The sequence below is a fragment of the Mesorhizobium sp. WSM4817 genome (genome assembly GCF_055811135.1).
This window is the reverse complement of the sequence record NZ_JBVVQQ010000005.1, coordinates 83,348-139,391: the sequence shown is the minus strand read 5'-3', so window position 1 is coordinate 139,391 and position 56,044 is coordinate 83,348. Positions and strand designations below refer to the sequence as shown.

The 56,044-nt window shown below is 63.4% G+C and carries 52 protein-coding genes, 1 other RNA gene and 2 pseudogenes (1 of these 55 only partly in view); 39 read left to right on the top strand and 16 right to left on the bottom strand.

Annotation, left to right across the window (positions count from 1 at the left end):
* Positions 1-1,016: the 5' portion of a LacI family DNA-binding transcriptional regulator gene (locus AC0L2K_RS09435; RefSeq protein ID WP_023798764.1), read on the bottom strand. Its footprint begins 10 nt before the window's first position; the window shows 1,016 of its 1,026 coding nt (coding positions 1-1,016); its start codon is at positions 1,014-1,016; its stop codon lies off the left edge, out of view.
* Between the two features lie 197 nt (positions 1,017-1,213).
* Between AC0L2K_RS09435 and AC0L2K_RS09430 the strand changes: the two genes are divergently transcribed.
* The 5 genes from AC0L2K_RS09430 to AC0L2K_RS09410 all read left to right on the top strand — a co-directional run bounded on the left by AC0L2K_RS09430 (position 1,214) and on the right by AC0L2K_RS09410 (position 6,238).
* Positions 1,214-2,242 carry a Gfo/Idh/MocA family protein gene (locus AC0L2K_RS09430; RefSeq protein ID WP_473531201.1) on the top strand — a complete coding sequence of 343 codons (1,029 nt, stop codon included), beginning with the start codon at positions 1,214-1,216 and terminating at the stop codon, positions 2,240-2,242.
* Between the two features lie 2 nt (positions 2,243-2,244).
* Entirely contained in the window at positions 2,245-3,150 is a 906-nt protein-coding gene (locus AC0L2K_RS09425) for a sugar phosphate isomerase/epimerase family protein (RefSeq protein WP_287237260.1), read from the top strand.
* 171 nt (positions 3,151-3,321) lie between these two features.
* Entirely contained in the window at positions 3,322-4,335 is a 1,014-nt protein-coding gene (locus AC0L2K_RS09420) for a substrate-binding domain-containing protein (protein WP_128167126.1), read from the top strand.
* A gap of 56 nt (positions 4,336-4,391) precedes the next feature.
* Positions 4,392-5,189 carry an ATP-binding cassette domain-containing protein gene (locus AC0L2K_RS09415; protein ID WP_473531200.1) on the top strand — a complete coding sequence of 266 codons (798 nt, stop codon included), beginning with the start codon at positions 4,392-4,394 and terminating at the stop codon, positions 5,187-5,189.
* Positions 5,186-6,238, top strand: a complete 1,053-nt coding sequence (locus AC0L2K_RS09410) for an ABC transporter permease (protein ID WP_128167121.1) — start codon at positions 5,186-5,188, stop codon at positions 6,236-6,238. The genes AC0L2K_RS09415 and AC0L2K_RS09410 overlap by 4 nt, the downstream gene beginning before the upstream one ends.
* Positions 6,239-6,247: 9 nt before the next feature.
* Here AC0L2K_RS09410 and AC0L2K_RS09405 read toward each other — a convergent pair whose 3' ends face one another.
* Positions 6,248-8,944, bottom strand: coding sequence for an ATP-dependent helicase (locus AC0L2K_RS09405; RefSeq protein WP_473531199.1), 2,697 nt, complete (start codon positions 8,942-8,944; stop codon positions 6,248-6,250).
* Between the two features lie 334 nt (positions 8,945-9,278).
* Between AC0L2K_RS09405 and AC0L2K_RS09400 the strand changes: the two genes are divergently transcribed.
* Positions 9,279-10,184, top strand: coding sequence for a dienelactone hydrolase family protein (locus tag AC0L2K_RS09400; protein WP_473531198.1), 906 nt, complete (start codon positions 9,279-9,281; stop codon positions 10,182-10,184).
* Here AC0L2K_RS09400 and AC0L2K_RS09395 read toward each other — a convergent pair whose 3' ends face one another.
* The gene (locus tag AC0L2K_RS09395) at positions 10,185-11,090 is read right to left on the bottom strand and encodes an EamA family transporter (RefSeq protein ID WP_473531197.1); all 906 of its coding nucleotides are present in this window, start codon (positions 11,088-11,090) and stop codon (positions 10,185-10,187) included. It abuts the gene before it with no gap.
* A gap of 41 nt (positions 11,091-11,131) precedes the next feature.
* Here AC0L2K_RS09395 and AC0L2K_RS09390 point away from each other — a divergent pair, with 41 nt between their 5' ends.
* Entirely contained in the window at positions 11,132-11,665 is a 534-nt protein-coding gene (locus AC0L2K_RS09390) for an Lrp/AsnC family transcriptional regulator (protein WP_473531196.1), read from the top strand.
* 247 nt (positions 11,666-11,912) lie between these two features.
* Here AC0L2K_RS09390 and AC0L2K_RS09385 read toward each other — a convergent pair whose 3' ends face one another.
* Together AC0L2K_RS09385 and AC0L2K_RS09380 are read right to left on the bottom strand one after the other, a co-directional pair.
* On the bottom strand, positions 11,913-12,110 hold the full coding sequence (locus AC0L2K_RS09385) for a hypothetical protein (protein WP_091594205.1): 198 nt from the start codon (positions 12,108-12,110) through the stop codon (positions 11,913-11,915).
* A gap of 121 nt (positions 12,111-12,231) precedes the next feature.
* Complete coding sequence (locus AC0L2K_RS09380; protein WP_287282163.1) at positions 12,232-12,738, bottom strand: thioesterase family protein; 507 nt, start codon at positions 12,736-12,738, stop codon at positions 12,232-12,234.
* A gap of 200 nt (positions 12,739-12,938) precedes the next feature.
* On the opposite strand from AC0L2K_RS09380, the gene AC0L2K_RS09375 reads away from it, so the two are divergent.
* The gene (locus tag AC0L2K_RS09375; protein WP_473531195.1) at positions 12,939-14,351 is read left to right on the top strand and encodes an FAD-binding oxidoreductase; all 1,413 of its coding nucleotides are present in this window, start codon (positions 12,939-12,941) and stop codon (positions 14,349-14,351) included.
* Positions 14,352-14,445: 94 nt separating this feature from the next.
* The gene (locus AC0L2K_RS09370; RefSeq protein WP_473531194.1) at positions 14,446-18,468 is read left to right on the top strand and encodes an AsmA family protein; all 4,023 of its coding nucleotides are present in this window, start codon (positions 14,446-14,448) and stop codon (positions 18,466-18,468) included.
* Between the two features lie 20 nt (positions 18,469-18,488).
* On the opposite strand, the gene AC0L2K_RS09365 is transcribed toward AC0L2K_RS09370, so the two are convergent.
* From AC0L2K_RS09365 to AC0L2K_RS09350, 4 genes are all read right to left on the bottom strand, one after another.
* On the bottom strand, positions 18,489-18,716 hold the full coding sequence (locus AC0L2K_RS09365) for a ribbon-helix-helix domain-containing protein (protein WP_023798778.1): 228 nt from the start codon (positions 18,714-18,716) through the stop codon (positions 18,489-18,491).
* Positions 18,717-18,736: 20 nt separating this feature from the next.
* Complete coding sequence (locus AC0L2K_RS09360; RefSeq protein ID WP_473531193.1) at positions 18,737-18,982, bottom strand: DUF4169 family protein; 246 nt, start codon at positions 18,980-18,982, stop codon at positions 18,737-18,739.
* A gap of 18 nt (positions 18,983-19,000) precedes the next feature.
* The gene (locus tag AC0L2K_RS09355; RefSeq protein WP_473531282.1) at positions 19,001-19,534 is read right to left on the bottom strand and encodes an SspB family protein; all 534 of its coding nucleotides are present in this window, start codon (positions 19,532-19,534) and stop codon (positions 19,001-19,003) included.
* 118 nt (positions 19,535-19,652) lie between these two features.
* Positions 19,653-20,342, bottom strand: coding sequence for a TetR/AcrR family transcriptional regulator (locus AC0L2K_RS09350; protein WP_091594214.1), 690 nt, complete (start codon positions 20,340-20,342; stop codon positions 19,653-19,655).
* 153 nt (positions 20,343-20,495) lie between these two features.
* Here AC0L2K_RS09350 and AC0L2K_RS09345 point away from each other — a divergent pair, with 153 nt between their 5' ends.
* On the top strand, positions 20,496-21,701 hold the full coding sequence (locus AC0L2K_RS09345) for a multidrug effflux MFS transporter (protein WP_473531192.1): 1,206 nt from the start codon (positions 20,496-20,498) through the stop codon (positions 21,699-21,701).
* Between the two features lie 148 nt (positions 21,702-21,849).
* On the opposite strand, the gene ssrA is transcribed toward AC0L2K_RS09345, so the two are convergent.
* Positions 21,850-22,206: a transfer-messenger RNA gene (gene ssrA / locus AC0L2K_RS09340) on the bottom strand.
* Between the two features lie 171 nt (positions 22,207-22,377).
* Here ssrA and AC0L2K_RS09335 point away from each other — a divergent pair.
* From AC0L2K_RS09335 to AC0L2K_RS09310, 6 genes are all read left to right on the top strand, one after another.
* A complete protein-coding gene (locus tag AC0L2K_RS09335) occupies positions 22,378-22,689 on the top strand; it encodes a DUF2853 family protein (protein ID WP_473531191.1) in 312 nt (103 codons plus the stop codon).
* A 199-nt stretch (positions 22,690-22,888) separates the two neighbouring features.
* Positions 22,889-23,683: a thymidylate synthase gene (locus AC0L2K_RS09330; protein ID WP_287176385.1), complete on the top strand. Its 795-nt coding sequence runs from the start codon at positions 22,889-22,891 to the stop codon at positions 23,681-23,683.
* Between the two features lie 201 nt (positions 23,684-23,884).
* A complete protein-coding gene (modA, locus tag AC0L2K_RS09325; protein WP_473531190.1) occupies positions 23,885-24,679 on the top strand; it encodes a molybdate ABC transporter substrate-binding protein in 795 nt (264 codons plus the stop codon).
* A gap of 13 nt (positions 24,680-24,692) precedes the next feature.
* Entirely contained in the window at positions 24,693-25,397 is a 705-nt protein-coding gene (modB, locus tag AC0L2K_RS09320; protein ID WP_027153742.1) for a molybdate ABC transporter permease subunit, read from the top strand.
* On the top strand, positions 25,394-26,506 hold the full coding sequence (gene modC / locus AC0L2K_RS09315) for a molybdenum ABC transporter ATP-binding protein (RefSeq protein WP_287228242.1): 1,113 nt from the start codon (positions 25,394-25,396) through the stop codon (positions 26,504-26,506). Before modB ends, modC begins: the two co-directional genes overlap by 4 nt.
* A gap of 87 nt (positions 26,507-26,593) precedes the next feature.
* On the top strand, positions 26,594-26,935 hold the full coding sequence (locus tag AC0L2K_RS09310; protein ID WP_023798788.1) for a winged helix-turn-helix domain-containing protein: 342 nt from the start codon (positions 26,594-26,596) through the stop codon (positions 26,933-26,935).
* A 27-nt stretch (positions 26,936-26,962) separates the two neighbouring features.
* On the opposite strand, the gene cobF is transcribed toward AC0L2K_RS09310, so the two are convergent.
* Positions 26,963-27,736 (bottom strand): precorrin-6A synthase (deacetylating), encoded by a 774-nt coding sequence (gene cobF, locus AC0L2K_RS09305; protein ID WP_473531189.1) that lies wholly within the window; start codon positions 27,734-27,736, stop codon positions 26,963-26,965.
* A 56-nt stretch (positions 27,737-27,792) separates the two neighbouring features.
* On the opposite strand from cobF, the gene AC0L2K_RS09300 reads away from it, so the two are divergent.
* The 9 genes from AC0L2K_RS09300 (at position 27,793) to AC0L2K_RS09260 (ending at position 34,498) form a co-directional block, all read left to right on the top strand.
* Entirely contained in the window at positions 27,793-27,960 is a 168-nt protein-coding gene (locus AC0L2K_RS09300; RefSeq protein WP_287228245.1) for a hypothetical protein, read from the top strand.
* Positions 27,961-27,970: 10 nt separating this feature from the next.
* The gene (locus AC0L2K_RS09295; protein ID WP_473531188.1) at positions 27,971-28,345 is read left to right on the top strand and encodes a hypothetical protein; all 375 of its coding nucleotides are present in this window, start codon (positions 27,971-27,973) and stop codon (positions 28,343-28,345) included.
* A gap of 241 nt (positions 28,346-28,586) precedes the next feature.
* The gene (locus tag AC0L2K_RS09290) at positions 28,587-29,594 is read left to right on the top strand and encodes a DUF4424 domain-containing protein (protein WP_128177747.1); all 1,008 of its coding nucleotides are present in this window, start codon (positions 28,587-28,589) and stop codon (positions 29,592-29,594) included.
* A complete protein-coding gene (locus tag AC0L2K_RS09285) occupies positions 29,594-30,112 on the top strand; it encodes a dihydrofolate reductase (protein WP_473531187.1) in 519 nt (172 codons plus the stop codon). The genes AC0L2K_RS09290 and AC0L2K_RS09285 overlap by 1 nt, the downstream gene beginning before the upstream one ends.
* A 142-nt stretch (positions 30,113-30,254) precedes the next feature.
* Positions 30,255-31,364, top strand: coding sequence for an FtsH protease activity modulator HflK (gene hflK, locus AC0L2K_RS09280; protein WP_091594230.1), 1,110 nt, complete (start codon positions 30,255-30,257; stop codon positions 31,362-31,364).
* Positions 31,364-32,341, top strand: coding sequence for a protease modulator HflC (hflC, locus tag AC0L2K_RS09275; RefSeq protein ID WP_128167091.1), 978 nt, complete (start codon positions 31,364-31,366; stop codon positions 32,339-32,341). Before hflK ends, hflC begins: the two co-directional genes overlap by 1 nt.
* Positions 32,342-32,425: 84 nt before the next feature.
* Positions 32,426-32,638, top strand: a complete 213-nt coding sequence (locus AC0L2K_RS09270; RefSeq protein WP_473531186.1) for a DUF2065 domain-containing protein — start codon at positions 32,426-32,428, stop codon at positions 32,636-32,638.
* A 138-nt stretch (positions 32,639-32,776) separates the two neighbouring features.
* Complete coding sequence (locus AC0L2K_RS09265; protein ID WP_128167087.1) at positions 32,777-34,291, top strand: DegQ family serine endoprotease; 1,515 nt, start codon at positions 32,777-32,779, stop codon at positions 34,289-34,291.
* Between the two features lie 75 nt (positions 34,292-34,366).
* Entirely contained in the window at positions 34,367-34,498 is a 132-nt protein-coding gene (locus AC0L2K_RS09260) for a hypothetical protein (RefSeq protein ID WP_473531185.1), read from the top strand.
* A gap of 16 nt (positions 34,499-34,514) precedes the next feature.
* On the opposite strand, the gene AC0L2K_RS09255 is transcribed toward AC0L2K_RS09260, so the two are convergent.
* Together AC0L2K_RS09255 and serB are read right to left on the bottom strand one after the other, a co-directional pair.
* Entirely contained in the window at positions 34,515-35,078 is a 564-nt protein-coding gene (locus AC0L2K_RS09255; protein WP_473531184.1) for a GNAT family N-acetyltransferase, read from the bottom strand.
* The gene (serB, locus tag AC0L2K_RS09250) at positions 35,075-35,962 is read right to left on the bottom strand and encodes a phosphoserine phosphatase SerB (protein WP_023798965.1); all 888 of its coding nucleotides are present in this window, start codon (positions 35,960-35,962) and stop codon (positions 35,075-35,077) included. Before serB ends, AC0L2K_RS09255 begins: the two co-directional genes overlap by 4 nt.
* Here serB and miaA point away from each other — a divergent pair.
* Both miaA and AC0L2K_RS09240 read left to right on the top strand, forming a co-directional pair.
* Positions 35,952-36,944, top strand: a complete 993-nt coding sequence (gene miaA, locus AC0L2K_RS09245; protein ID WP_023798798.1) for a tRNA (adenosine(37)-N6)-dimethylallyltransferase MiaA — start codon at positions 35,952-35,954, stop codon at positions 36,942-36,944. The genes serB and miaA overlap by 11 nt on opposite strands.
* A 103-nt stretch (positions 36,945-37,047) precedes the next feature.
* Complete coding sequence (locus AC0L2K_RS09240; RefSeq protein WP_023798799.1) at positions 37,048-37,839, top strand: GGDEF domain-containing protein; 792 nt, start codon at positions 37,048-37,050, stop codon at positions 37,837-37,839.
* Positions 37,840-38,055: 216 nt separating this feature from the next.
* Here AC0L2K_RS09240 and AC0L2K_RS09235 read toward each other — a convergent pair whose 3' ends face one another.
* Together AC0L2K_RS09235 and AC0L2K_RS09230 are read right to left on the bottom strand one after the other, a co-directional pair.
* Positions 38,056-39,894, bottom strand: coding sequence for an ATP-binding protein (locus AC0L2K_RS09235; protein WP_473531281.1), 1,839 nt, complete (start codon positions 39,892-39,894; stop codon positions 38,056-38,058).
* 160 nt (positions 39,895-40,054) lie between these two features.
* Entirely contained in the window at positions 40,055-41,857 is a 1,803-nt protein-coding gene (locus AC0L2K_RS09230) for an NAD(P)-binding domain-containing protein (protein ID WP_473531183.1), read from the bottom strand.
* A gap of 138 nt (positions 41,858-41,995) precedes the next feature.
* Between AC0L2K_RS09230 and AC0L2K_RS09225 the strand changes: the two genes are divergently transcribed.
* The 10 genes and pseudogenes from AC0L2K_RS09225 to AC0L2K_RS09180 all read left to right on the top strand — a co-directional run bounded on the left by AC0L2K_RS09225 (position 41,996) and on the right by AC0L2K_RS09180 (position 52,667).
* On the top strand, positions 41,996-42,196 hold the full coding sequence (locus AC0L2K_RS09225) for a hypothetical protein (protein WP_091594240.1): 201 nt from the start codon (positions 41,996-41,998) through the stop codon (positions 42,194-42,196).
* Between the two features lie 120 nt (positions 42,197-42,316).
* Positions 42,317-44,098 (top strand): acetolactate synthase 3 large subunit, encoded by a 1,782-nt coding sequence (locus AC0L2K_RS09220; RefSeq protein WP_473531182.1) that lies wholly within the window; start codon positions 42,317-42,319, stop codon positions 44,096-44,098.
* Positions 44,099-44,187: 89 nt separating this feature from the next.
* Complete coding sequence (ilvN, locus tag AC0L2K_RS09215; RefSeq protein ID WP_091594244.1) at positions 44,188-44,763, top strand: acetolactate synthase small subunit; 576 nt, start codon at positions 44,188-44,190, stop codon at positions 44,761-44,763.
* 150 nt (positions 44,764-44,913) lie between these two features.
* Positions 44,914-45,510, top strand: coding sequence for a LysE family translocator (locus tag AC0L2K_RS09210; protein WP_473531181.1), 597 nt, complete (start codon positions 44,914-44,916; stop codon positions 45,508-45,510).
* Positions 45,511-45,676: 166 nt separating this feature from the next.
* Positions 45,677-46,905, top strand: a pseudogene (locus AC0L2K_RS09205) (efflux RND transporter periplasmic adaptor subunit).
* Positions 46,902-49,693: pseudogene (locus AC0L2K_RS09200) on the top strand (efflux RND transporter permease subunit). The pseudogenes AC0L2K_RS09205 and AC0L2K_RS09200 overlap by 4 nt, the downstream one beginning before the upstream one ends.
* A 65-nt stretch (positions 49,694-49,758) precedes the next feature.
* On the top strand, positions 49,759-50,364 hold the full coding sequence (nthA, locus tag AC0L2K_RS09195; RefSeq protein ID WP_023798807.1) for a nitrile hydratase subunit alpha: 606 nt from the start codon (positions 49,759-49,761) through the stop codon (positions 50,362-50,364).
* The gene (nthB, locus tag AC0L2K_RS09190) at positions 50,361-51,020 is read left to right on the top strand and encodes a nitrile hydratase subunit beta (RefSeq protein ID WP_473531180.1); all 660 of its coding nucleotides are present in this window, start codon (positions 50,361-50,363) and stop codon (positions 51,018-51,020) included. Before nthA ends, nthB begins: the two co-directional genes overlap by 4 nt.
* Positions 51,007-51,405 (top strand): nitrile hydratase accessory protein, encoded by a 399-nt coding sequence (locus AC0L2K_RS09185; protein WP_473531179.1) that lies wholly within the window; start codon positions 51,007-51,009, stop codon positions 51,403-51,405. The genes nthB and AC0L2K_RS09185 overlap by 14 nt, the downstream gene beginning before the upstream one ends.
* Before the next feature lie 134 nt (positions 51,406-51,539).
* On the top strand, positions 51,540-52,667 hold the full coding sequence (locus tag AC0L2K_RS09180) for an ATP-dependent DNA helicase (protein ID WP_473531178.1): 1,128 nt from the start codon (positions 51,540-51,542) through the stop codon (positions 52,665-52,667).
* A gap of 58 nt (positions 52,668-52,725) precedes the next feature.
* Here AC0L2K_RS09180 and AC0L2K_RS09175 read toward each other — a convergent pair whose 3' ends face one another.
* Entirely contained in the window at positions 52,726-53,130 is a 405-nt protein-coding gene (locus AC0L2K_RS09175; RefSeq protein ID WP_287247364.1) for a SpoIIAA family protein, read from the bottom strand.
* Positions 53,131-53,242: 112 nt separating this feature from the next.
* On the opposite strand from AC0L2K_RS09175, the gene AC0L2K_RS09170 reads away from it, so the two are divergent.
* The gene (locus AC0L2K_RS09170) at positions 53,243-53,983 is read left to right on the top strand and encodes a pyridoxine 5'-phosphate synthase (RefSeq protein WP_473531177.1); all 741 of its coding nucleotides are present in this window, start codon (positions 53,243-53,245) and stop codon (positions 53,981-53,983) included.
* Positions 53,984-54,086: 103 nt separating this feature from the next.
* Complete coding sequence (locus AC0L2K_RS09165) at positions 54,087-56,000, top strand: potassium transporter Kup (RefSeq protein ID WP_473531176.1); 1,914 nt, start codon at positions 54,087-54,089, stop codon at positions 55,998-56,000.
* Positions 56,001-56,044 lie beyond the last annotated feature (44 nt).

The window sequence follows — 56,044 nt, the reverse complement described above, 5'->3', positions numbered from 1 at the left end:
TCGCGCGCGATCAGTTCCAGCGGCCAGACCTCACGGATGATCCGCGCGCCTTCGGGGCCGGCGAAGGCCGGGATCGACGCCAGCAACATTTCGGCAAGCCGCCGTCCCATCGGCTCCAGGCGAGGGCGGAAGCCGGTCAGTGCCGGTGAAAAATAGCGGCAGAGCGGCGTGTCGACGATGACGATCACCGCAATGTCGTGGCCCGGCTTGATGCCCATCTCGGCCAGCGCTTTGCAGCCGCCGAGTGCCATCGCGTCATTGTTGAAGATGATGGCGGTCGGCGGGTCTTTGGAGCGCATGACCTGCGGCGTCACCGCGTCGCCGCCGGCTTCATTGATGAAGCCTTTCGCGATCAGCCCGGGGTCGACCTCGATGCCGTGCCGCCGCAAGGCCTTGCGATAGCCGGCCAGGAACAGGTAGCCGAAATTGAGGTTGAGGGACGGGCGGATGGCGGCGATGCGGCGATGGCCGCGCGCCACCAGGCGGTCGACCGCGTCGGCCCCGGCTTTTTCGAAATCGAGGTCGAGCGAGGGGTAGGTCTTGCCGCCGGAGCGGCTGCGGCCGAGCGTCGCGAACGGGAATCCGACCCTGGTCAGGTAATCGATGCGCTCGTCCTCGCGACGCGTATAGGCCAGCACCACGGCGTCGGCCCGACGCGTCTCGACCACCCGGCGCAGGCGCTCCTGCTGGTAGTCGCCCGGCGCGCCCATCACCACGATCAGGTCGAGCCCGCTTTCGGCGAGTTTCGCCTGCAGCCCGGTCAGGAACGGAATGAAGAACGGCTCGCCATATTGCTGGTCGCCCGGGTGCGGCTGCAGCATGAAGGCGATCGAGTGGGTGGCGCCGCGGCGCAGGCTGCGGCCGGACTGGTTCGGCGAATAGTTCAGCTTTGCCGCCGCATCGAGCACGCGCTGGCGGGTGTCGGCATTGACGTCGGCACGGCCGTTGAGCGCGCGCGACACGGTGCCGATCGAAATGTTCAGGTGACGCGCAAGGTCGTGAATGCTGGACGCCAAAGGACAGTTCTCCCCCTTGCCTGGCTATCATCGACCGCTCTTCAGGCCAAGGTGATCTAGGTGATTTTCGCGAGCGGCCAATTGACATTCTACGCCTTCCGGTGTGTTCTCGTAAACGTTTACGGAAAAACGTTTACGGTCATGCCGTGAATGCGTGACGACCGGTCTGGAGGGGCCGAGCGGAGGAGGAGCGCTGGATGATGAATGTCGTCCTGATCGGCTGCGGAGCGATGAGCAAGCACTGGCTCGATGCGGCGAGGCAGATCGACGGGTTGGCTATTGTCGGCCTTGTCGATCTCGACGCCGACAGGGCGACGGCAAGGGCGCGCGAATACGAGCTTGCCGGCGCCATTGTCGGGACCAATCTTGACGCCGTGCTCGACCAGACCAGGCCCGACGCTGTGTTCGACGTCGTGGTTCCCGCGGCCCGGCGCGATGTCGCGCTTTCGGCCTTTGCCCATCATTGCCATCTCCTGACGGAGAAGCCGCTGGCTGACAGCCCGGAGAACGCGCGCGCCATCGTCGAGGCTGCCCGACGCGCCAGGCGCGTGCACGCCGTCGTCCAGAACCGCCGCTATGTCGCCAACGTCAGGCGCATCAGGCGTTTTCTCGATTCCGGCGCCATCGGTGCGCCAACCAGCATCCACGCCGAATTCTTCGTCGCGCCGCATTTCGGCGGGTTTCGCGAGGAGATGCGCCATGTCCTGCTGCTCGACATGGCGATCCATACTTTCGACGCCGCCCGCTACATGGTCGGCGGCGCGCCGGCCAGCGTCTACTGCCAGGAATGGGAGCCGGTCAATTCCTGGTACCGGCAGGGATCGTCGGCCACCGCAATCTTCGAGCTCGGCGGCGGCAAGCTGTTCACCTATGCCGGCTCCTGGTGCGCCGACGGGTTCCGCACCAGTTGGGAGAGCACATGGCGCATCGTCGCCGAGCACGGCAGCCTGGTCTGGGACGGTGAGGACGGACTGATGGCGGAAGTCGCGCGGCCTATCCGTGAAGGCCTGTTCGATCGCACAGAGCCGCTCGCCGTGCCGCCGCTCGATCCCAATGACCGCATCGGCGGCCATCTCGGCATCATCCAGGATTTTGTGCGCGCCGTCGAAACCGGCAGCGAGCCGGAGACGCGCGGCGCCGACAACATCAAGAGCCTGGCCATGGTCTTTGCCGCGATCGAAAGCGCCGAAACCGGGCGCCGGGTCGCGATCGCACAGGAAGGGTGACGATGCCAAACCCGCTTCTCGACATCAGGATCGGCACCATGGTGCGGGCCAATCTCGATGACCCGGCCGCTTATATCAAGGCGATCCTGCCGCTCGGCTTCGAAAGCATCCAGCCCTTCTTCTGGCAGACGCTGGGCGGCAAGGATATTCCACGGCTGGCCGGCCAGATCCGCGAGGCGATCGGCGACGCCGACGTCGTCGTCTCCTCGCTCGGCGTCTTCGGCAATCCGCTGGAGAGCGGCGATGTCAATCGCGGCGTGCTTGATGCCTGGGAAACGGTCATCGACCATGCGCATCTGTTCGGCACCGCGATGGTCAGCGGCTTCACCGGCCGCCTCCGCGGCAAGCCGCTGCCCGACAGCCTGCCGCGCTTCCGCGAGGTCTGGGGACCACTGGCCCGGCGCGCCGCCGACAAGGGCGTGCGCATCGCCTTCGAGAATTGCGCGATGGACGGCAACTGGGCTGATGGAGACTGGAACATCGCCCACAATCCGGACGCCTGGGAGCTGATGTTCAACGAATTGCCAGATGACAATCTCGGCCTGGAATGGGAGCCCTGCCACCAGCTCGTCTACCTGATCGATCCAATCCCGCAGATCCGCAAATGGGCGCCGCGCATTTTTCATGTCCACGGCAAGGACGCGACGGTGCGCTGGGACGTGATCCGCGAGCATGGCGTGTTCGGCCGGCTGCCGTTCGTGCAAATGCGCACGCCTGGCTTCGGCGACAGCGACTGGACGCGGGTGATCAGCGAATTACGGCTGGCCGGATACAGGGGCGCCATCGACATCGAAGGCTGGCACGACCCGGTCTATCGCGGGGACCTTGAGATTACCGGGCAAGTTCGGGCGCTGGACTACCTCAAGCAATGCCGGGGAGGTGCGACGTATCTGCCGAACCCGGCGTGAGGCTAATGCATGTCGCGCAAAAGCATGCCCTCGGGCCTGACCCAAGTGCAGCGGTTTTGCGACAACGACATGCATCAAAAAGGGAGCCGGCCAGCGAAGCATTTGCGGCGAGAAGCCGAAGCATTCGTCGAAGACGCCTCGGCTTGCGAGGGAACAAAGGGAGGAACGTGCATGAGCATCATGATGAGAAGGACAGTTCTGCGCTCGACCGTCATGGCGGCCGCCACGGCGCTCGCCGCCGCAATCTCCACCTTGCCTGCCCAGGCGCTCGATGCCCAGTGGTGCAAGGACGTCCACATCCGCTTCTTCGTCGGCGGCGCCGAGGGCGACGCCTTCGGCACCATCGTCTACAATGGCGCCAAGCAGGCCGAGGCCGATCTTGGGCCGAAGGTCGACTACATCTTCTCCCAGTGGGATGTCGAGAAGATGGTGCAGCAATTGCGCGAGGCCGTCGCGGTCAAGCCCGGCGGCATCGCCATGATGGGCCACCCGGGCGATGCTTCGATCATGCCGCTGGCCGAACAGGCGCACAAGGACGGCATCAGGATGATGTACCAGAACGTGCCGGTGCCGAAGGTCACGGCAGCGTTCGGCGGCGGCTATGTCGGCGCCCAGCAGGAAGAGCAGGGCCGCGCGCTCGGCGCCGAGGCGTTCAAGCTGGCCGGGCTCAAGGCCGGCGACAAGGCGATCATGATCGGCCCGTTCGAGAACGAGAGCCGCGGCGCGCGCGAGCGCGGCACGGTCGCCGCCCTGAAAGAGGCGGGCGTCGAGGTCATCCAGCTCTCCTCGCCGCCGAGCGGCGAATGGGCTTCCGACCCTAATCTGGCCATTCCGGTGATTACCGCAGCACTCCTCAACAATCCCGATGTCAAGGCGGTTGGCTATCCCGGCGGACAGATGCTGGGCAACGTCCCGACCTACATGCAGGCGGCGGGCAGGAAGGCTGGCGATATCTTCAATTTCGGCTTCGACACCAGCCCGCAGATCGTCGAGGGCTTCAAGGGCGGCTGGGTCCAGCTGACGGCCGACCAGCAGCCGTTCCTGCAGGGTTATCTGCCGATCCTCAGCCTCTGCCAGCAGGTGGTGCTGGGCCTGGCGCCAATGAATGTCGACACCGGCGCCGGCTTCGTCACGCCTGACAATTACGAGATCGTCGCCGAACTCGCCAAGCAGGCACTGCGCTGACCTTTTGACACGGCTGCCGGTCTTCCGACCGCAGCCGGAACCAAGTGAGGATCGCCATGGCAGAACGCCTTATAGAGCTGCGCGACATCAGCAAGTCCTACGGTCAGGTCTATGCGCTGGGTGGGGTCAATCTCAGCGTCGACCGCGGCGAGGTGGTCGGCCTGATCGGCGACAACGGCGCCGGCAAGTCGACGCTGATCAAGATCCTCTCCGGCGTGGTCAAACCGACCAGCGGCGAGATCCTCATCCGCGGCCAGCCGGTGACCGGCTGGAGCGCCGCGCGCTCGCGCGACGCCGGCATCGAGACGGTATTCCAGGACCGGGCGCTGGCCGTGCAGCAGACGATCGTGCGCAACATCTTCATGGGCCGCGAACTCACCGACTTTCTCGGCTGGCTGAAGGTCAACAAGGAAATCGAGGAGGCGAGCCGGCTGATGCGCGAGATCGGCTTCACCTCGAAAGTGTTCACGCCGCAATCGATCGTCGGCCAGCTTTCCGGCGGCGAACGCCAGGGCGTGGCGATCGCCCGGGCAATCTACAAGCAGGCCGACCTGATCATCCTCGACGAGCCGACGACGGCGCTGTCGCTGACCGAGACCGCCAAGGTCTTCCATTTCGTGCGCCAGGTGCGGGCGAGCGGACGGTCGATCCTGTTCATCGGCCACAACATCCACCACGTCTTCGACATCGCCGATCGTTTCGTCGTGCTGGACCGCGGCAAGGTGGCGCTCACCGCCGACCGCAGCCAGGTCAAGTCGGCCGAAGACCTCATCAACTTCATGGAAGACGTCGCGCATCCGGGTGGATTGCCGGGACTGCACGACGCCGGCGACCCGGAGCAGAGAGCACGATGAGCAAGACGATGGAGCCCGATCTGCAAGAGCCGTCCGCAGGCATCTCCCGTCCCGGCAATCCCCGGAAAGAGTGGAAACACCCATCCGATCACTGGATGCGCGGCTTCATCCTCGACAACCGCGCCGCACTTGGCACGCTTGCCGTGTTCGTGGTGATGATGACGGTGTTCATGATCGCCAACCCGACCGTCTTCACCACCTGGTATCTGTACAGTTCCGTGCTCACCACGCTGCCGGTTGCGCTGTTCGTGGTGGTGCCGCTGGTCTTCGTCGTCACCTGCGGCGAGATCGACCTGTCGTTTCCGGCGACGATGGGTTTTGCCTCATGGGTGTTCGCGCTGGTCGTGCAGGCCGGCTACGACCCGTTTCTCGGTATTGCCGCCGCCATTGCAACGGGCACGTTGCTCGGCTTCCTTGTCGGGTCGCTGGTCGTCTATGGCGGGCTGTCGTCGCTGATCGCCACGCTCGGCATGAACTTCCTGCTGCGCGGCCTGATCCAGATCATCAACGAAGGCAGGTCGACGGCGCTGACCAGCCTTGCCGACAGCTGGGCCTACAAGATCTTCTCCAGCCAGCTTTACGGCATCCCGGTGCAGATCTTCTGGGCCATCGGCTTTGTCGTGCTGTCGGCGCTGCTCTACAACAGGCATCGTTTCGGCGCGCAGGTGAAGGTGGTCGGCGACAATCCCGACAGCGCCCAGCAGATGGGCATCGACGTCAAGCGCGTGCGGGTGAAAGTATTCGTCTTCGTCGGCATCGGGGCGGCGATCGCCGGCACCTTCTCGGTGATGATCAACTTCACCTGGTGGCCGACGGCTGGCGACGGCTATTTGCTGCCGGTGCTGGCATCGGTGTTCGTTGGCGGCACGCCGACCTGGGGCGGCGTCGGCACCGTGGTCGGCGGCGCCATCGGCGCCGTCACCGTGTCATTCATCCAGACCGGCGTCGTCGCGGCAGGCCTGAGCGGCTTCTATGTCCAGTTCTTCAACGGGCTGATCATCATCCTGTCGCTGCTCGGCCACAAATGGAACCAGGCGCGGTATCGGTGAGGGGGACGCTCACACCCCGGTGACAAACCCGTCCAGCACGCGCTTCTGGCCGGCCTTGTCGAAGTCGATGGTCAGCTTGTTGCCGTCGATGGCGGCAATGTTGCCGTTGCCGAATTTCTGGTGGAAGACGCGGTCGCCGACATTGAAGGGGGATGGCGTGTCGGCGACGGATTTGGCGACCAGTTCGCCGTCGATGGTGCGGCCCTTGATCGAGGTGCGGCCGGCGCCATAGCCACTGTCGGTCTCGCCAAAGCCGATGCGCTCGACCTGGTGGCCGGAGCGCGAGCCCCAGTTGCGGTCGGTCGCCTCGGTGCGGTTCTGCTGCGCGCGCTGCCAGCCCGGCGTTGCATAGGTGCTAGAGAAGGCGCCGGATTTTTCTGCGCCGACATTGTCGAAGCGCGAAGCGCCGTAAGGATTCTGCCGTCCTGCCGCCTGGCCGCCTCGTCCGGAGGCGAAGGAGCCGCCGCCATAGGCATTGCCGTAGCCGCCATAGGAGTTGCCGCTCTCGGCGACCTCGACATGGGCTTCCGGCAATTCATCGAGGAAGCGCGACGGGATCGTCGATTGCCACAGGCCGTGGATGCGGCGGTTGGAGACGAACCACAAATGCAGGTTCTTCTTGGCGCGGGTCAGCCCGACATAGGCCAGCCGCCGCTCTTCCTCGAGCCCGGAGCGGCCGCCCTCGTCGAGCGCGCGCTGATGCGGGAACAGTCCTTCCTCCCAGCCGGGCAGAAAAACCGTCTCGAATTCGAGGCCCTTGGCCGAATGCAGCGTCATGATGTTGACGGCGTCGAGCTCGGCGTTCTGCTCGGCGTCCATCACCAGCGCGACATGTTCGAGGAAGGAGCGCAGCGATTCGTACTCCTCCATGGAGCGGATCAGTTCTTTGAGGTTTTCCAGCCGGCCGGGCGCTTCTACCGAGCGGTCGTTCTTCCACATGTCGGTGTAGCCGCTCTCCTCCAGGATGGTCTCGGCCAGCTCGGTGTGCGGCGTGGTCTCCAGCGCCTTCTGCCAGCGCTCGAAATTGGCGGCGACCTCACGCAGCGCCGCGCGCGGCTTCGGCTTCAGTTCGTCGCTCTCAGCGAGTTTTTCCGCAGCCTCCAGCATCGGGATGCGCAGCCCCCTGGCGGTGTCGTGGATCTGGCGGATGGTGGCTTCGCCCAGCCCGCGCTTCGGCACGTTGACGATGCGCTCGAAAGCGAGGTCGTCTGCGCCTTGCGCGACGACGCGGAAGAAGGCCAGGGCGTCGCGGATTTCGAGGCGCTCGTAAAAGCGCGGGCCGCCGATGACGCGGTAGTTGAGGCCGAGGGTGACGAAGCGGTCCTCGAACTCGCGCATCTGGAAGGACGCGCGGACAAGAATGGCCATGTTGTTGAGATTGTGCTTCTGCCGCTGGTAGGCCTCGATGGTTTCGCCAACGGCGCGGGCCTCTTCCTCGGAATCCCAGGCGGCATGGACATGCACCTTCTCGTCGTCCTCGGCGATCTTTTCGGTGAACAGCGTCTTGCCGAAGCGGCTTTCATTGTGGGCGATGAGGTGGGAGGCGGTGCCGAGGATGTGCGCGGTGGAGCGGTAGTTGCGTTCCAGCCGGATGATCGTGGCGCCGGGGAAATCCTTGTCGAAGCGCAGGATGTTGTCGACTTCGGCCCCGCGCCAGCCATAGATCGACTGGTCGTCGTCGCCGACGCAGCAGATGTTGACTTTGCTTTCGCTCACGGGCTGTTCCGCGCCTGCCGGCGCGGGCCCGACCCCCCTTTTTTGCGCGCCTTCGGCGTCGCGGGAGGGGCCTCGCAAGGGCTCGGACGCCCGGTCGGGCTTGCGGCCTTCGGCCGTTCGCAAACCTGTCGACGTAGAAGTGCGTCCGGCGTCCGGCCGCTGGGCCAGCAGGCGCAGCCACATGTATTGGGCGGTGTTGGTGTCCTGATACTCGTCGACGAGGATGTAGCGGAAGCGCTTGTGATATTCCTTCAGCACGTCCGGATTGGCGCGGAAGATGCGGATCGGGTGGCACAGAAGATCGCCGAAGTCGCAGGCGTTCAGCGTCTTCAGCCGCTCCTGATAGGCCTTGTAGAGCTCGCGGCCCTTGCCGTTGGCGAAGGCGCGGGCGTCGCCCTCGGCAATCTCGGCGGGGCCAAGCCCCTTGTTCTTCCAGCCGTCGATCATCTGGGCGAACTGCTTGGCCGGCCAGCGTTTGTCGTCCAGTCCTTCGGCCTGGATGAGCTGCTTGATCAGGCGCACGACGTCGTCGGTGTCGAGAATGGTGAAGTCGGATCTGAGCCCGGCAAGTTCGGCGTGGCGGCGCAGCAGCTTCACTCCAATCGAGTGGAAGGTGCCGAGCCACGGCATGCCTTCGACATTGCCTTCGCCGATCAGCAGGCCGATGCGCTGCTTCATCTCGCGCGCCGCCTTGTTGGTGAAGGTGACGGCGAGGATCTGCGACGGGAAGGCCTTGCCGGTGGCGAGGATGTGAGCGATGCGGGTGGTCAGCACGCGCGTCTTGCCTGTGCCGGCGCCGGCCAGCACCAGCACCGGACCCTCGGTGGTCTCCACCGCCAGCCGCTGCTCGGGGTTGAGACCGTTCAGATAATCAGGCGCATTGGCATGGCCGCTGCGGGCAGCCATGGCGCGCGCAGCAATGCCCGACGGGGCCACGGGCCGCGCGTTCGGTTCATCAAAAAAAGGCATATCTTCCGAAAAGCCGGACATCTCCCCCGAATGTAGTGATTCGGCAGCGAAAGGCCAGAAGTGTCTCCGTTTTGTTCTCTGTCCAGCCGGGGGAGTTGCAAATCCTATGGCACGCCAGCCATAGCGCCGGCCTGCTCGACAGGCACGGCGGGTCGGAGAAGTGGGACGCAAATGCGCGGTTGCCCATGGGCGCGCCGCGGAGCGCACCTGTCGGAAGGAGTATCATCCTGGACCAGCCGCCGGTCTGGCGGACCTGCGCTTGCGTCAGCAGCGCCTCACTGATCCGTGACTGGACCGTGCGGGCTTCTACCCTATCTTGCGCGGCGGACATGTTCCCGAAGCCGAGGAGAGCGCCATGACAAAACCGAGCCCTGCCAACCCCGCCGTCAACAGACCCGCCATTACCCAGGCTATGATCGACGCGTATGACGAATACACGCATCTGACGCTCGACCGGCGGCGCTTCATGGAACAATTGACCAGGCTTGCCGGATCAGGTGCGGCGGCCGCAGCAATCGCGCCGCTGCTGGCGGCGAATTCAGCCCGGGCGGCGATAGTTGCCGAGGACGATTCACGCGTGACGGGCGAGGACATCAGCTATCCCGGCAGCGGTGGCGAGATGAAAGGCTATCTGGTCAAGCCGGCTGGCCAGTCCGGCAAGCTCGGCACCGTCATCGTCGTGCATGAGAACAGGGGGCTCAACCCGCATATACGCGATGTGGCGCGGCGCGTGGCGCTGGAAGGCTTCGTGGCGCTGGCCCCGGATTTCCTGTCGCCGCTCGGCGGCACGCCGGCCGACGAAGACAAGGCGCGCGAGCAGTTTTCCAAGCTCGATCCGGCGCAAACCACTGCCAATGCGGTCGCAACGGTCGCTTTCCTTAGGGGCAGCGAGGATGGCAACGGCAAGGTCGGCGCGGTCGGCTTCTGCTGGGGCGGCGCCACGGTGAACACACTGGCTGCCAACGCGCCGGATCTGGCTGCCGCTGTCGCCTATTACGGCATGCAGCCGAAGGCCGAGGATGTGCCGAAGATCAAGGCGGCGCTGCTGCTGCATTATGCCGGGCTCGACACCCGCATCAATGCCGGTATCGACGCCTTCAGGAAGGAGCTCGATGCAGCCGAAGTCGAGTACACGATCCATGTCTATGAAGGCGCCAATCATGCCTTCAACAATGACACGTCGGCGGCTCGCTACGACAAGAACGCGGCGGACCTCGCCTGGGGCCGGACGATCGCCTTTCTCAAGGAGAAGCTTGCCTGATCAGGCATTTGCCGGTTTGTGAAAAGCGACGCCGGCCACTACCAGCGCGATGCCGATGCAATCGGTTGGGCTGGGTATCTGGCGGAGCACAATGACGCCGATCAGAGTGGCGGTGACCGGCAGCAACGACAGCATCAGCGCGAAGCTCGATCGCGGCAGCCGCGACATGGCAAGCTGGTCGCAGATATAGGGGATGACCGAGGAGCAGATGCCGACGCCGATGGCGGCGATGAGCAGTGGCGGCGCCGAGAAAGCCGGCAGCGCATCGGTGAAGCCGATCGGCAGCACGATGAGAAAGGCGACCGCCATGGCGGCACCCAGGCCGGCGATGCCGTCGCCAGCGCCGGCGCGGGCAACGCGATGGCCAAGCATGATGTAGCCGACGAACAGCGCGCCGTTGAGGAAGGCCCAGAACAGGCCAATCGGGTCGCTTGACCATTTGACGTCGATCAGCAGCAAGGTGCCGATAACGGCAACGGCAAGCGCTGCGAAATTGCGCGGGCTTCTGACGCCGACCAGCGCAACGCCGATGGTGCCGACGAATTCGATCGCCGCGACCAGCGAGATCGGCAAGCGGTAGAGTGCCAGGTAAAAGGAGCAATTCATCACGCCGAGGCAAGCGCCGAAACCGAGAAGCAGCAGCCGTGTCGGCCGGTCGGCGCGGGCGAAGGCCGTCCACGGCCGGGTCAGCGGCGCGAAGACAAGGGCGGCCGTAACGATGCGCAGCCAGGCCATGCCGAGCACGCCGACATGCGGGAAAAGCAGCACGGCGAAAGCCGGCCCGAGATAATGAAACACAGCGCTGACACCGAACCAGACATGCGGCGGCAGCGATGTCGCCAGCCGGCCAAAGACAGGGCCGGCGAGGGCAGGGATAGCAGCTGGGGCTTGCGCTTGATCATCCATAAGATCATTATCGCAGGCAGATTTACCTGTTTACATGGGCAATGGCCAACCAAAGAGATCATTTATTTTCCAGAAACAAGGAGTTTTTCCTGAAACGTATTCGAAACGAAAATGTTGATCTGGATGCGGCGGATCTGAAAATCCTGCGCCTGCTGGAAAAGGATGCGCGCACCAGCACCGCCGAACTGGCGCGCTCGGTCGGCCTGTCAGCGCCGAGCGTGTCCGAGCGCATCAAGCGGCTGCAGGAGAGCGGCGTGATCGAGGCCTATACTGTGCGGATCAACCCGGCAGCGCTCGGCATGAAGCTGTCGGCATGGCTGCGGATCAGGCCGGTGCCCGGGCAGTTGGCTGCGGTCGCCGAGATCATCCGCGACTTGCCGGAAATCGCCCAGTGCGATCGGGTGACCGGCGAGGACTGTTTCATCGCGCTGGCGCATGTCGGCTCGGTGGCCGAGCTCGAACGGGTGATCGACCGCATCATTCCGTTTGCGATGACCAACACCGCAATCATCCAGTCGTCGCCGGTGCTGGCGCGTTCGCCGCTTGCGGCAGTGTTCGTCAATACATCTGCTTAACTGGAAAAAGTCGCGCCGCCCCTCATCGCCCTGCCGGGCACTTCTCCCCGTATAGTGACGGGGAGAAGGACGCTGTCATCAATGGTTTCGCCAAATTGCGGGCATTGCTGAAAGAACGCCGAGGCTGCGGCAAGCTCACCTTCTCCCCGTCACTATACGGGGAGAAGGTGGCGGCAGCCGGATGAGGGGCGGCGCAAACGCCCCAGAAAAAGCAATCGAACAACGAACCTACTTGTTCCCGCACCGATCAGGCGTGGCCGCGCTTCATCCGCGCCTGCTTCAGGATGGCGCGCCAGCGGATCATGGCGAAAGGGATCGGCTCGTTGTTGTTGGCGATGGTAAAAATTTCGTAGTTGAGGTTCTTCAGCGATCGCCAGAAATCATAGTCGCTGATGCGTGGGTCGGCCGCCAGCCTGTCCGCCTCGACCTTGATATCGGTTTTCATGCAATTTCCCCGAACCGCTTCAGCCCCCGCCGCCAGTATCGCAATGCGGACGGTTTTCGAACACCCGGCTGAGTCGTTCAACGCCTCAATTCGGCTTGTTCACGTTAAAACCTTGGTAAGGTTAACGGCGGTCTGACTGCGGCTCAAGCGTCTTGCGACGAATACCGATCGAACGGCCGGCGCGCTCAGGCATCGGCAGCGCCGCATGGGCGGCGCGCATGACTTCGACCTTGGCCAGGACATCGGCCGGGAAGGGCGCCACCTTCGGTCCGGACATGTCGACATGCAGCGACAATGATTCGGACGTGGCAGCGAGCCAGCCGTCGACATGGCGGATTTCCTGGTAGGCTCTCAGCCGCTTGTCGTCATGGTCGAGCAGCTGGAACGAGACATCGACCTTGTGGTCGAGATGTAGCTCCCTGATATAGCAGACATGGACTTCCGCCGTGTAGATGGTCAGCCGGCGCTGCTTCGCATAGTCCGGCCCCATCCCCATCATTTCGAACGCTTCGTCGGAACAGCGGTCGAACAGCACGTTGTAATAGGCCATGTTGAGATGGCCGTTATAGTCGATCCAGTCTTTTTCGATGGCCATGGGAGCAGAGGCGAAGGGGGCGGCGGTGGACATCGAAAACTTCCTTCTGGCTGGACAGGACGTGGTCGGGAGACTAGAGCGACGTGCGTCCAATTGGACGCACAAAGTACGCTCTAGCACATTGAATCTTCGCATCGTGCTTTCCGAAAATCGATTTCGATTTTCGGGCCGATGCGATAGGCATCCATAAGTCCATAACAAGGGTGGACGCTGGTCCATTCGCGGAGGAATAGATGGCTCTGAGCGACCTCAATCCGGTCGAGCGCAACGAAGAAGGCATCGCCGCGGTGCTCGGCATCCTCAAGCAGCGGCTCGGCGAACGGTTCCAGACCGGCCAGGCGATCCGCACCCAGCACGCGCATACCACCACCTACATTCCAACCCAGGCGCCGGATGGCGTGGCGTTTCCAGAGACGACACCGGAGGTGCAGGAGATCGTGTCGGCCTGCGCCGCGCACCGCGTGCCGGTGATCGCCTTCGGCGTCGGCTCTTCGCTGGAGGGCCACACCAACGCGCCGGGTGGCGGCATTTCTGTCGATACGTCGCGGATGAACCGCATCCTCGCGGTCAACCCGCAGGATCTCGATTGCACGGTTGAGCCCGGTGTTACGCGCGAGGATCTCAACCGGCACCTGCGCGACACCGGCCTGTTCTTTCCGATCGATCCGGGCGCCAATGCATCGCTCGGCGGCATGGCGGCGACGCGGGCGTCGGGCACCAATGCGGTGCGTTATGGCACGATGCGCGAGAATGTATTGTCGCTGACGGCGGTGATGGCCGACGGCGAGACGGTGACGACCGGCAAGCGCGCAAAAAAGAGCTCGGCCGGCTACGATCTGACGCGGCTCCTGATCGGCTCCGAAGGCACGCTCGGCATCATCACCCAGCTGACGCTTAAGCTGCAGGGCATTCCGCAGGCGATTTCCGGCGGCGTCTGTCCGTTTCCCAGCGTCGAGGCGGCCTGCAATGCGGTGATCGCGACGATCCAGATGGGCATTCCGGTGGCGCGCATCGAACTGGTCAATGCGCTGCAGATGCGGGCGATGAAGAGCTATTCGAAACTTGACTATCCCGAAAGCCCGTGCCTGTTCGTCGAATTCCATGGCAGCGACGCCGGCGTTGACGAGCAGGCCGAAACCTTCGGCACGATCGCCGAAGACTATGGCGGCGGACCATTCCTGTGGACCAGCGTCGCCGAGGAACGGACGAAGCTGTGGAAGGCAAGGCACGACGCCTATTGGTCGTCGCTGACGCTGCGGCCGGGCGCCAAGGGGCTGTCGACCGATGTCTGCGTGCCGATCTCGCGCTTTGCCGAATGCGTCACGCGAACCGAGGCCGACATCGCCGAGATGGGGCTGATCGCGCCGATTGTCGGCCATGCCGGTGATGGCAATTTCCATGTGCTGGTGCTGATGGACGCCGACGATCCGAAGGAAATCAAGCAGACGGAAGAGTTTGTCGCGCGGCTGAACATGCGGGCGATCGGCATGGATGGAACCTGCACCGGCGAGCACGGCATCGGACAAGGCAAGATCGGCTTCCTGCGCCATGAACTCGGCCACAGCGTCGACATCATGCGCACGATCAAGCAGGCGCTCGATCCGCAGAACATTATGAACCCTGGAAAGATACTGCCGGCCGACTAAAGTCTTTTGCTTTTGGGGCGATCGATTTGCCTCTTTATCGACACGCTGATGCGGGTAGAGTGCTGCTGATTTTCAATCGACTGCTTGGGGGTTGATGCTCGCACGTTTGTTCGTGATCTTCGGTGGCTTTTTCGTGCTGGTGCTGTGTGCGGCGCTGGTGGTGCCGTATTTTATCGACTGGACGGGCTACCGGGCCGATTTCGAGCGCGAGGCGAGCGCCATTCTGGGCCGCAAGGTCACCGTTCAGGGCGATGCAACGGCGAAATTGCTGCCGTTTCCCTCGGTGACCTTCTCGAATGTCACTGTCGCCGGCGGCCCCGGCGGCCGACCGGCAATGACCGTCGAGACCTTTTCGATGGATGCCGAACTGGCGCCCTTCCTGAGCGGCGAGGTGCTGATCTTCGACATGCGGCTGGTGCGGCCGAAGGCGACGATCGACATTGCCGCCGACGGCACGGTCGACTGGGCGATACGCCCGTCCTCGCCCTACGATCCCAGCCAGATCTCGATCGAGAAGCTGACGGTGACCGACGGAGAGATCGCGCTGCGCCATGCCGCCGGCGGCCGCAGCCATCGTCTTTCCGAGATCAATTCGACAATCTCTGCCAGATCGCTGGCCGGACCCTGGCGGATGGATGGTTCGCTGCGGCTCGACGGCCTGCGCAGCACGGTCGTCGTCTCCACCGGCAAGGCCAGTGGCGACGGACAGTTGCGGCTCAGGCTCAAGGCCGATCCAGACGCCTATCCGCTGGTCATCGAAGCGGATGGCAATGCCGGCATTGTCGATGGGGCCGCGATCTATTCGGGCCAGTTCAAGGTCACGAGTTCTGACAGGAATGGCGCCGACAAGCGTTTGGCGCAGCTTGACGGCACCGACGGTGAGAAGGCCAGCGCCGGCAAGCCGGAACCGGGGTTCAGACTGAACGGCAAGTTCTCGCTAGACCACCGGAAGCTTGGCGTCGACGAATTCCGCTTCGAGACCGGGCCACTCGACAATCCCTACACCGCCGACGGCAAGGCTGCCGTCGACCTTGGGCCGAACCCTCGCTTTTCAATCGAGGCCGATGGCGCTCAGGTGCAGTTCGATGAAGCCGTCGGCGCCGCGACCGGACTGACGCTGTCCGAGCGCGTCGCGGCGTTGGAGCAGGCGCTGCTCGCCCTGCCCAAGCCGACCATACCGGGCACCGTCGAGGTGAAGCTGCCGGCGGTGGTGGCCGGCGACACGACGGTTCGTGACGTGCGCCTTTCCGCCGAGCCGGCCGATGCCGGCTGGTCGGTGAAGTCGCTGGGCGCGACGCTCCCGGGCCGCGCCAGGCTGGAAGCAAACGGCATGCTCAGTCTCGAGGATCAGATCGGCTTCAGCGGTTCGCTGCTTCTGGCCGTGGGGCAGCCTTCCGGCTTCGCCGCCTGGCTGTCGAAGGATGTCGACGAGGCGATCCGCCGGCTTCCGGCCGCCGGCTTCAAGGCCAAGGTCGACCTGTCCGGGAACCGCCAGGCCTTCAGCGACCTCGAACTCGTTCTCGGCAAGGCGAAATTTTCCGGCCGCATCGATTCCAGCCAGGGCGAAGACGCCAGGCCGTCGGTGCTGATGCGGCTCGACGGCGGCGAGCTCGACGTCGACGGGCTCGCCGCCTTCGCCTCGATCTTCATCAGCGACAAGGGCGCCAACCGATTTTCCGACCGCGACCTCGATTTCCAGATCAAGGCCGGGCCGGTCAGCGCCGGCGGACTGACCGCCGATACGGTCGATACGGCGCTCAGGCTGCGCGACGGGCTGCTTGAAATCGACCGGCTCTCGGTCGGCGGACTTGCCGGCGCCTCGATCAGCGCCACCGGCCGGATCAAGGATTTCCCAGCGAGCCCGACCGGCAAGCTCGATGCCTCGGTGGTCGCCGTCGATCTCAAGCCGTTGGTCGATGTCGCGGCGAAGCACTATCCCGACAATGCCGTGCTGAAAGGGCTGGCGGGGCGTGTCGCCGCCTATCCCGAGCTGTTGCAGAATGCGCGCATCGATCTGGTGACAAGTGCCGCCGCCAATGGCGACGGCACGACGGGACTGGCGGTCAGCGCGCAAGGCAGGGCAGGCGGCTCGGCGTTTTCAGCATCGCTGTCCGGCAAAGGACTGGCAGATCGGCTTCTCGAGGCGCCGGTGTCGTTGACCTTCAACGCCAGGAATACCGACGCCACCGCGCTTCTGGCGCTTTACGGCCTGCCGGCGCTGCCGCTCGGCATGCTTGGCGAGGCGACCACTGATGTTTCGGCGAAAGGCACGCTTGGCGGCGGCATGGCGACGAGCTTCAACCTGACCGGCGACGATTTCAAAGCCGGTTTCGACGGGACGATCGCCAGCGCGCCGCAAGGCGCCACCGCCAAGGGCAAGATCGGCCTGGAAGCCGCCGATATCGAGCCGTGGCTGATGACGACAGGCGTCGGGCTGCCGGGCCTGGGGACAGGCATGTCGACTTGGCTGGCGGCCGACGCCGACTTCGGCAACGGCCGTCTGGTGCTGTCCAGCCTCAGCGGCGCAGTCAACGAGGCTGCGGTTTCCGGCGACCTCAATGTCGGCGTCGCCGACGGGCTGCCGCATCTTGCCGGCGCGCTGGCGCTCGATGAGCTGGATCTCGACCCGATGGCGGTGGCAGTGTTTGGCGACCAGGCCTTTCTGGGCTCCGGCAAGGCTTGGCCGGCCGCCCCGTTCAGCCAGAAACCCATCCTGCCGTTCACCGCCGAACTCGAGTTGACCACGGCGTCGCTGGTCGCCGGCCCGTTGGCCACGACCTATGACGCGGCGCTTTCGCTGAAGCTCGACCACGAAGGCATCCGCGTTTCGGACCTCAAGGCAAAGTTCGCCGGCGGCGCGCTTTCCGGACTGTTCGAGCTGAAGAACAATGACGGCACCGGGTTTTTCTCCGGCCAGCTGAAACTTGCCGGCGCCGATCTGGCCACCGTGCTGCCAGAGACCGGCATCAGCGGAACCGGCGATTTCTCGGCGGCGCTCTCGACCAGTGGCAAATCGGTCGATGCGATGGTTGCGGCGCTGTCCGGTTCCGGCACGGCGGCGCTGAAAGGCTTGACCATTGCCGGCGTCAATCCCGACGCCTTTGGCGCCGTCATCGCCAAGGCCGACGCCATTGGGCGCGATATCGACGCGGCCAAGACCGCCGGCTTCGCGCCGCAGATCGCCGCGGATGGCAGTTTTCCGGCTGGGGATGCCGACATCGCCTTCACAATCGCCGGTGGCACGCTGAGGGCGCCGCCGGTCAATCTTGAAAATCCGGCGGCGACGCTGTCGGCCGACATCACGGCGGACCTGAAGGCCAGCATGGTCGCTGCCATTGGTTCGATCACTTATCGGCCGGGCGACGAAGCGCTGGTCGGCTCCGATCCGACCGTGAATTTCAGCGTTGACGGGCCGTTCGGCGCCGCGAAGCGGCGGTTCGACAGTGAGCCGCTGGCGCAGTTCCTGACCCAGCGCGCGCTGGAAAAGGAGCAGCAGCGGGTCGAGGCGATGCAGGCAGCGCTGCTTGAAAAGCAGCGGTTGCGGCGCGAGGTGGGTTACTACGCGGCCCTGCAAGCCGAGCGCGACAGGGCAGCCGAAGAATTGCGCAAGCAGCAGGAGGCGGCGCGGCTGAAAGCCGAGGCGGATGCCAGGGCGAAAGCCGAAGCCGAGGCAAAGGCTAAAGCCGAAGCGGAGGCGAAGGCCAAGGCTGATGCGCAGGCGAGGGCTGAAGCCGAGGCTAAAGCCAAAGCCGAGACGCAGGCGAAGGCCGAAGAGGAGGTTAAAGCCAAGGCTGAAGCCGAGGCCAAGGCTGAAGCCGAGGCCAAGGCTAAGGCGGATGCCGAAGCGAGAGCCAAGGCGGCGCAAAAAGCGGCGGACGAGGCGGCGAAGGCCGAGGAACAGCGACGTCGGAAAGCGGAAGAGGCGAGGCGGATCGCTGCGGAACAAAAGGCAAGGCTCGACGCCGAGCGCAGGGCCGCCGCCGAGCAGGCGCAGAAAATCGAGCGGGCGCGTCAGCCGCCGGCCAATGACAACCCGCCGCCTTCAGGACCCGCGCCAAAACCCACGCTTGAACCCTCGTCGATCGACAATCTGCTGAAGTCGCTGGGCGGCGGATAGCCTCTAGCTAACCATCCGGGCTAGACCGGTTTCATCCCTCGCTTCGCCCAATCCAGGACGTAGAGCCTGAGCGCCGAGGACAGGTTGGCATCGCGCGGCCGGGCCTCGTCGATTTCGGCGACGAGGGCTGCGAGAGTCAGTTTGCGCGCGGCGGCGATGGCGACGAGATCGTCGAAAAACGGCTTTTCGAGCGAATAGCTGGTCCGATGGCCGCGAATGGTCACCGAGCGTTTCTCGACCGGGCTCACCGGACCTGACTCATTTCACTTCAAGCATCGGACTTATCCGAAAACCCCGCCGCATTTTTCGGTCTGACTTCAGGGCAATCCGCATCGCCCGAGGTTTCGCGGCGATGGCCGGCGACAAATCTTTCTGCCTTGTCGGCGATCGAACGGTCACGCTCCCGGTCGGCCTTGGAGCGGCCGTGCAGCGCCCGGTTCAGTTCGGCCAGGCGCTCCTGCTCGGCTCCTGCCTTCTGCTTGCGGGCCTGGCGGAGGTTGACGATGTCGGCCATGTCGCGCGGCCCGTCGGATCACTTCTTGCGGAAGGCGTCGAGCGATACCACTTCGGCGCCCTTGGCGGCGGCGTCGGCTGCGGCCGGCTCCTTTTCGGCCTCAGCGGCCTTCTTCTTCTCGGGCTTTTTCTCGGCGACGACGGCCAGCGGTTCGGAAGCGGGCTTGCCGGTCAATTCCCCGTCTGCCGAGGTTTCCGTCTTCACGTCGAATTCGAGCTCGAAATTGACGGACGGGTCGTAAAAGCCGCGCACGGCCGAGAACGGGATTTCCAGCTTTTCCGGCACGTCGGAGAACGACAGCCCGACCTCGAAGCCGGTGTCGGTCACCTTCAGGTCCCAATACTGGAACTGGATGACGATGGTCATCTGTTCGGGATAGCGCTCCCGCAAGCGGGAAGACACGCGCACGCCGGGGGCGCCGGTCAGGAAAGTGATGAAGAAATGATGGTTGCCGGGGAGGCCGGTGCGCGCGACTTCGGCCAGGACCTTGCGCATGACGCCGCGCAGTGCCTCCTGGGCCAGAATGTCGTAGCGAATGTGGTCGTCGGCCATGTCGCTGTCGGGTTCCGTTGAATCGTCCGCATAGCTGTAATCAAGCTTGAGCGCGGCGTAAACCGGATATAGATGCCGGCAGCACAGATGCGAGAGGACATGCCTCAGATTTGATCGCTCAGGCGCCAGCGAGCGCGCTGTGCTTTTGCGCATCGGCCGCCGGCTGCCGCTTGGCGAAGGCGCGCAGGAAGGTGCGTACGCCATGTGTCGCGGATTGCAGCACTTCATCATCGGTCGGCGTGCCGCCGAGCATGAAGGTCGTCTGCAATTCGGCATTGGCGAGGGCCTGGAACTGGCGCGCCGCGACATCGGGGTCCTCGATGTCGAGGAAACCGGCATGGGCGAGGCGGGCGAAACGGGCGGCGATCGCCGGCCATGTCCTGCCCGGTCCCAGTTCGCGCCATTCGGCAAACAGCTCGGGATAGCGCTCGCCCTCGGTCTGGATCAGCTTGCGCAGGAACTTTCCGTCGCGGCTGCAGATACAGTTGCGGGTCATGCGCACGGCGAAGGCGATCAGATCGGCCTCGAGATCCTTCGGCTGGTCGGGAAAGGTTGAAATGGTGGCGAAGATGCCGGCATTGCAGCGCTCGGTGAGATCGCGGACGATGGCGACGAAGAGTTTCTCCTTGTCGCCATGGTGATTGTAGATCGTCTGGCGCGACACGCCGGCCTCGGCGGCAATCATGTCGATATTGGCGCCGGCGAAGCTTTCGCGGCAGAACACCGCGCCGGCAGCGTCCATGATCGAGGCGCGCTTTGCCTCATGGCCGCGTGGCGGGATGCTGTCAGGAGAAACGTCGTGCTTCATGAAAACTATATAGAGGTGATTGACGAATTAGACAAGAGTGTCTAAATTTATGGACTTAGATTTAGAGGAATTCCCCCTGCAGGAATTCCACGGGATGGGACGTCCCAGGATTACACGCCGGTCGGCAAACCAGATTGAAAGAAGCCCGCTATCATGAATCCCCAATTCCTCCGCATCGCGGTTGTGCTCGGCCTGTTGTCGGCCATCGGTCCGTTCGCCATCGACATGTATCTTCCGGCGCTGCCTTCGATCGGCGCAGATCTGCAGGCCAGCACCGCAGCCGTGCAGATGAGCTTGCTGATCTTCTTTCTGTCCATGGGTTTTGGCCAGATCGTCGTCGGACCGATTTCCGACATGGTCGGGCGCAAGCTGCCGCTCTATGGCGGCCTCGCCCTGTTCATGGTCGGCGGCATCGGCTCGGCGCTGGCGCCCTCGGTCGAATGGCTGATCGCCTTCCGTTTCCTGCAAGGGCTCGGCGCCAGTGCAGGCATGGCGGTGCCGCGCGCCATCGTGCGTGACCTGCACACCGGCACCGAAGCTGCCAAGCTGATGTCGCTCCTGATGCTGGTGTTTTCGGTGTCGCCGATCCTGGCGCCGCTGACCGGCAGCGTCATTATCGAGAATTTCGGCTGGCGTGCCGTGTTCTGGACGGTGACCGGTGGGGCGGTGCTCGCCACCATCCTGCTGGCGACCTCGCTGAAGGAGACGCGGCCGGTCGAGGCGCGTGCAGGCAGTTCGTTCGGCACCGCGCTGTCGGCCTATCGCTTCCTGATCGGCGACCGCAACTTCCTTGGCCTGGCGGCCATCGGCGGCTTCGGGCTGGCGAGCTTCTTCGTCTATCTGTCGAGCTCCTCCTTCATCCTGATAGAACACTACGGGCTGTCGCCGTCGGTCTACAGCGTGTTCTTCTCGATCAACGCGGTCGCCTTCATCGGCATGTCGCAATTGACGGGAACGCTGTCCGAAAGGTTCGGGCTGAGGCCGGTGGTGCGGATCGCGGTGGTCGGCTATGCGACGACGATGGTGGTGCTGTTCGCGGTGATGGCGTCCGGCGTCGATCGGCTCGACGTCATGGCGGCGCTGCTGTTCGTCGGCTACGGGTTCCTCGGCCTGGTGATCCCTGCGACTTCGGTGCTGGCCATGGAGGAGCATGGCGCGATCGCCGGCACGGCCTCGGCACTGATGGGCACCCTGCACTTCGCCATCGGCGCGGTCGCCATGGGCATCGCCGGGGTGTTCTTCGACGGCACGCCGCTGCCTATGGTGGCCGGCATCATGCTTTGCGCGGTGATCTCGTTCACGCTGGCCAAGGTGACGCTCGGCCGCGGACGACAGGTTGTCGAAGCGCCGGCAGAATAGATGCTTTCCAGTGAGAGCAATGAAAAAGGCCGGGTCAGTCCCGGCCTTTTTCGCGTCTGGGCGCGGCCGCGCGGCCAGCAAGCCTGCTGCCGTCACAGTATCGAGGTGAGATGGGGATCGGAGGGAAAGTTGGAATCGAAGCAGGAGAAGTGGAGGTTTCTGTTGCCAGGTACCTCCGAACCCCGCCTAGAAGTGCGAACCACTAGGGCTTGATTTGAAGCTATCGCACCGCTTACGCGGCGAGACGTGCTTCCGCATAGTTGTCGTTGGCAACTATAAGTTCAGCCCGATAACGGTGGTACAATGCCGGGCAAAAGTACGATCTTTACACCTTCGTCGATCCTATTTCGCCCCCAGCAAAAGCCGCTCTTCGCAGAGCGGTTTTTGGTGGAGGCGCCGGGTACCGCCCCCGGGTCCGAACGGCTTATTTCATCGCCTGTTTATCGCCATAGTCGGTCGAGCCGACGAAACAGATATAGGGACCGATCGTGAAAAATGAAAGGCCTCAATGATGCTTTGTCCGCTGTCTCAAACAGCATCGCCAAAGGCTTGACTTGTCAACGCTCTCAACCGAAGCTTTGCGGCGGTGAGGAGTTACCGACTAGCGCACATTTTGCGGCAGCGCGCCACAACCCTCATCGACTGGATCTCGTGGCGCCGACGAGGGGAAAATTTGATGGCCGATTATCTCGCAGACGTGAAGAAGTACGACGCCGCGGCGGATGCCGACGCGGTCGCCAAGATCGTGAAGCATTTGGGCATTGCGCTCAGGAATCGTGATTCCTCGCTGGTCTCCTGCACGGATCCCGACGAACTTGGTCGCGTCAAGGCCAGCTGGGTTGCCAAAAAGCTCGGCGTCGACGACGGCAGCAAGGCGGACGCCGCCATCGAAAAGGCCTGCAAGGCGATGGAGGCCGATAACACCAAGAGCCGGGTGACCTTTTATTACCTGGTTGCCAAGGAGCTGGGCAAGCTCGCCAGCCTCTAAGGATCGCATGTCAATTTGCGGATGCTGATGCGGGCAGCTCTTTCTCCCCGTCACTATACGGGGAGAATTGCCCGGCAGGGCAATGAGGGGCGGCGCAAACGACCGGTAAGAGAAAGCGACTCTGGTGCCGTTTTGACATATTCGGCCGGCAGCCAGTCGGTTATGATTGCCTAACCCGAATCGAGCCCCCGAATCGCCGATGCGCCAGTATCTCGACCTCTTGAAGCACGTGCTGGAAAACGGCGCCGATCGCGGTGACCGCACCGGCACCGGAACGCGCTCGGTGTTCGGCTACCAGATGCGCTTCGACCTCGCGCGCGGCTTTCCGGTCACCACCACCAAGAAGCTTCACCTGAAGTCGATCGTGCATGAACTTCTGTGGTTCCTGGCCGGCGACACCAATATCAAATATCTCAACGACCACGGCGTCTCGATCTGGGACGAATGGGCCGACGAGAATGGCGACCTCGGCCCGGTCTACGGCAAGCAATGGCGCTCCTGGCCGGACGGCCATGGCGGCGCCATCGACCAGATTGCCAATCTCTTGAAGGAGATACGCAAGAATCCTAATTCCCGACGGCTGATCGTTTCGGCGTGGAACCCGGCCGAAGTGGAAGCCATGGCGCTGCCACCCTGTCATTGCCTGTTCCAGTTCTATGTCTCGGAAGGCAGGCTCTCCTGCCAGCTCTACCAGCGTTCCGCCGATATCTTTCTCGGCGTGCCGTTCAACATCGCTTCCTATGCGCTGCTCACCATGATGGTGGCGCAGGTCACGGGGCTGAAGCCCGGCGATTTCGTCCATACGCTGGGCGATGCGCATCTTTATGCAAACCATTTCGAGCAGGCGCGCGAACAGTTGCAGCGCACGCCCAAGGCGCTGCCGACGCTATGGATCAATCCGGAGGTGAAGGACCTTTTTGCCTTCCGCTTCGAAGATTTCCGGCTGGAAAACTACCTCGCCGATGCGACGATCAAGGCGCCCATCGCGGTGTGAGCCGCCACATCGGGCTTTTTGCTTTGTCTCAAATTGCTCGCCGGTGCTGTGTCGTCCGCCCGCGAGCGGTGGCGGTGTCATGCAGTGCCGTAGGCGGGCTATCGGGCTAAGTCAGGCAAAGAGCCTTCCCTTGTTATATTCAGGCGGATATATCGACTGGCAGGGTCGCGCCGATCGGATTTCAAGCCCCGGGAGAGTTTCATGCTGGTGCCCAAGGGTTTCGGATTGAAGGCGGCCGCCGTTGGCGGTCTTGCGATATTGATCGCCGCCATGCCGGTTGCCCATGCCGATGACAGGCTGATCGTCTTTGCCGCCGCAAGCATGAAGAACGCACTGGATGCAGTGAACACCGCCTGCGCCGCCGATGTCGGCGAGGCGGCGACCATTTCCTATGCGGCAAGCTCCGCATTGGCCAAGCAGATCGAGGGCGGCGCGCCGGCCGACGTCTTCATCTCGGCCGATCGCGACTGGATGAACTATCTGTCCGACAAGAAGCTGACCAAGCCGGGTTCCGAGGTGAAATTGCTCGGCAACCAGATCGTGCTGGTGGCGCCGAAGGATTCGACGGTCGAAACCAGGATCGAAAAGGGTTTTGATCTTGCCGGGCTGATCGGTGACGGCAGGCTTGCCATGGGCGATTTCCAAGCGGTGCCGGCCGGCAAATATGGCAAGGCGGCGCTTGTATCGCTCGGCGTCTGGTCCTCGATCGAAGACAAGTTGGCGCAGGCCGAGAACGTGCGTGCCGCGCTCAAGCTGGTCTCCACAGGTGAGGCAGCGCTCGGCCTCGTCTACGCCACCGACGCGCATGCCGAGCCCGGCGTCAAAGTGATCGGCACCTTCCCGCAGGATTCGCACCCGCCGATCGTCTACCCGGTTGCCCAGATCGCGGATTCGAAGGACAAGCATGCGTCGGCATTCCTAAAGTGCCTGCAATCCGCCAAGGCAGGCGAGCTCTTCAAGGCGCAAGGTTTTACGGTCCTCACGCCGAGCAACTGAGGCACGCCAAAAGATGGATTGGTTGCTGGACCTCACTCCCGACGAATGGAACGCGGTCCGGCTGTCGATCAAGGTGGCGACAGTGGCGATGGTCGCCAGCCTGCCGCCCGGCATATTGATCGCGCTTGTGCTTGCCCGTGGCCAATTCTGGGGCAAGACGCTGCTCAACGGGCTGGTGCATCTGCCGTTGATCCTGCCGCCGGTGGTTATCGGCTATCTGCTGCTGCTCTCCTTCGGCAGGCGAGGCCCGGTCGGGGCGTTTCTGGCCGAGCATTTCGGCATTGTCTTCTCCTTTCGCTGGACGGGTGCCGCATTGGCCTGCGCTGTCATGGGCTTTCCCCTGATGGTGCGGGCGATCCGGTTGTCGATCGAGGCGGTCGACCGCAGAATCGAGGCGGCGGCCGGGACGCTTGGCGCCAATCCGTTGTGGGTGTTCGGGACGATCACGCTGCCGCTGATCCTGCCCGGCCTGATTACCGGCGCGATCCTGTCTTTCGCCAAGGCGATGGGCGAATTCGGCGCAACGATCACTTTCGTTTCCAACATCCCCAACCAGACGCAGACGCTGCCGTCGGCCATCTACACGTTCACGCAGGTGCCGGGCGGCGATGCCGGCGCGCTCAGGCTGACGCTGATCTCGATCGTCATCTCGATGGCAGCACTTGTCGCATCGGAGGTGCTGGCGCGGCGCGTCGGCAGGCGGATGGATATCGAATGACGGTTGTGGTCGACATCAGCCATCGGCTCGGCGACTTCGAGGTCGACGCCCGCTTCGAGAGCGCCGGGCGGCTGACCGCGCTGTTCGGGCCCTCGGGCTCCGGCAAGACGACGCTGATCAACATGATTGCCGGCCTGATCCGGCCCGACAAGGGGCGGATCGAGGCCGACGGCCGCGTGCTGGTCGATACGGATGCGGGTCGGTTCGTGCCGAAGCACAAGCGCCGCATCGGCATGGTGTTCCAGGACGCGCGGCTGTTTCCGCATATGAGCGTGGCCAGCAATCTGCGCTACGGCCGCTGGTTCACGCCGACGGCCGAACGCTATGCGGACATCAATGCGGTGGTCGACCTTCTCGGCATCGGTGCTTTGCTGGACCGGCGGCCGGCAAAGCTTTCCGGCGGCGAGAAACAGCGCGTGGCGATCGGCCGGGCGCTGCTCGCCAGCCCGAAACTGTTGCTGATGGACGAGCCGCTGGCTTCGCTCGACGAGGCCCGCAAGGCAGAAATCCTGCCTTATATCGAGCGGCTGCGCGACGAGACGAAAATCCCGATCGTCTATGTCAGCCATTCGATTTCAGAGGTCGCGCGGCTGGCAAGCGACGTCGTTGTGCTGGCGCAAGGCAAAGTCGCTGCTTGCGGCCCGACCGGGGCGATCATGCAGCGGCTCGACCTGTTGCCGGCGGAGGAGCGCGGCGAGGGCGGCGCGGTGCTGGATACCGCGGTGCTGCGCCACGACAATGTCTTTGGCATGACCGTGCTCGGCTCGGTGGCGGGCGAGATCCGCGTGCCGCTTCTGGCGGTGCCGGTCGGTGCGCCGATGCGCATTCGCATCCGTGCCCGCGATGTGATGATCGCCACCGAACAGCCGACGGGTCTCAGCGCGCTCAACATCTTGCAGGGCATGATCGTGACGATGGCGCCGGGCGAGGGTCCCGCAGTCGAGATCGGCATCGACTGCCATGGCGCAACCGTGCTTGCCCGGATCACCGAGCAATCGCGACAGACGCTGAAACTCCGGCTTGGTCGAGAGGTCTACGCGGTGGTCAAGACGGTTAGCTTCGACCCGGCGAACATGAGCGCCGGCCTGCCAGTCGAGGCGGATGGATGACCCGCGGATGATCGTCGCTATATCATTTTGGAATAGCGGTAGCGCCGGAGAGCTTCTAGGATGGATGGCGGGACTGCGGAGGAGAGAATGCCGTCGCTGAGCTTGCGGATAAACCTCGATCCAGAAGGGCGCATCGGGCCGGGTAAGATCGAGCTTCTGGAGCAGATCGCCGCCTTCGGCTCGATCTCGGCGGCGGCGCGCGGCATGGAAATGTCCTACAAACACGCCTGGGATCTGGTCGAGGACATGAACCGGGTGTTCGGCAAGCCGCTGGTCGCGGCGCAGACCGGTGGCAAAAAGGGCGGCGGCGCGCAGTTGACGCCGGCGGGGCTTGCGGTGGTCAGCCGCTTTCGCGCCATCGAACGGGCTGCGGCTTCCGCGGCGGCGGCGCATCTGGAAGCATTACAGGCGGAGATCGATGCCGGGTGAGGTCGGTGGAACCTGTATCGGCGGAGCCTACTCCTCCGGCTCGCCGGGCTTGCGCAGCAGATAAGTGTCCATGATCCAGCCTTTTTTCCGACGCGCCTCGTCGCGGGTCCTGACGATCTCGTCGCCGACGTCGCCGAGGCGGCCGGAAATGAGGATCTCGTCGGGCGTGCCGAGATAAGCGCCCCAGTGGATAAGGAGGTCGTTGTCGTCCAGCGTGTTGAAGGCGCATTTGCCGTCCAGCATGACGACGGTGCTGCCGGCATTGTCGGGCAAACCTTCCTCGGTGAGCCGGCGGCCGGTGGTGATCTGAACCGCATCGCCGATGCGGTTCAGCGCCATCTTGTGGCTGGCGGCGAGCGCCTGGACGGCAGTGATGCCGGGGATCACCTCGAGCTCGAACGCGACATTGCCTCTCATGCGCACCCGCTCCAGGATGCGTAGCGCGCTGTCGTAGAGCGAGGGATCGCCCCAGATCAGGAACGCACCGCAGCCATCTTGCAAAAGCTCGTCGCGGATCAGGCTTTCATAGATCGCGGCGATCGCCTCGTGCCAGTCATCGACGGTCGAGCGATAGGAGGGCGTTGGCTCGGCCCGCACCGGCACGTCGAATTCGACCCGGCGCGAGTCTGGATTGGTGACGAACCGGTCGCAGATCTGGCGGCGCAGTTCTGCGAGATCGTTCTTTCTGGCGCCCTTGTCGGGAATGAACAGCACGTCGGCGCGGTTCAGGCCGTCGACCGCCTGCACGGTCATGTGGTCGGGATTGCCGGCGCCGATGCCGATGACGAGAAGCTTGCGCATGGGCGAACTCCTGCCCGATCGGAGCGTCGCTGTCCAGACAGGCCCGGAGGGTGGGGATGGCAGACGGGCATGGCATGTGGGCACTTGCGCACGTCGTCGGCACCAAGACCCAGCAGTCCTACGACCGCGCCGAAATGCTTGAGGAGCGCACAAAAATCATGCGGGCATGGGGCGACTACTGCACGGGCGTTTCGAACGTCGTGCTTCTGCAGGTGGCGGCATGAGCGCACCGCGATGAAAATTCGGCGAGCGCTGAAAAGTCGAGAGGGTAGACGGGGGCGTTATGGCCGCAAGGCTTGTGTTTTTATGGACATCTCTTCCCAAGGGGTGGTGATGGCGGGTAGATGGCAGCGGCAGAGCGTGTGCTATTGGGTTGAGCTGGTCTGGGGAGCACCAATGTGGAAAAGAGAGCAAACTGAGTTGCAAAAAAGAATTGAACTCCAATTCAAAGAGGACTTCCGCGTCGATCCATTACACCCCTTGGAAAGCAGCGAACGTTTGCGGCGGGCGTACGAGAAATACGGGCTCACTCCAATTCTAAAACGTGGGATCGCTGTGATGTTTGTTCTGATGCTCGGGTTGGTCATTTGGGAAGCCCTCCGTCACTGACCCCGCCCCGCGCTCCGTGACCGCTTGATTGACCCGTCGCGCTCCTGTGCGGCAGTTTTTGTTTCATAGAGCGTACTTTGTGCGTCCAACTGGACGCACGTCGCTCTAGCCGTTTCAATGTGGAGTTTCAAAGCCCTTCCGCGCTTAGCACCTCAAATCCTCGCATCGTGCTTTCCGAAAATCGATTCCGATTTTCGGGCCGATGCGATAGAGTCATCGGCATCTCGCCCAGGGAGCTTCCATGTTCCGTTATGTCCTGACCGCCGCGCTGGCGCTTTCGGCCACGCCCGTGTTCGCCAATGATTCGATCGCCGAATTGGGGACGGGCGGCCTGATCCTGTCGCGCAGCGACGCGGTCGCCATGGAAAGCGAGGACCTCTACATCTCGCCGGAAAAGGTGACGGTCGACTATGTCTTCCGCAACAACACCGACAAGGATGTCGATGCGATCGTCGCCTTTCCGATGCCTGACATCGAAGGCGATCCGAACGAGATGCCGGCAATTCCCGACGGCCAGAGCGATAATTTCCTCGGCTTCGAGGTGACCATAGACGGCGTGGCGGCAAAGCCGCAGCTCGAGCAGAAGGCATTTGCGCTCGGCATCGACATCAGTGCCGATCTCGAGTCGCAGAACGTGCCGTTCTACCCGTTCGGCGATGCGGCCAGGGCGGCATTGGCGAAGCTGCCGCAAGCGGTTGCCGACGACTGGGTCGACCGCGGCCTCATCATCGAGGACACCGCCGACGACGGGTCTGGCATGAAAACCGTCTATGTGCCGTTCTGGCAATTGCGCTCGACTTATTGGTGGCGCTCGACCTTTCCAGCCAACAAGGCAGTCCGCGTCGCCCATCGCTACAAGCCCAGCGTCGGCGGCACCTCCTCGGTCAGCTTCTTCTATGACGGCCAGTTCCAGGGCCAATACGCCGCCTACAAGACCCGTTACTGCATGGACGGCACGTTCGAGAATGCGATTCGCAAGGCGGCGAAGGGCACTCCCGACGGCACGCCGAGATATTTCGAAAACCGCATCGCCTATGTCCTGACCACTGGCGGCAACTGGGCGACTGGCTCGATCGGCAAGTTCAAGCTGACCGTCGACAAGGGCGATCCGAAGAACCTGGTCTCGTTCTGTGGCGAAAACGTCAGGAAAGTCGGGCCGACGCGTTTCGAGATGACGGCAGAGAATTTCTACCCTGAGCACGACATCGACATAATGCTGCTGGTACCTTCGGGCGGGAGCGGCGGCTGATGGACGTCGCGATCTATGTCGCCATCGCCGAAAACGGTGTGATCGGGCGCGATGGCGGTTTGCCGTGGCGGCTTTCCAGCGATCTCAAGCGGTTCAAGACCGACACGATGGGCAAACCTGTCATCATGGGTCGCAAGACCTATGAAGGCATCGGCCGGCCTCTGCCGGGCAGGCTCAATATCGTGGTGACCCGCGACAAGGCCTGGCGCGCCGAGGGCGTCGAAGTCGTGCATTCGCTCGACGAGGCGATCCGCCTGGCGAAGGTGCGCGGGCGCTGCATGGCCGGCGCCGACGAAATCTGCGTCATCGGCGGCGGCGAGATCTATGCCCAGGCGCTGCCGCTGGCCGACCGCCTGCATGTCACCCATGTCCTTGCCGCGGTCGACGGCGACGCGCATTTCCCGCCGATCGACCCGGATTTGTGGCGCATCGGCCGGTCGCAGGACGTTCCGGCCGGTGAAAAGGATAGTCATGCGACACGCTATTCGGTTTACGAGCGACGCCGCGACGTGCATTGAAAGACGGTAAAGGGTCGCGACGGTCCAAAACGGACGGTGACGACGACCGATCGCGTTGAAAGCGTGCCGTCGCATCCCTATAGAAGAACAACACCGGATTTTGCGTCGTCAGGCCGGCGCGTGAGGGAGCGAAAGGACATTTATGCCCTGGAATGACAAAAGCGGCGGAGGCGGCGGCCCATGGGGCGGCGGCAACAATCCAGGACCCTGGGGGCAGGGACCAAAGGGGCCTAGTGGTCCGCAGGGCTCGCCTCCCGATCTCGAAGATATCATCCGGCGCGGCCAGGACAGGTTGCGGCGTGCTTTGCCGGGTGGCGCTGGCGCCAGCCCAGCCGTGTTCGGATTGATCGCGGCGGCGCTTTTAGCGCTGTGGGCGTTCAAGGCGGTCTATACCGTGCAGCCCGACGAGGTTGCGGTCGAACTCAGATTCGGCGTGCCAAAGGCAGAGTTCTCCCAGCCCGGCCTGCATTTCCATTGGTGGCCCATCGAGACGGTCGAGACGGCCGTCATTGCCGAACAACTCGTCAACATCGGCGGCGGCACGGCCTCCGGCAACGGTTCAGGGCTGATGCTTTCGGGCGACCAGAACATCGTCAACGTCCAGTTCTCGGTGGCCTATCAAGTCTCCGATCCGAGGGCCTATCTGTTCGACGTGTCCGATCCCGACGGCATGCTGCGCCAGGTCGCCGAAAGCGCCATGCGCGAAGCGGTCGGTCGGCGGCCGGCGCAGGACATCTTCCGCGACGATCGCGAGGGCATTGCAGCGTCCGTGCGCGAAATCATCCAGACGACGCTGGACGGCTACAAGGCCGGCCTGAACGTCAACGCGATTTCGATCGAGGATGCCGCACCGCCGCGCGAAGTGGCCGACGCCTTTGACGAGGTGCAGCGCGCCGAACAGGACGAGGACAAGTTCGTCGAGCAGGCCAACCAGTATTCCAACCAGAAGCTCGGCCAGGCGCGCGGCGAGGCCGCACAGATCCGCGAGGAGGCGGCCGGCTACAAGAACCGGGTCGTGCAGGAGGCCGAAGGCGAGGCGCAGCGCTTCATCTCGGTCTATGACGAATACGCCAAGGCGCCGGATGTGACGCGCCAGCGGCTTTATCTGGAAACGATGGAGAGGGTTCTGAAGGATTCCAGCAAGGTCATTATCGAGCAAGGCAGCGGACCAGGGGTCGTTCCCTATCTGCCGCTGCCGGCATTGCAGCAGAAGGCGCCGGCGCCGGCGCCGGTGCTGGGAGGAAACCAGTGATGGCCAACCGTCTTCCCATCATCGCCGTCATCGCCGCGGTCGTCCTGTTCCTGCTCTATTCGTCGGTCTTCGTTGTCAATGCGCGCCAGCAGGCACTGGTGCTCAGGTTCGGCGAGATCGTCGACGTCAAGAGCCAGCCGGGCATCTATTTCAAGGCGCCGTTCGCCTTCTTCGATGCCGACAGCGTGCAGTTGATCGAAAACAGGGTGCTGCGCTTCGACCTCGACAACATCCGCGTCCAGGTTTCGGGCGGCAAGTTTTATGAGGTCGACGCCTTCATCGCCTATCGGATCTCGGATCCGCGCGTGTTTCGCTCCGCGGTTTCCGGCCAGATCGAGCTGGCCGAGGCACGCTTGAGGACGCGTCTCGACGCCGCCTTGCGCCGTGTCTACGGTCTGCGCGACTTCGAGGCGGCGCTCTCGGAAGAGCGAGCCGTGATGATGCGCGAAGTGCGCGATCAGCTGAGGCCCGACGCCACGTCGCTCGGCCTGCAGATCGAGGATGTCCGCATTCGCCGGACCGATTTGACGGCGGAAGTCTCGCAACAGACATATGACCGCATGAAGGCTGAGCGTCTGGCCGAAGCCGAGCGGCTGCGGGCGCGCGGCAACGAGGCGGCGCAGCGCATCAGGGCGCGCGCCGACCGCGAAGTGGTGGAGATCGTCGCCGAGGCACGGAGAGAGTCTGAAATCCTGCGCGGTGAAGGTGAAGCTCAACGCAGCGCCACCTTCGCGAACGCCTACCAGCGCGATCCAGCCTTCTTCGACTTTTACCGGTCGATGAATGCCTACGGCACGGCGCTGAACAGTACCGGGACGACGATGGTGCTGTCGCCGAATTCGGACTTCTTCCGCTTCTTCCGCAATCCCGCCGGCGCGGACACGCCGGCAGCGCCGGCTGCACCGGCAGCGCCTGGGCCAGCAGCTGGGCCCCGTGCACCCGCTGCACCGACAGCGCAGCCAGGCACCGGCCAGTAACGGCCGGTGCAGGACTTTCTGGCGGCAATAGGCCTGGTTCTCGCGCATGACCCCGAAAATCGGAATCGATTTTCGGAAAGGATCATGCGCCAAATCAAAGTGCTACAGCGTCCTTTGCGCGTCCAAAAAGACGCGCGGCGCTGTAGTGTCGAGGGCCTGGTCTATGGCGGCTTTCCCGGTCTCGCCAAGAAATTTGCCGGCGAAGTTCTGTCGATGCCGGAAAATACGCTGCGGGTCGCCGGGCTGATTGCAATCGCCGTTGGTGTCGGCCTGGTCTGGCTGGTGCGTGGTGGATGACGATGATTTCGGGATAACGGAGGATTTATCCTCTGCCGATAGCCATAGCCGCAAACGTGCCGTATTTCTTGCCAACATGGCTCGACGCAGCGTTTTCGGCGAGCGCTTTTCTTCTCAGAGACACCGGGAGACTTCTCGATGACATCCAACAGCTTTTTGCGCGCGGCGAGGCGGACATTCACCGCGGGTGCTGCAGCACTTCTTATCGGCGTCGCTACCGTCCCGTCGCTGGTGACGCCCGCGGCCGCCGACGACGGCCCGGCTTCGGTCGCCGATCTGGCGCAGGGCCTGCTCGGCGCCGTGGTCAATATATCGACCTCGCAGAGGGTGAAGGGCACGGAAGGCCCGGGCGCGGTGCCGATGCCGCAGCTTCCAGAGGGCTCGCCCTTCCAGGACTTCTTCGACGATTTCTTCAAGAACCGTCCCGGCGAACAGGGCAACCCCTCGCAAAAGGTGCAGTCGCTGGGCTCAGGCTTCGTGGTCGACGCCGAGCAGGGCATCGTGGTGACGAATAACCACGTGATCGCCGATGCCGACGACATCGAGGTGAATTTCTCCGACGGCGTGACGCTGAAGGCGACGCTGGTCGGCACCGACACCAAAACCGACGTGGCGGTGCTGAAGGTCGATCCGAAAGGGCACAAGCTGACGGCGGTGAAATTCGGCGATTCCAGCAAGATGCGCGTCGGTGACTGGGTGATGGCGATCGGCAATCCGTTCGGCCTCGGCGGCACCGTGACGGTCGGCATCGTCTCGGCCCGCAACCGCGACATCAATTCCGGCCCCTATGACGATTTCATCCAGACTGATGCCGCGATCAACCGCGGCAATTCCGGCGGGCCGCTGTTCAACAGCGCCGGCGAGGTGATCGGCATCAACACGGCGATCATCTCGCCGTCCGGCGGCTCGATCGGCATCGGCTTTTCCATTCCCTCGCAGCTGGCGTTGGGCGTCGTCGACCAGCTCCGCCAGTTCGGCGAGACGCGGCGCGGCTGGCTCGGTGTGCGCATCCAGCCGGTGACGGACGACATTGCCGAGAGCCTCGGCATGGCGACCGCCAAGGGCGCACTGGTCGCCGGCGTCATCAAGGGCGGGCCTGTCGACAACGGCACCATCCTGGCGGGCGACGTCATCATCAAGTTCGACGGCAGGGACGTCAATGAAATGCGCGACCTGCCGCGCGTCGTCGCCGAGAGCACGGTCGGCAAGGCTGTCGACGTGGTCATCGTGCGCAAGGGCGTCGAGCAGACCGTGAAGGTGACGCTTGGCCGGCTCGAAGATGGCGAAAAGCTTGCCAGCGGCGAGAACGGCAATACCGACAAGGACACTGGCGACGAGGCGCCTGCCGTCCCGACGGCGTCCGTGCTCGGCATGACCGTTGGCGACCTCAACGACGAGACGCGGACGAAATTCGGCATTGCCGCCGAAGTCTCCGGCGTGGTCATCACTGAAGTCGCCAAGGATTCGGCCGCTGCCGAACGCGGCATTCAGGCCGGCGAGGTGATCACCGAGATCGCGCAGGAATCGGTCGCCACGCCCAAGGATGTCATGGACCGGATTGCTGCGTTGAAGGAGCAGGGACGCAAGAATGCGCTGCTGATGCTGGCGTCGAAGAGCGGCGAATTGCGGTTTGTGACGATCCGGATGGACTGAGTCCCGGAGGCACGTGCTGATGGTGTGTCGCTGAACCAGTGGATCGCGTCGGCGGTGGCGCAAAAGGTTGGAGCCATGAAGACAGCGGCCGATTTCCTGCGCCGACGGGCTGGTAATGCATCGGGCGACGATTTCGCGAAAGTGCTCGATCGGGTCGGCGTCAAACCGCCGCAACCCGGCGACGAGCTTCCGTTTGACAAGCGCTGATCAGGGCCGGCGCTGATCAGCGCCGATTTGCTCGCCAATCCGTGGCTGTCAGCCTGTAGAACACATGCCGCTTGAGCCTGGCGTGGCTGTCCGGAATGCCGGGGTGGTCGAAATCCCTGGCCGGGTCGGCGGTCATGCCCAGGCGTTCCATGACGGCGGTGGACCGGCTGTTATCCCTGACGGGGAAAGAAACGATTTCCTCGAGGCCAAGCGTTTCGAAGCCATAGGCGAGCCAGGCTTCGGCCGCCTCGGTGACATAGCCATGGCCCCAGAATTCGGGCGCCAGCCGCCAGCCGATCTCGACGGTGCCGGCCGGCAGGAACGGCAAATGATCGGTGTCGAGGAGGCCGACGAAGCCGATGCATTGGCGCGTTTCAATTATCTCGGCGGCAGCGAAACCGTAGCCACCCTCGGCAATCCAGGCGCGGAACTCGTCCATCTTGGCGTCGGCCTGCGCGCGGTCGCGGCGAAACGGAAAGAACTCCATGATGCGCTCGTCGGAGTTGATGCGGTAGAAGAGGTCGCGGTCGCGATCCTCCCAGTTGCGCAGGATCAGGCGCTCGGTGCGGATTGGCGTCACTCCACAAACTCCTCCCGCCGGTAGCCCTGCAGATAGAGAAGCGCGGTCAGGTCGCCATGGTCGATGCGGAATTTTGCCTCCGCCGCCACGACATGCTTGGCATGAAGCGCGACACCGGTGCCGGCAAGGCGGATCATGTCGAGGTCGTTGGCGCCATCGCCGACAGCAATGGCGTCGGCGGTCGTCAGCCCGAGGCGCGCCGAAATCTCGAGCAGCGCATCGGCCTTGGCGGCGCGCCCCAGGATCGGCTCGGCGACCAGCCCGGTGAAGCGGCCATCCTGCTCGATCAGGCGGTTGGCGCGATTCTCCTGAAAGCCGAGCATGCCGCCGATGCGTGAGGTGAAGACGTTGAAGCCACCCGACACGAGTGCAGTCCAAGCGCCGTTGGCCCGCATGGTCTGGACAAGCGCGCGGCCACCGGAAGCCAGCGTCAGGCGATTGGCGATGATGCGGTCGACCACGGCAGTGTCGAGGCCTTTCAGCAGCGCCACCCGCTCGCGCAAGGCCGGCTCGAAAGCGATCTCGCCATTCATCGATCGCGCCGTGATGGCGGCGACGTAATCCTTGACGCCGATCTCGTCGGCGAGTTCGTCGATGCACTCCTGGTCGATGACAGTCGAATCCATATCGGCGATAAGGATTTTCTTTCGCCTGCCCTCGGGCCGCTGAACGATCACGTCAACCGGTTCGGGTGCAAGCACGGCGCGCAGGCTGGCGGTCGTTTCAGCGGCTTCGGCCGTCTCGGGCAGGGCGATTTCACAAGCGATGCCTTCGGCCAGCCAGCGAACAGTGCTTGCGCCGACCGACCGCGACGCCATATTCGCAAGCGCCGGCGACAATGCGCGACCGGCGGGATGGGATACAAGCGTGGCGATCAGCGGCATAAAAAATTCCGGCGGGCAGGCGGGCGAGGGCCGCGTTAAGAACGCGATCCTGATAGCCGGGCCGACCGCCAGCGGCAAGTCCGCCCTTGCGCTCGCCCTCGCCGAGCGCAACGGCGGCGTCATCGTCAACACCGATTCGATGCAGGTCTATTCGGTGCTCGACGTGCTGACGGCGCGGCCGACTGCTGCCGAACTCGCTCGCGTCCCGCATTTCCTCTACGGACATGTCCATCCCTCCACCGTCTATTCCACTGGCGCCTGGCTGCGCGACGTGATGAATCTCATCGACGACGGCGCGTTCGTCGAACGTCCGGTCGGCACGTTCTTCGAACGGCCGGTGATTTTCGTCGGCGGCACCGGGCTTTATTTCCGGGCGCTTGCGGAGGGCATTTCGGAAATGCCCGACATTCCGCAGTCGATCCGTGATCGCTGGCGCTACGAACTCCAGGAGCAGGGCGCAGCCAAGCTGCACCGTATCCTGCTGCGCAGGGATTCTGCAGCCGGCATGATGCTGAAGCCGACCGACGGCCAGCGCATCGTGCGGGCGCTGGAGGTGCTCGACGCATCGGGCCGTTCCATCCTGGAATGGCAGGCGGCGCGCGGCCGTCCACTGATCGACAGAGCCAGCACGCGCTTCCTTGTGATCGAGCCGGACCGAGCGGAGCTGGTGGAGCGGATCGAGGCGCGGTTCGACCGCATGCTGGAGAAGGGCGCCCTCGACGAGGTCACGCAGATCACCGATCTTGGCCTCGATCCCGACTTGCCTGCGATGAAAGCCATCGGCGTTCGCGAACTCCAGGCCGCAATGGCCGGCGAGCTGAGTTTTCCCGAAGCGATCGAGCGCGCGAAGATCGCGACGCGACAGTATGCCAAGCGCCAGGCGACCTGGTTCAGGCATCAGTTGGGTCCGGAATGGCTGAGATTGCGCCCTGGTGATCGTGTGGAATCCACGATCTTGGATACCTTTTCGAGTGCAACCTGAAAAGTTGACTTTAAGGGAAGATCTCCCGTTGAAGTTGTCCTAATTAACCCTCCGTAAGGCCGTCGATGCCATAACGTCTTTAGGGTTTTGCAACGGGGAGCAGATGCGTTTTCACAAGGCGGAATCAGCCTTTTTCGTCTTCATCTTCGTAATCCTGGCCGCCGGCCTGGTGACGCTTCACGCCTATGGGCTTCTGCAGGCGCTCGCGGCGGAGATCACTACGCCTGCCGCGATTGAGAAGACCACTTATCTCAACAAGCTGTTGTTTGGGACCGGCGTCCTTTTGGCGACTGCCCTGTTCTTCGGGATTTTCTTCATCTACCCGCTGATCCGCAAGCAGGCGACGGAAGAAGGCAAGCTGCGCGCCATGACGGTTTCGCTCAGCGCCCGTTCGGAAACGCTGGAGCATGCGGCGCTGACCGACGGCCTGACCGGCATGCAGAACCGGCGTTATTTCGACGATGCACTGAAGGAATATCTCGAGGAATTCCGTCGCATCGACAAGCCGGTCGGGCTGATGATCCTTGATCTCGACCATTTCAAGCAGGTCAACGACACCCACGGCCATGATGTCGGTGACCAGGTGTTGCGGGCGGTCGCCAGTTGTCTCAAGGACATGACACGCTATCACGACGTGGTGGCGCGCCTGGGTGGTGAGGAGTTCGCGGTGGTCACGCCCAACATGGATGCCGAACTGCTGTCCAGGTTCGCCGAGCGCATCCGCAAGGCGATCGCCAACATGTCGATACTATCGGGCAATGTCCGGCTGAAGATCACCACCAGCGTCGGCCTTGCCATCTGGGACCGCAAGGAAACCGCCGAAGAGTTCTATCGCCGCGCCGACCGCCAGCTCTACGAAGCCAAGAGGCAAGGCCGCAACCGCGTCTGCGCCTGAAATCCCGGAGAAGAATTCATGAGGCCGGCCGACTGACGCAGCTTTCTCGACTTCCGGTGCTCATGGACTCAAATGTCCACTCCGCGCCGGGTTCTCGAAAGCCACGTCATTCGATCCGGCCTGATGAATTCCCTTCCGGGATTTGCCCTGGTTTCCTAGGGTGACATAGTTTTAACTTTGGAAGCGCCTTAGCCTCACAGGCTAAAGCCGCCCGGCTCAATCGTTCTGCGAGCGCAGGCCGAAGGTTGCCGGTTTCAGGCCATAACGCATGTCGAAATCGTCGTCCGGCTGGGCGCGTGCGACAGTCGGGGCGGGCGGCTTGCGATAGTCGGGATCGCCGGCCTGCCGGCTCGAATCCACGACTTCGGCGAAGACCATCGCCTGCTGCGGTTTTGGAACGTTGCGAAGCCTTTCGACGATCGCCACCAGATCGACATCATGGCCAAGCTCGGACGGCAAGGCTTCCTCGCGCTTGGCTGTGCCCGGGATCAGGCCATCGGACAGTTTTTCGAATTTCATTCGCATGGTCGTCGCCACGCCTTCACCAAAGGCGATGGCTTCGCGCTGGCCCATTGAAGACAGGAACGCCAGTGTCGAGGCCGAGGAATCGGCGATCGCCGAGCGGATGATCGCCTGGTCCTGCTCGTTGGCGAGCCGCATCGCAAAAAAGGTCGAGCACTGCGACAGGATGGTGGGGTCGAGTTCGCCCGGGCGCTGTGTGACGATGCCGAGATAACAACCATATTTGCGGCCTTCCTTGGCGATGCGCGACAGCGCGTGCCGGGTCGGCGCGAAACCAAGGCGCGGATCGGCCGGCATGTAGCGGTGCGCTTCCTCGCACAGCAAAAGCAGCCGCAGCCGGCCTTCGCTCCACAGCGCCAGGTCGAAGGCCAGACGCGCCAGCACCGAGCAGACGGAATTGACCACTTCCGAAGGCATGCCTGCCATCTCGAAGCAGGTCACCGGGCGGCCGTGATGCGGCACGCGGAAAATGTTGCCGATCGTCTCGTGGATGGTGTCCTCGATCAGCCGCGAGTTGAACATGAAGCGGTAGCGCGGATCGGAGGCTGCCGATTCGATGCGCGTCTTCAGCGATTTGAGGGTGGGGCGGTCGTTCTTGCTTTCCAGCAGTCCCATGCGCTCGTCGATCTGCTTGATGAGATCGACAATGCGATAGGGCACCGGCGTGTCCGCGGTCAGCGCATCGCTGCCGCGCCTGAGATACGTGCCCGAATTCGGGTTGCGATAAAGGTTTTTGGCCGCGGGAATAAGATCGCGCAAGGCGTCCACCTCTTCCGGCACGATCTCTCGACCGCGAAACAGCACTTCGGCAAACTCCTCGAGCTTGAACATCCAGAAGGGCAGGTCCAGCGTCGCCGAATCGACCCTGACGCAGTGCTCTGGCAAGGACGCGGCGAACTCGTTGTGCGGATCGAGGATGAGAACGCGCAGGTCGGGTCGAGCGGCGATCGACTTGCGCAAAAGCAGCGAGACGGCGGTGGATTTGCCGACGCCGGTGGTGCCGACAATGGCGAAATGGCGCGCCAGCGTGTCGTCGACAGCTATGTTGGCGTCGATCGCCTCATCCTGTGACAGCGTGCCGATGGTGATCGAGTGACGGCCGGCGAGGTCATAGACCGCCTGCAGGTCGCGGCTGCGGATGCGGTGGGCGATGGCGCCGATATGCGGATAGGTGGTGATGCCGCGGTCGAAAACCGGTTTGGCGCCGGGCTCGGCGCCGTCGCGCACCTCGCCGATGAGCTCGATACTGACCTCGATCGGGTTCTGGCCCTCATCGTGCCAGGCGCGATCCGACTTGCCGACCGCGTAGACCAGCCCGACGGTTCGCGTGTTGCCAAGGTTGATGGAAATCATCTTGCCGACGCTCCAATGGCCGGTGACCGTGCCTAGGATATCGGCGGCATGGGCGCTGATGGTGGCACGCGCGCCGTCGCACTGGACGACATTGCCCAGAACGCGCTTGTCGCTCTGCTCCGCCTTGCGGCGCTCCTGCAATGTCGGCTCTCCGACGGAGGCGTCGCGGTCGACGAACACGGACAGGCTGTTCCCCATTTCCCTTTTCCATTTTCCCCAAGGCGATCGACCTTACGCCGATGCGGTTAAGGGGGGGTGAGGTCGGATGGTGTAAGGACGATTAAGCCGGTCGCGAAAATTGAACCGACCGGCGGCGAGTCCCGGCGACAGCCTCGAACCTCTATCCCGTGTGATGGACCTGCTGCAGCCCGTAGACCGGCGTCGCGATGCCTTCGTGGCGCGCTTTTAATTGCAGCGACAGGAACTGCGAATAGTGGCGTGACTGGTGCAGATTGCCGCCATGGAACCAGAGCGCTTCCTGTTGCGTCGGCTTCCACATGTTGCGCTGCTCGCCCTCCCAGGGACCGGGATCCTTGGTGGTGTTCGAGCCGAGCCCCCAGCATTTCCCGACCTTGTCGGCGACCTCTTTCGAGATCAGCTCCGCCGCCCAGCCGTTCATCGAACCGTAGCCGGTGGCATAGACGACGACATCGGCCGGCAGCTCGGTGCCGTCGCTAAGCAGGACCGAATGTTCCTTGATCTCGGTCACGTCGACGCCGCTCTTCAGCTTGATGGCGCCGTCGATGATCAGCTGGGAGGCGCCGATATCGATATAGTAGCCGGAACCGCGCCTCAGATATTTCATGAACAGGCCCGAACCGTCGTCGCCCCAGTCGAGCATGAAGCCAGCTCTTTCCAGGCCCTCGTAGAAGGCGGCATCACGCTCCTTCATCTTCTCGTAGAGCGGGATCTGGAATTCGTGCAGGATCTTGTAGGGCAGCGAGGCGAAGATGAGATCGGCCTTGGCCGTGGTCATGCCGTTTTGCACGGCCTGCTCCGAATAGAGGGCTCCGAGCCCGATATCCATCAGCGTGTCGGATCTGACGATGTGCGTGGTCGAGCGCTGCACCATGGCGACGTCGACGCCGGCTTCCCAGAGTGCGGCGCAGATATCATGCGCGGAATTGTTCGACCCGATGACGACGACTTTCTTGCCAACGCAGCTGTCTGGACCGGGATGTTTCGAGGAATGGTGCTGATCGCCCTTGAAATTCTCCATGCCTTTGAACTGCGGGATGTTGGGCCGGCCCGACATGCCGGTGGCCAGCACCAGCTGCTTCGGCTTCAGCGTGATGTCCTTGCCGTCGCGACGGACGACGACCGTCCATTCCTTCTTCTGATCGTCATAGGTGGCGCTCTTGGCCTGCGTGGAGGACCAATAGTTCAGCTCCATGACCTTGGTGTACATTTCCAGCCAGTCGCCGATCTTGTCCTTGGGCGAGAAGACCGGCCAGTTCCGAGGAAAGTCGATATAGGGCAGATGGTCATACCAGACCGGATCGTGCAGGCAGAGCGACTTGTAACGCTTGCGCCATGAATCGCCGGCACGCTCGTTCTTCTCGACGATAATGGTCGGCACGCCGAGCTGCCTCAGCCGGGCACCGAGCGCGATGCCGCCCTGGCCGCCGCCGATGATCAGCGTGTTGGGCTGATTGACAAAACCGAGTTCGGCGGCTTCCTTCTCGCGCTCCTCCTTCCAGGTTGGCCGGTTTTTGCCGTGACCGTGCTTGGCACCCATCGGCCGGGCGAAGCCGGCGGGTTCCTCATGGTCCTTCAGCTCGACCATGGTGGTGAGCAGCGTCCAGATCTTGCCGTTCCTCAGCCTGATATGGCCGAAGCCGCGCGCAACCTCCGTTTCGAAACTGATCCAGCCTTCGAGCAGCCCATCGCTCTCCGTGGCGTCTTCGCCTTTCGCAAGCGCCCAGTTCGATGGCTTTATCGTCGCCAACTGGCTCATCAGCATATCGCGGACCTGGTCGCGACCTTCCATGGTCTTGATGTTCCAGGTGAAGGTCACCAGGTCGCGCCAGTAGCAGTCTTCCTGAAAGCACCCGACCGATCGGTCGATGTCGCCGGCGGCGAGCGCTGCGCTGAATTGGTCGAGCACGTCGGATAGTTTCTTGGCTGGGGCCTTGTCGAGCATCAAACTTCCTCCCGTGAAGTGCTGGTCGTCATCGCGGCTTGCCGGCCCCTCCCAGGCCGGTCGACCGGAGTATCGCGGCAAACGGCGTGCCGCGTCACGTCGTCAAATAGTTTGGCGCGGTTTCAATGGCTTATCTGGATGATCGCGGACACTGATCCTGCCGGCGATCATGCGGAACGGTGGTTCGAGGCGATGGGTGCAACCGGGCTGCCTGGCCCGAACCGTCTGGCGTCTTTCATATTCGCCGTTGACAGCGGCGCAAAACCAATTCTATTGTCCGCCACCATGAAAACGGCACTCATTCTCGTAGTAGGAAAGCGTGTGGGCAAGGCGGTGTAACCGCCGGGCGAAAACCCCCCATGCGCAAGACACAGGCTCCCTCGGGGGCCTTTTTTATTGCCCGAAACACGACTAAACGACCAGCAATCGCCCGATGGCGGACAATACGGGACCAGACCGATGAGCAGTGGACAGAACGAACGGCGCGAAATGACCGGAGCCGAAATGGTGGTGCAGGCGCTGAAGGACAACGGCGTCAAGCATGTCTTCGGCTATCCGGGCGGCGCAGTTCTCCCGATCTATGATGAAATCTTCCAACAGGACGAGGTCGAGCACATCCTCGTCCGTCACGAGCAGGGTGCCGGTCATGCGGCGGAGGGCTATGCGCGGTCGACCGGCAAGGCCGGCGTCATGCTGGTGACATCGGGGCCGGGCGCCACCAACGCGGTCACGCCGCTGCAGGATGCGCTGATGGATTCGATCCCGCTGGTCTGCCTGACCGGTCAGGTGCCGACCTCGCTGATCGGCTCGGATGCGTTCCAGGAGTGCGATACGATCGGCATCACGCGGCCCTGCACCAAGCACAATTGGCTGGTGAAGGACGTCAACGATCTCGCGGCGATCATCCATGAGGCCTTTCACGTCGCGACGACAGGACGCCCCGGTCCGGTCGTCGTCGATATCCCGAAGGACGTGCAGTTCGCCAAGGGCATCTATGTGCCGCCGCAGACGGCGCCGCGCACCAGCTATCAGCCCAAGGTCCAAGGCGACCTGGACAAGATCAAGGCCGCGGTCGAGTTGATGGCCAACGCCAAAAGGCCGATCCTCTATACCGGCGGCGGTGTCATCAATTCCGGCCCGGAAGCCAGCCATTTGCTGCGCGAACTGGTCGACCTGACCGGCTTCCCGATCACCTCGACGCTGATGGGCCTTGGCGCCTATCCGGCTTCGGGCAAGAACTGGATGGGCATGCTCGGCATGCACGGCACCTATGAAGCCAACATGGCGATGCATGATTGCGACGTCATGGTCTGCATCGGCGCGCGCTTCGACGACCGCATCACTGGCCGGCTCACCGCGTTCTCGCCGAATTCGAAAAAGATCCATATCGACATCGATCCGTCATCGATCAACAAGAACGTCCACACCGATGTGCCTGTTATCGGCGATGTCGGCCGGGTGCTGGAGGATCTGGTACGGCTGTGGCGGGCCACCGCCAGGGCTGACAAGAAGGCGCTGCACCCGTGGTGGGAGCAGATCGCGAAATGGCGGGCGCGGGATTCGCTTGCCTACAAGATGAACCACGACGTCATCATGCCGCAATATGCCGTCCAACGGCTCTATGCGCTGACCAAGGACATTGACACCTACATCACCACCGAGGTCGGCCAGCACCAGATGTGGGCGGCGCAGCACTATCATTTCGAGAAGCCGAACCGCTGGATGACCTCCGGCGGGCTCGGAACGATGGGCTACGGCCTGCCGGCGGCGCTCGGCGTGCAGATTGCGCACCCGGATGCGCTGGTCATCGACATTGCCGGCGACGCATCGGTGCAGATGACGATGCAGGAGATGAGCGCCGCGGTGCAGCACGAGGCGCCGATCAAGATCTTCATCCTCAACAATCAGTATATGGGCATGGTGCGGCAGTGGCAGCAGCTTCTGCACGGCAACCGGCTGTCGCATTCCTACACCGAAGCGATGCCGGATTTCGTCAAGCTCGCCGAAGCCTATGGCGGCCATGGCATCCGCTGCGAGAAGCCGGACGAACTGGACGACGCCATCAAGGAGATGATCTCGGTGAAGAAGCCGGTGATCTTCGACTGCCGGGTCGCCACGCTTGCCAACTGCTTCCCGATGATCCCGTCGGGCAAGGCGCATAACGAGATGCTGCTGCCGGACGAGGCGACCGACGAGGCGGTGGCCAACGCCATCGACGCCAAGGGCAGGGAACTGGTGTAACCCCTAACGCCCGAGCCGAGGCAGGGCTGTCGGAAGAAGCCGTGCGGAAACAGAAAAACAGCTCAAAGTTTGAAAACGAGATTCATGTCATGAACGCACAGCACCTTCAACCCACCGGTTCCGCCTACTTCATCGCCAAGGAGACGGAAAGACCGGAAATCCACACGCTTTCCGTGCTGGTCGACAATGAGCCGGGCGTGCTTGCCCGGGTCATCGGCCTGTTTTCCGGACGCGGCTACAATATCGAGAGCCTGACCGTTTCCGAAACCGAGCACGAGAAGCATCTGTCACGCATCACCATCGTGACGCGCGGCACGCCGCATGTGCTGGAGCAGATCAAGCACCAACTCGAGCGCATCGTGCCGGTGCACCGTGTCGTCGACCTCACCGTGCGCTCGCACGAGCTCGGCCAGGAACGGCCGCTGGAGCGGGAACTCGCGCTGGTGAAAGTGGCCGGCACCGGCGAGGGCCGCGTCGAGGCGCTGAGGCTGGCCGATGCCTTCCGCGCCAGCGTCATCGACGCCAACACCGAGCATTTCATTTTCGAGATCACCGGCAAGGGCTCCAAGATCGACCAGTTCATCGCCATCATGAAGCCGCTCGGCCTGGTCGAGATCTGCCGCACCGGCGTGGCGGCGATGAATCGCGGCCCGCAAGGGATGTGATCATCCGGCGCTTTGGGTCCAGTGCTCTGGCACCGCCTGTATTTGTTCTATCGGCTTGATCCTGACCTTCTGGCCCGGCTGCCGCCGTAAGCTGGCCTTTGTGCGTCTGAGGTAAAAGGACAATATTGCTGACCTGCTTGGGAGAAGCCAATGACCCTCGATGCGTTCCTTGCCCTGCTGGTCTATGCCTTCGTGACTTCGATCACACCGGGTCCGAACAACTTCATGCTTCTGGCTTCCGGCGTGAATTTCGGTTTTGCCAAAACCATTCCGCACATGCTGGGCATCAGCATCGGCTTCCTCGTGCTGTTGCTTGCCGTCGGCTTCGGTCTTGGCGCGGTGCTGACTGCGTTTCCGGTTCTCCACACCGCATTGAAGATCGCTGGCGGCGTCTATCTGCTCTATCTCGCCTGGAAGATCGCCATGTCGCGTTCGCTCAGCAGCAAGGGCGAGACCAAGGCGCGACCGATGCGCTTCATCGATGCGGCAGCGTTCCAGTGGGTCAATCCCAAGGCGTGGGTGATGGCGATCACCGCCATGGCCGTCTATGCCGTTCCGGAGCATCCGTTTCTGTCGGTGGCGCTGGTTTCGATAGCCTTCACCGTCGTCAACCTGCCGAGCGTTTCGGTGTGGGCAGGTTTCGGCACGGCGCTGCGCGGTTTTCTGTCGGACCCGGTGCGGCTGAGATGGTTCAACATCGCAATGGGCGTGCTGCTGGCAGCGACGTTGTGGCCGATGCTGCGGTAGCTGCCGTTTTACTGTGCAATGCACATTAAATCTTCGTAATCCCGGGTTTTGGCCCTTTTTTGCCCTCGGCGCCCTCTACCTATTTGGTGAAACCGCGGCACGAGGCTGCGTGTATCCCAAGACATGACCACCGAACCACGGCGTGTCGGATGGAAGGTCTTTGACGATGCGTGGAAAGATCGTGCTTGCGATGCTTGCGGTCGCCTGCCTTGTCACGGCTGGGCTCTATCTTCGCCCGCGGCAACGGACAAGGCCCGGCAGATGCTGTCAGCGGGTCAGGCGCCTGACAAACCGGCGGCCGCCGCGAATGCCGCACGTGCGACCGCGGTGGTTGCCGCCACCGCTTCGACGGCCGATTTCCCGATCCGGCGCTACGCTATCGGCTTTGTATCCTCGCCCGCCGTGGTCAGCGTGAATGCGCGGATCTCGAGCCAGATCACATCGATCGCCGTCAAGGACGGGCAGATGGTGAAGGCCGGCGACCTTCTGTTCTCGCTGGACGACCGCGCGCTGAAGGCGCAACTGGCCCGTGACCAGGCGACGCTCGCTAAGGACCAGGCGCTGCTTGCCAGTGCGACGGCCGATCTTGAGCGTGCCAAGGCACTTGTCGCCAGGCAGGCCGGCACGCAGCAGACCTATGACCAGGCGATCGCCGCGCAGAAGTCCGCTGCGGCCACGGTCGATGCCGACAGAGCAACGATCGAAGCGGACGAGGTCCAACTCGACTTTGCCACGATCACGGCGCCGATTTCCGGCAGGCTGGGTGCGGTCAGCGTCGCGATCGGCGATCTCGTCACCACCAACAGCGGCAGCAGCACGTCGACCCCGCTGGTGACCATCACCCAGATGGACCCGCTGCGGGTGAACTTCAATCTTCCGGAAAGCGATCTTGCCCTTTTGCACAAGGCGCTGGCGGCGCCAGGGCAAGGCGCAGTCACGCTGACCAGGGACGGCGACCCGACACCGATCGGCAAGGGGACCCTCGATTTCGTCGATTCCAGCGTCGACACCGCCTCCGGCACGATTGCAGCGCGGGCCAGCGTGCCCAACCCCGATCTTTCGCTGTGGCCGGGCCAGTATGTCAATGTCGTGCTCGATTCCGGCATCATGCCGCAAATGACCTCGGTTCCCACGGTTGCGGTCCAGCCAAGCCAGAAGGGGCCGTTCGTCTATGTGATCAAGCCCGACAACACGGTGGAGGTGCGGCCCGTGCAGGTCGCACTGACCGAAGGCGACAACAGCGCTATCGGCGAGGGGCTGAAAAGCGGCGAAAATGTCGTCGTCGAGGGCCAGGCAAAGCTGAAGGACGGCGCGCCGGTCCGCGAAGGCGATGCCGTTGATCGGGCGCCTCCCAGGGTTGCCGAGGCTGGCAAGGCGGGCGGGACGCGGCCATGATCTCCGAATTCTGCATCCGCAGACCTGTCGCCACCCTGCTCATGTCGTTTGCGCTCGTGCTGGGCGGGCTGTTCGCTTACAGGTTCCTGCCGGTGGCCGCTCTGCCGAGCGCCGAGTTTCCGGTGGTCAATGTCTCGGCCTCGCTGCCCGGCGCCTCGCCGGAAACCATGGCGACCTCGGTGGCAACGCCGCTGATCAAGCAGTTCACCACCATCGCCGGCATCGATTCGATCTCGACCACCAACGCGCTCGGCTCGACCTCGATTGCCATCCAGTTCGTGCTTAACCGCGATATCGATGCGGCCGCCGCCGACGTGCAGGCGGCGATCGCGCGAACGCAACGGCAATTGCCGCCCGAGATGACCAGCCCGCCGAGCTACCGCAAGGTCAATCCGGCCGATGCGCCGATCCTGCTGATGTCGCTGGTCAGCGACACGGTTCCGCTGACCGATCTCGATGCTTTTGCCGAGAATGTGATCTCGCCGTCGCTGTCGACGATCGAAGGCGTGGCGCAGGTCTCGATCTTCGGCCAGCAGAAATACGCGGTGCGCGTCCAGATCGATCCGATGGCACTCGCCGCACGAGGCATTTCGATTGACCAGTTGCAGACGGCGATCGCCTCGGCCAACAGCAACACGCCGCTCGGCGTGCTGCAGAACGACAAGCAGCAGCTGACGTCAGCCCGATGCCAACACCGTCGACGTTGTCGACCGGGTCAAGGCGATGCTGCCGTCCTTCCAGGATCAGATGCCGGCGGCGGCCAGCATCCGGTTGCTCAACGACCGCTCGACGTCGATCCACGAGGCGGTCGACGACGTGCAGTTCACGCTGCTGCTGACCATCGCGCTGGTGGTGATGGTGATCTTCCTGTTCCTGCGCCGGGTAACGGCGACGATTATCCCGGCGGTGGCGGTGCCGATCTCGCTGATCGCCACGCTCGGCGCCATGTTCCTGTTCGGCTTTTCCATCGACAACATCTCGCTGATGGGGCTGACGCTGGCGGTCGGTCTTGTCGTCGACGACGCGATCGTCATGCTGGAGAACATTTTTCGCCACATGGAGGAGGAGGGACTCTCGGCCTTCGACGCAGCCCTCAACGGCGCGCGCGAAATCGGCTTCACCATCATTTCGATCTCGATCTCGTTGGTCGCTGTGTTCATCCCCGTGCTTTTGATGGGCGGCGTGATCGGGCGCGTCTTCAACGAATTCGCGGTGGTGGTGACGGTCGCCATACTGGCCTCGATGTTCGTGTCGCTGACGCTGACGCCGATGCTGTGCTCGCGGCTCTTGTCGGTTTCGAAGGCTAAGCGCGAAGCAGCGCGGGGCGAAGGTCACAGGCACAATTTCTTCATGCGCGGTTATGACTGGCTGCTGACAGTTTGCCTGCGGCACAGGTTCCTGGTTCTTCTCGTCTTCATTGGGACGGCCGCACTGTCGGCCTGGCTGATCCAGACCTCGCCGAAGGGCTTCTTTCCGCAGGAGGATATTGGCCAGATTTCGGTGACGACAACCGCGCGCCAGGCTGGCCAATGTCGCCAGCGTCGAAACCTTCATGCAGCCGGTGCAGAATCTGCGGCTCGGCGCGCGCGCTTCGGCCAGCGCCTATCAACTCGTCGTGCAGGGTCTCGACATCGGCGCGGCGGACAGCTGGGCGCAGAAGCTCACCGACGCGATGGCCGCGGACCGTAGCGCCTTCACCGACGTCACCAATGACTTGCAGAACAACGCCCTGCAGGCGTCGCTGGTGGTCGACCGCGACAAGGCGGCGACGCTCGGCGTCGACACCGATACGTTGCGCTCCAGCCTCTATGGCGGTTTCGGCACCGAGCAGGTCTCGACCATCTTCGGTTCGGCCGACAGCTACGAGGTGATCATGGAGCTCGACCCGAGGATCGAGTGGTCGCCGGAAAGGATGCTGGCGATCAAGGTGAGGACGGCCAGCGGCAGCCTGGTGCCGCTCGGTGCCTTTGCCCGCGTCGATCGGACCGCCGGCGCCTTGACCGTCAATCAGCTCGGCCAGCTTCCGGCGGTGACCATTTCCTACAACCTGCCTCAGGGCGTCGCGCTCGGCGACAGCGTGAGCCGCATCGATGCGCTGAAGGAAAAGATCGGCATGCCGGCGACGATCTCGACCACTTTTTCGGGCACGGCGAAAACGTTTCAGGATTCGCTTGCCAACCAGGGCCTGCTGATCGCCGGCGCGATCCTGACCATCTATATCGTCCTCGGTATCCTCTACGAGAGTTTCATCCATCCGCTCACCATCCTGACCGGACTGCCGTTGGCGGTGCTCGGCGCGCTTGTTGCCCTGCGGCTTGCGGGGATGGACCTGTCGGTGATCGCGGTCATCGGTATCCTGATGCTGATCGGCATCGTCAAGAAGAACGGCATCATGATGATCGACGTCGCGCTCGAACTCAGGCGCGAGGGGATGTCGCCGCTCGAGTCCATTCACAAGGCCTGCCTGATGCGTTTCCGGCCGATCATGATGACGACGTTGGCGGCACTGATGGGCACGATCCCGATCGCGCTCGGCACCGGCGCCAGCGCCGAACTGCGCCAGCCGCTCGGCGTGGCGGTGGTCGGCGGCCTCGTCGCTTCGCAAGCGCTGACGCTGTTCGTCACGCCGGTCATCTATGTCTACATGGAGCATTTTTCGGGCTGGCTTGTCGGGCTGTGGCCGAAGCGCCGGCACGAGCAGCCACCTGTCGAGGCCGTCGACCAGCCGTCGCTGTTCGAGAACGGAGAAGCGTTGCAGGGCGAGCCGCACAAGGCGGCGGCCGAATAGAAGCCGACGGGCTGGCCCAAACCGCGGCGCTTGCGGTGGAACGCTTGCAGCCGTAATTTACGGCCATGTCCCACGATCATAATCACGACAACGAGCTTGATCCTTTTGCCGCCCGGGTGCGCGCACTGGAGACGATCCTCACCCAGAAAGGGCTGATCGATCCGGCCGCGATCGACGTGATCGTCGACACCTATGAGACAAAGATCGGTCCGCGCAACGGCGCCAAGGTGGTGGCGAAGGCGTGGGTCGAGCCGGACTTTGCCGTTTTGCTGAAACGCGACGCGACGGCGGCGATCGGCTCGCTCGGCTACACTGGCCGGCAGGGCGAGCACATGCAGGCCGTGTTCAACACGGCGGACACGCACAACCTCGTCGTCTGCACGCTGTGCTCCTGCTACCCGTGGTCGGTGCTGGGCCTGCCGCCGGTCTGGTACAAGGCGCCGCCCTATCGTTCGCGCGCGGTCATCGATCCGCGCGGCGTGCTCGGGGAATTCGGGCTGACCTTGCCGGCAACGACAAAGATCCGGGTGTGGGATTCTACCGCCGAGCTGCGTTACCTGGTCGTGCCGATGCGGCCGAAGGGCACCGACAGCTGGAGCGAGGAGCGGCTGGCGGATCTGGTGACGCGCGACGCGATGATCGGCACCGGACTGGCGCGGGAGCCGGCATGAACGGGCCGCAGGATCTCGGCGGGCAGATGGGGTTCGGGCCGGTCGCACCCGAAAAGGACGAGCCCTGTTTCCATGCCGCCTGGGAAAGGCGGGCGCTTGGCGTGACCTTGTGCGCGGGCGCCATGGGCGCCTGGACCATCGACGAGAGCCGGCATGCGCGGGAATTGCTGCATCCCGCAGACTATTATGGCTCCAGCTATTATGAGATCTGGATCAAGGCGCTCGAAACCTTGCTGAAGCGGCACGGCTTCGTCAGCGACCGCGATCTGGCCGCGGGCAAGGCGGTCGACGCTGCCGCGACGCCAAAGCGGGTGCTGAAGGCCGAAAACGTGCCGGCAGTGTTGGCCAAGGGCGGCCCATGCGACCGGCCGATCGCCGCGCCGGCCCGGTTCAAGGCAGGCGATATGGTGCGCACGAAAAATTTCCATCCGACCGGCCACACAAGGTTGCCACGCTACGCACGCGGCAAGCAAGGCGCCGTCGAGGCGGTGCGCGCTGGTTTTGTCTTCCCTGACACCAATGCACATGGCCAAAGCGAAAACCCGCAATGGGTCTATACGGTGGTTTTTGACGGCGCCGAGATCTGGGGCGAGGGCGCCGATCCGACGCTGACCGTGTCGATCGATGCCTGGGAGAGCTATCTTGAGCCGGCGTGAGGCGAAGTCAGCCACCGCCACGCTGCCGGCGGATGCGCCGGTATTCGCCGAGCCGTGGCAGGCGGAAGCCTTCGCCATGACGGTCGCGCTGCACGACAGCGGCCAGTTCTCCTGGAGCGAATGGGCGGACGCCTTGTCCGCCGAGGTCAAGCAGCCTGGTGCCGCAAGCGATGGCCACGATTATTACGAGCACTGGCTGGCGGCGCTGGAAAATTTGCTGTCGGCAAAAGGCGTTGCCGGCAAGGGCGACGTCGATGCGCTCGCTGCCGCCTGGGAACGCGCCGCGCATGCAACGCCGCACGGCAAGCCGATCCTGTTCGAGAACGATCCCAGCCCGACCGAAGGTCGCGGCGGCCCGACCGAGGGTCGTGGCCCGGCCGACTAGACCGTCTCGAACCGTGCTCGTTCTCTTTACGTTCTGATCTCTGCCTGATAAATTGCGTCATTGCAGGCGGTGCGGCCCGCCGCCGATGATCGTTGTGCCTTGTCTTTCCCTCGCGAATCCGGTCTCTCGCGCTGATGGAATTCTCTCCTCAACAGGACGATGCGCTGAAGGCGGTCGCCACCTGGCTCAAGACCGGAAAGCCGCAGCTGTTCCGGCTGTTCGGCTACGCCGGCACCGGCAAGACGACGCTGGCGCGCTATTTCGCCGAGCATGTCGACGGCCAGGTGCAGTTCGCCGCCTTCACCGGCAAGGCGGCGCAGGTGCTGCGTTCCAAGGGCGCGGTCAATGCCCGCACCATCCATTCGCTGATCTACCGGCCGAAGGGCGAGGAATCGGTGGCGGACGAGGTGACCGGCAAGACTTCGATGTCGCCGACCTTTTCGCTCAACCGGCAAAGCCCGATCTCGCGGGCCAAGCTCGTCGTCATCGACGAATGTTCGATGGTAGACGAGCAGCTTGGCCGCGACCTCTTGAGTTTCGGCACGCCGATCCTGGTTCTCGGCGATCCCGGCCAGCTGCCGCCGATCTCCGGCGGCGGCTTCTTCACGGAGCATGAACCGGATATTCTGCTCACCGAGATCCACCGGCAGGCGCGCGACAACCCGATTATCCGGCTGGCGCTCGACGTGCGCGAGGGCCGCGAGTTCATGCGCGGCGACTATGGCGCGGCGCAGGTGATCGGCAAGGAAGACGTCACCCAGGAACTGGTGCTGAAGGCGGACCAGGTGCTGGTCGGCACCAACAGGACGCGGCGTCGCTATAATCAGCGGCTGCGCGCGCTGAAGGGGTTCAATGCCGACTATCCACAGGCCGGCGACAAGCTCGTCTGCCTGCGCAACGACCCAGCCAAGGGACTGCTCAACGGTTCGCTGTGGAAGGTGATGACCTCGTCGCGCGAGACGATGAAACCCGGCATCAATCTGCTGGTCTCCCCGGAGGAGGACGATCCGGACCGCGGCGTCGCCAAGATCAAGCTGCTCAAAGCGGCGTTCGAGGACCCGGACGCCGACATTCCCTGGCAGCAGAAAAAACGCTTCGACGATTTCGACTATGGCTACGCGCTGACCGTGCACAAGGCGCAAGGCTCGCAGTGGAACGAGATCGTGCTTTTCGACGAAAGCTGGGCGTTCAAGGAAACCCGCCAGCGCTGGCTCTACACGGCAGTCACGCGGGCGGCGGAACGGCTGACGATTGTCAGATAGGCCGGTCGAGCAGCCCCCATGGACCAGGAATCTGGGACTGGCACGGGATCGACCTGCGTCAGCGTGGGGCCAGCGGTCTGGCGTCGAGCCATTCCCAGGCGGATGCTTCGTCCTTTGCCTCGAAATGCCTGAGTTCGACGGCTGAGGAAGCAGGCAGCACGCTCTGTGCGCTGGGTACCCAGTTCGGCTCGCCGAGCGCAGCGCAGCGGCCGACATGCTCCACGGCATGGGCCGTGCCCTGTTCAAGCGTTTCGTCCGACACATCGGCCCAATCGACGCCTTCATGGTCGATCAGGCGCACCAGCACATCGATTTTCGGGTGCAGCGCATAGGCCGCCTCCAGCAATCCGAACAGGTTTTCCGCATCGGCCGCCGTGACATGGCCGACGACGTCGATGGCGAACAGGTCGTCGCGGTCGGTGTCGATGCGGCGAACCGCCGGCACGTCTTCAAGATAATTCACGGGTCTTCCTCTTGCTGGATATTATACGTCCCTCTGGAACACCGGAAACCCCCTGTCTGTTCCCGCCAAAGGCGGTATAGATGGCCGCGATTATGTCCGGACCCGAGAAGCCATGCCTGCAAAACTCTCCGTCAATCTCAATGCCATCGCCATGCTGCGCAACCGGCGCGACCTGCCGTGGCCAAGCCTCATCGGGCTCGGGCGCCTGGCGCTGGCCGCGGGCGCGCATGGCCTGACCGTGCATCCGCGGCCCGACGAGCGGCACACCAGGCATTCCGACCTGCCGGAGATCAGGGCGCTGATCGACGACGAATTCCCCAAGGCAGAGTTCAACATCGAGGGCTACCCGAGCGAGGATTTCCTGGCGCTTGTGGAAAAGCACCAGCCGGAGCAGGTGACGCTGGTGCCCGACGACCCTACCCAGGCCACCTCCGACCATGGCTGGAACTTTGCCGCCGAGGCGGCGTTCCTGACACCGATCGTCAAACGGCTGAAGAAAGGGGGCTTGCGCGTGTCGTTGTTTTCCGACCCCGATCCGGCAGGGATGAACGCCGCGCGCGACACCGGCGCCGACCGGATCGAGCTCTACACGGGGCCGTATGGCAGCTTTCATTCCGATTCGGCAAAAGCGGCGAATGAGCTGGAAAGATTGGGAAAAACCGCGGATGCAGCACTTGCCGCCGGGCTTCAGGTCAATGCCGGCCACGATCTGGTGGTGAACAACCTGCCGGCATTGGCAAAACGCATCCCGACATTGGCCGAAGTGTCGATCGGACATGGGTTGACAGCCGATGCGTTGGAGTATGGCATGGCCGGTACGGTCAAAAGATTTCTGAAGGCTTGTGGTTGGTAGAGATGGAAGCCTCGCTTTGCGGACATGGCAGCCATCACGTTGGGGCACTTGATATTGCATCGCAGCAAGCGTAGAGCACCGCGCGCTTATCGGAGTGTCGTCCATGGCCCTTACCAACAGTGGTAGTGAGGCAGAACCAGTCGAACAATCCAGCCATCCTGAGGTCGAAAAGCACAGCACCAAGGTCCTGATGCTGGGCGCTCTCGGCGTGGTCTATGGCGATATCGGCACCAGCCCTATTTATGCGCTTCGCGAAGCACTGCATGCTTCGTCGGGCACCGATCCGCGCAGTGCCGTTCTGGGCATTCTGTCGCTGATCGTCTGGGCACTGACGATTATCGTGACCATAAAGTATGTCGCCTTCGTGCTTCGGGCGGATAACAAGGGTGAGGGCGGTACCCTGTCGCTTATGGCGCTGGCCCGGAAAGCCTATCCGGCTGGCTCCGGCATCATTCTTGTCATCGGTCTGTGCGGAGCCGCACTGTTTTTCGGCGACGCGATCATAACGCCGGCCATTTCGGTGCTGTCAGCGGTGGAAGGGCTGAGCGTCGTGACCCCGGCGTTCGATCCATATGTGGTTCCCATTACATTGGTGATTCTTGCCGTCCTGTTTGCCGTGCAGCGCTTCGGGACCGGCAGAGTGGCCTCGGTTTTCGGGCCGGTGACGGCGCTCTGGTTTCTGGCGATCGGCATTGCCGGATTGGTGCATATCCTCGACGATGTCTCCGTCCTTCTGGCAATCAATCCCTATTATGCGGTGGCCTACCTTGCCGAGGCCAAAGCGGGCGCGTTTCTCACCGTCGGCGCGGTTTTTCTGGCGGTTACCGGTGCCGAAGCGCTTTACGTCGATCTCGGACATTTCGGTCGCCGTCCAATCGTGCTGGCCTGGTTCTGGATCGTCTTTCCCTGCCTGCTGCTCAGCTATTTTGGGCAAGGCGCTTTCGTTCTTGCTCACGGCGGCGTGCCCGACAATCCGTTTTTCCAGATGCTGCCGGATTGGGCACTGATACCGATGGTCGGGCTCGCAACAGCCGCGACTGTCATCGCCAGTCAAGCCGTTATCTCCGGGGCGTTTTCGCTGACCCGGCAAGCGGTGCAGCTCAATCTTCTGCCCAGAATCGAAGTTCAGCATACTTCCGAGATGCAACTCGGCCAGATTTACATGCCGCGCGTGAACCTCCTTCTCGCGCTCGGCGTCATGCTGCTGGTCGTCGGCTTTGGCAGTTCGAGTTCGCTCGCTTCCGCCTATGGAATTTCGGTGACAGGCGAGATGCTGATGACGACGATCTTGCTGTTCGTGGTGATGCGGTGGCAATGGAAATGGCAGACCGCGCTCGCTGCAGCGCTGGCGCTGCTGTTTGGCACGATCGACACCGGCTTCTTCCTGGCGAATATCGTGAAATTCGTGGAAGGCGGATGGGTTTCAATCGCCGTGGCCTGCATCATGGGGCTGATCATGGGGACCTGGATACGCGGCAGCCGCTATCTGTTCGACAAGACGCGCAGGAACGAGATTCCGCTCGATTTCCTTGCCGCCAATCTGTTGAAGAAGAAGCCGCAGCTGGTGTCCGGCACGGCCGTGTTCCTGACCAGCGATCCGGTCAGCGCGCCGACCGCGCTGATGCACAGCCTGAAGCACTACAAGGTGCTGCACGAACAGAACGTCATCCTCTCGGTGGTGACGGCGCAGCAGCCTGTCGTGCCAGACAGTGACCGGGTCAAGATGGAAACGATCAACGATCTGTTCATGCGGGTGACACTGACCTTCGGCTACATGGAACAGCCCAACATCCCGCGTGCGCTGGCGATCTGCCGCAAGCAGGGCTGGAAATTCGACATCATGACGACCTCCTTCTTCCTGTCGCGGCGCTCGCTCAAGGCCTCACCCAATTCCGGCATGCCGGTGTGGCAGGACAAGCTGTTCATCGGCTTGGCGCGCACGGCAGCCGATGCGACGGAGTATTTCCAGATCCCGACCGGACGTGTGGTCGAGATCGGAACGCAGGTGGCGATTTAGAGCCGCTTCGTCGCGATCCTTCGCGCCCCCCTCTGTCCTGCCGG

What these genes read in the sequence shown, in the direction of transcription:
- AC0L2K_RS09430 (WP_473531201.1), top strand. Translation starts at nt 1,214, where the DNA reads ATGATGAATGTCGTCCTGATCGGCTGCGGAGCGATGAGCAAGCACTGG.
- AC0L2K_RS09425 (WP_287237260.1), top strand. Translation starts at nt 2,245, where the DNA reads ATGCCAAACCCGCTTCTCGACATCAGGATCGGCACCATGGTGCGGGCC.
- AC0L2K_RS09420 (WP_128167126.1), top strand. Translation starts at nt 3,322, where the DNA reads ATGAGCATCATGATGAGAAGGACAGTTCTGCGCTCGACCGTCATGGCG.
- AC0L2K_RS09415 (WP_473531200.1), top strand. Translation starts at nt 4,392, where the DNA reads ATGGCAGAACGCCTTATAGAGCTGCGCGACATCAGCAAGTCCTACGGT.
- AC0L2K_RS09410 (WP_128167121.1), top strand. Translation starts at nt 5,186, where the DNA reads ATGAGCAAGACGATGGAGCCCGATCTGCAAGAGCCGTCCGCAGGCATC.
- AC0L2K_RS09405 (WP_473531199.1), bottom strand. Translation starts at nt 8,944, where the DNA reads ATGTCCGGCTTTTCGGAAGATATGCCTTTTTTTGATGAACCGAACGCG.
- AC0L2K_RS09400 (WP_473531198.1), top strand. Translation starts at nt 9,279, where the DNA reads ATGACAAAACCGAGCCCTGCCAACCCCGCCGTCAACAGACCCGCCATT.
- AC0L2K_RS09395 (WP_473531197.1), bottom strand. Translation starts at nt 11,090, where the DNA reads ATGGATGATCAAGCGCAAGCCCCAGCTGCTATCCCTGCCCTCGCCGGC.
- AC0L2K_RS09390 (WP_473531196.1), top strand. Translation starts at nt 11,132, where the DNA reads ATGGCCAACCAAAGAGATCATTTATTTTCCAGAAACAAGGAGTTTTTC.
- AC0L2K_RS09385 (WP_091594205.1), bottom strand. Translation starts at nt 12,110, where the DNA reads ATGAAAACCGATATCAAGGTCGAGGCGGACAGGCTGGCGGCCGACCCA.
- AC0L2K_RS09380 (WP_287282163.1), bottom strand. Translation starts at nt 12,738, where the DNA reads ATGTCCACCGCCGCCCCCTTCGCCTCTGCTCCCATGGCCATCGAAAAA.
- AC0L2K_RS09375 (WP_473531195.1), top strand. Translation starts at nt 12,939, where the DNA reads ATGGCTCTGAGCGACCTCAATCCGGTCGAGCGCAACGAAGAAGGCATC.
- AC0L2K_RS09370 (WP_473531194.1), top strand. Translation starts at nt 14,446, where the DNA reads ATGCTCGCACGTTTGTTCGTGATCTTCGGTGGCTTTTTCGTGCTGGTG.
- AC0L2K_RS09360 (WP_473531193.1), bottom strand. Translation starts at nt 18,982, where the DNA reads ATGGCCGACATCGTCAACCTCCGCCAGGCCCGCAAGCAGAAGGCAGGA.
- AC0L2K_RS09355 (WP_473531282.1), bottom strand. Translation starts at nt 19,534, where the DNA reads ATGGCCGACGACCACATTCGCTACGACATTCTGGCCCAGGAGGCACTG.
- AC0L2K_RS09350 (WP_091594214.1), bottom strand. Translation starts at nt 20,342, where the DNA reads ATGAAGCACGACGTTTCTCCTGACAGCATCCCGCCACGCGGCCATGAG.
- AC0L2K_RS09345 (WP_473531192.1), top strand. Translation starts at nt 20,496, where the DNA reads ATGAATCCCCAATTCCTCCGCATCGCGGTTGTGCTCGGCCTGTTGTCG.
- AC0L2K_RS09335 (WP_473531191.1), top strand. Translation starts at nt 22,378, where the DNA reads ATGGCCGATTATCTCGCAGACGTGAAGAAGTACGACGCCGCGGCGGAT.
- AC0L2K_RS09330 (WP_287176385.1), top strand. Translation starts at nt 22,889, where the DNA reads ATGCGCCAGTATCTCGACCTCTTGAAGCACGTGCTGGAAAACGGCGCC.
- modA (WP_473531190.1), top strand. Translation starts at nt 23,885, where the DNA reads ATGCTGGTGCCCAAGGGTTTCGGATTGAAGGCGGCCGCCGTTGGCGGT.
- modB (WP_027153742.1), top strand. Translation starts at nt 24,693, where the DNA reads ATGGATTGGTTGCTGGACCTCACTCCCGACGAATGGAACGCGGTCCGG.
- modC (WP_287228242.1), top strand. Translation starts at nt 25,394, where the DNA reads ATGACGGTTGTGGTCGACATCAGCCATCGGCTCGGCGACTTCGAGGTC.
- AC0L2K_RS09310 (WP_023798788.1), top strand. Translation starts at nt 26,594, where the DNA reads ATGCCGTCGCTGAGCTTGCGGATAAACCTCGATCCAGAAGGGCGCATC.
- cobF (WP_473531189.1), bottom strand. Translation starts at nt 27,736, where the DNA reads ATGCGCAAGCTTCTCGTCATCGGCATCGGCGCCGGCAATCCCGACCAC.
- AC0L2K_RS09300 (WP_287228245.1), top strand. Translation starts at nt 27,793, where the DNA reads ATGGCAGACGGGCATGGCATGTGGGCACTTGCGCACGTCGTCGGCACC.
- AC0L2K_RS09295 (WP_473531188.1), top strand. Translation starts at nt 27,971, where the DNA reads ATGAAAATTCGGCGAGCGCTGAAAAGTCGAGAGGGTAGACGGGGGCGT.
- AC0L2K_RS09290 (WP_128177747.1), top strand. Translation starts at nt 28,587, where the DNA reads ATGTTCCGTTATGTCCTGACCGCCGCGCTGGCGCTTTCGGCCACGCCC.
- AC0L2K_RS09285 (WP_473531187.1), top strand. Translation starts at nt 29,594, where the DNA reads ATGGACGTCGCGATCTATGTCGCCATCGCCGAAAACGGTGTGATCGGG.
- hflK (WP_091594230.1), top strand. Translation starts at nt 30,255, where the DNA reads ATGCCCTGGAATGACAAAAGCGGCGGAGGCGGCGGCCCATGGGGCGGC.
- hflC (WP_128167091.1), top strand. Translation starts at nt 31,364, where the DNA reads ATGGCCAACCGTCTTCCCATCATCGCCGTCATCGCCGCGGTCGTCCTG.
- AC0L2K_RS09270 (WP_473531186.1), top strand. Translation starts at nt 32,426, where the DNA reads ATGCGCCAAATCAAAGTGCTACAGCGTCCTTTGCGCGTCCAAAAAGAC.
- AC0L2K_RS09265 (WP_128167087.1), top strand. Translation starts at nt 32,777, where the DNA reads ATGACATCCAACAGCTTTTTGCGCGCGGCGAGGCGGACATTCACCGCG.
- AC0L2K_RS09260 (WP_473531185.1), top strand. Translation starts at nt 34,367, where the DNA reads ATGAAGACAGCGGCCGATTTCCTGCGCCGACGGGCTGGTAATGCATCG.
- serB (WP_023798965.1), bottom strand. Translation starts at nt 35,962, where the DNA reads ATGCCGCTGATCGCCACGCTTGTATCCCATCCCGCCGGTCGCGCATTG.
- AC0L2K_RS09240 (WP_023798799.1), top strand. Translation starts at nt 37,048, where the DNA reads ATGCGTTTTCACAAGGCGGAATCAGCCTTTTTCGTCTTCATCTTCGTA.
- AC0L2K_RS09230 (WP_473531183.1), bottom strand. Translation starts at nt 41,857, where the DNA reads ATGCTCGACAAGGCCCCAGCCAAGAAACTATCCGACGTGCTCGACCAA.
- AC0L2K_RS09225 (WP_091594240.1), top strand. Translation starts at nt 41,996, where the DNA reads ATGATCGCGGACACTGATCCTGCCGGCGATCATGCGGAACGGTGGTTC.
- AC0L2K_RS09220 (WP_473531182.1), top strand. Translation starts at nt 42,317, where the DNA reads ATGAGCAGTGGACAGAACGAACGGCGCGAAATGACCGGAGCCGAAATG.
- ilvN (WP_091594244.1), top strand. Translation starts at nt 44,188, where the DNA reads ATGAACGCACAGCACCTTCAACCCACCGGTTCCGCCTACTTCATCGCC.
- AC0L2K_RS09210 (WP_473531181.1), top strand. Translation starts at nt 44,914, where the DNA reads ATGACCCTCGATGCGTTCCTTGCCCTGCTGGTCTATGCCTTCGTGACT.
- nthA (WP_023798807.1), top strand. Translation starts at nt 49,759, where the DNA reads ATGTCCCACGATCATAATCACGACAACGAGCTTGATCCTTTTGCCGCC.
- nthB (WP_473531180.1), top strand. Translation starts at nt 50,361, where the DNA reads ATGAACGGGCCGCAGGATCTCGGCGGGCAGATGGGGTTCGGGCCGGTC.
- AC0L2K_RS09180 (WP_473531178.1), top strand. Translation starts at nt 51,540, where the DNA reads ATGGAATTCTCTCCTCAACAGGACGATGCGCTGAAGGCGGTCGCCACC.
- AC0L2K_RS09170 (WP_473531177.1), top strand. Translation starts at nt 53,243, where the DNA reads ATGCCTGCAAAACTCTCCGTCAATCTCAATGCCATCGCCATGCTGCGC.
- AC0L2K_RS09165 (WP_473531176.1), top strand. Translation starts at nt 54,087, where the DNA reads ATGGCCCTTACCAACAGTGGTAGTGAGGCAGAACCAGTCGAACAATCC.